44 protein-coding genes and 1 pseudogene (2 of these 45 only partly in view) are annotated in these 57,671 nt (G+C 71.5%); 26 read left to right on the top strand and 19 right to left on the bottom strand.

Annotation, left to right across the window (positions count from 1 at the left end):
• Together groES and groL are read left to right on the top strand one after the other, a co-directional pair.
• A protein-coding gene (groES, locus tag ACFVWW_RS24895; RefSeq protein ID WP_384188802.1) for a co-chaperone GroES crosses the window boundary here: on the top strand, positions 1 to 288 show its 3' portion. 21 nt of this gene lie to the left of the window's left edge; only the last 288 of its 309 coding nucleotides appear in the window; its start codon lies off the left edge, out of view; it ends in the stop codon at positions 286 to 288.
• Positions 289 to 387: 99 nt separating this feature from the next.
• Positions 388 to 2,010: a chaperonin GroEL gene (gene groL, locus ACFVWW_RS24890; protein ID WP_384336293.1), complete on the top strand. Its 1,623-nt coding sequence runs from the start codon at positions 388 to 390 to the stop codon at positions 2,008 to 2,010.
• 100 nt (positions 2,011 to 2,110) lie between these two features.
• Here groL and ACFVWW_RS24885 read toward each other — a convergent pair whose 3' ends face one another.
• The 3 genes from ACFVWW_RS24885 to ACFVWW_RS24875 all read right to left on the bottom strand — a co-directional run bounded on the left by ACFVWW_RS24885 (position 2,111) and on the right by ACFVWW_RS24875 (position 5,244).
• Complete coding sequence (locus tag ACFVWW_RS24885) at positions 2,111 to 2,884, bottom strand: SDR family NAD(P)-dependent oxidoreductase (RefSeq protein WP_384336295.1); 774 nt, start codon at positions 2,882 to 2,884, stop codon at positions 2,111 to 2,113.
• 22 nt (positions 2,885 to 2,906) lie between these two features.
• Positions 2,907 to 4,421, bottom strand: coding sequence for a multicopper oxidase family protein (locus tag ACFVWW_RS24880; RefSeq protein ID WP_386879139.1), 1,515 nt, complete (start codon positions 4,419 to 4,421; stop codon positions 2,907 to 2,909).
• Between the two features lie 127 nt (positions 4,422 to 4,548).
• Positions 4,549 to 5,244: an MOSC domain-containing protein gene (locus ACFVWW_RS24875; protein WP_384188796.1), complete on the bottom strand. Its 696-nt coding sequence runs from the start codon at positions 5,242 to 5,244 to the stop codon at positions 4,549 to 4,551.
• An 81-nt stretch (positions 5,245 to 5,325) separates the two neighbouring features.
• Between ACFVWW_RS24875 and ACFVWW_RS24870 the strand changes: the two genes are divergently transcribed.
• On the top strand, positions 5,326 to 6,216 hold the full coding sequence (locus ACFVWW_RS24870) for a LysR family transcriptional regulator (protein WP_386879140.1): 891 nt from the start codon (positions 5,326 to 5,328) through the stop codon (positions 6,214 to 6,216).
• Positions 6,217 to 6,310: 94 nt separating this feature from the next.
• Here the strand turns inward: ACFVWW_RS24870 and ACFVWW_RS24865 are convergent, their stop codons facing one another.
• Entirely contained in the window at positions 6,311 to 6,685 is a 375-nt protein-coding gene (locus ACFVWW_RS24865; RefSeq protein ID WP_386879141.1) for a WhiB family transcriptional regulator, read from the bottom strand.
• Between the two features lie 425 nt (positions 6,686 to 7,110).
• On the opposite strand from ACFVWW_RS24865, the gene ACFVWW_RS24860 reads away from it, so the two are divergent.
• From ACFVWW_RS24860 to ACFVWW_RS24845, 4 genes are all read left to right on the top strand, one after another.
• Positions 7,111 to 7,722 carry a response regulator transcription factor gene (locus ACFVWW_RS24860; RefSeq protein ID WP_003948568.1) on the top strand — a complete coding sequence of 204 codons (612 nt, stop codon included), beginning with the start codon at positions 7,111 to 7,113 and terminating at the stop codon, positions 7,720 to 7,722.
• Positions 7,723 to 7,982: 260 nt separating this feature from the next.
• Positions 7,983 to 8,558, top strand: a complete 576-nt coding sequence (locus ACFVWW_RS24855; protein ID WP_030351487.1) for a sigma-70 family RNA polymerase sigma factor — start codon at positions 7,983 to 7,985, stop codon at positions 8,556 to 8,558.
• 97 nt (positions 8,559 to 8,655) lie between these two features.
• Positions 8,656 to 10,158 (top strand): IMP dehydrogenase, encoded by a 1,503-nt coding sequence (gene guaB, locus ACFVWW_RS24850; protein ID WP_384188790.1) that lies wholly within the window; start codon positions 8,656 to 8,658, stop codon positions 10,156 to 10,158.
• A gap of 102 nt (positions 10,159 to 10,260) precedes the next feature.
• Complete coding sequence (locus ACFVWW_RS24845) at positions 10,261 to 11,385, top strand: GuaB3 family IMP dehydrogenase-related protein (RefSeq protein WP_384188789.1); 1,125 nt, start codon at positions 10,261 to 10,263, stop codon at positions 11,383 to 11,385.
• 98 nt (positions 11,386 to 11,483) lie between these two features.
• On the opposite strand, the gene ACFVWW_RS24840 is transcribed toward ACFVWW_RS24845, so the two are convergent.
• Both ACFVWW_RS24840 and ACFVWW_RS24835 read right to left on the bottom strand, forming a co-directional pair.
• Positions 11,484 to 12,008, bottom strand: coding sequence for a hypothetical protein (locus ACFVWW_RS24840; RefSeq protein ID WP_384189503.1), 525 nt, complete (start codon positions 12,006 to 12,008; stop codon positions 11,484 to 11,486).
• Positions 12,009 to 12,102: 94 nt separating this feature from the next.
• Entirely contained in the window at positions 12,103 to 13,365 is a 1,263-nt protein-coding gene (locus ACFVWW_RS24835; RefSeq protein WP_384189501.1) for a nucleotide sugar dehydrogenase, read from the bottom strand.
• A gap of 254 nt (positions 13,366 to 13,619) precedes the next feature.
• Here ACFVWW_RS24835 and ACFVWW_RS24830 point away from each other — a divergent pair, with 254 nt between their 5' ends.
• A complete protein-coding gene (locus ACFVWW_RS24830) occupies positions 13,620 to 15,326 on the top strand; it encodes a glycerol-3-phosphate dehydrogenase/oxidase (RefSeq protein WP_384336305.1) in 1,707 nt (568 codons plus the stop codon).
• A gap of 51 nt (positions 15,327 to 15,377) precedes the next feature.
• On the opposite strand, the gene ACFVWW_RS24825 is transcribed toward ACFVWW_RS24830, so the two are convergent.
• Complete coding sequence (locus ACFVWW_RS24825; protein ID WP_386879142.1) at positions 15,378 to 16,508, bottom strand: serine hydrolase domain-containing protein; 1,131 nt, start codon at positions 16,506 to 16,508, stop codon at positions 15,378 to 15,380.
• A gap of 160 nt (positions 16,509 to 16,668) precedes the next feature.
• On the opposite strand from ACFVWW_RS24825, the gene ACFVWW_RS24820 reads away from it, so the two are divergent.
• The 6 genes from ACFVWW_RS24820 (at position 16,669) to ACFVWW_RS24795 (ending at position 28,956) form a co-directional block, all read left to right on the top strand.
• On the top strand, positions 16,669 to 18,570 hold the full coding sequence (locus ACFVWW_RS24820) for a serine/threonine-protein kinase (RefSeq protein ID WP_386879143.1): 1,902 nt from the start codon (positions 16,669 to 16,671) through the stop codon (positions 18,568 to 18,570).
• A 216-nt stretch (positions 18,571 to 18,786) separates the two neighbouring features.
• Positions 18,787 to 21,810 (top strand): protein kinase, encoded by a 3,024-nt coding sequence (locus tag ACFVWW_RS24815; RefSeq protein ID WP_386879144.1) that lies wholly within the window; start codon positions 18,787 to 18,789, stop codon positions 21,808 to 21,810.
• A 135-nt stretch (positions 21,811 to 21,945) separates the two neighbouring features.
• Positions 21,946 to 23,601, top strand: coding sequence for a serine/threonine-protein kinase (locus ACFVWW_RS24810; RefSeq protein ID WP_386879153.1), 1,656 nt, complete (start codon positions 21,946 to 21,948; stop codon positions 23,599 to 23,601).
• Positions 23,602 to 23,680: 79 nt separating this feature from the next.
• Positions 23,681 to 25,336 (top strand): serine/threonine-protein kinase, encoded by a 1,656-nt coding sequence (locus ACFVWW_RS24805; RefSeq protein WP_384336314.1) that lies wholly within the window; start codon positions 23,681 to 23,683, stop codon positions 25,334 to 25,336.
• 75 nt (positions 25,337 to 25,411) lie between these two features.
• On the top strand, positions 25,412 to 27,037 hold the full coding sequence (locus tag ACFVWW_RS24800; protein WP_386879145.1) for a succinic semialdehyde dehydrogenase: 1,626 nt from the start codon (positions 25,412 to 25,414) through the stop codon (positions 27,035 to 27,037).
• Between the two features lie 62 nt (positions 27,038 to 27,099).
• On the top strand, positions 27,100 to 28,956 hold the full coding sequence (locus ACFVWW_RS24795) for a GMC oxidoreductase (protein WP_386879146.1): 1,857 nt from the start codon (positions 27,100 to 27,102) through the stop codon (positions 28,954 to 28,956).
• A gap of 112 nt (positions 28,957 to 29,068) precedes the next feature.
• On the opposite strand, the gene ACFVWW_RS24790 is transcribed toward ACFVWW_RS24795, so the two are convergent.
• A complete protein-coding gene (locus ACFVWW_RS24790) occupies positions 29,069 to 30,085 on the bottom strand; it encodes an LPXTG cell wall anchor domain-containing protein (protein ID WP_386879147.1) in 1,017 nt (338 codons plus the stop codon).
• A 432-nt stretch (positions 30,086 to 30,517) separates the two neighbouring features.
• A complete protein-coding gene (locus tag ACFVWW_RS24785; RefSeq protein ID WP_384189483.1) occupies positions 30,518 to 30,835 on the bottom strand; it encodes a chorismate mutase in 318 nt (105 codons plus the stop codon).
• Between the two features lie 309 nt (positions 30,836 to 31,144).
• Here ACFVWW_RS24785 and guaA point away from each other — a divergent pair, with 309 nt between their 5' ends.
• Positions 31,145 to 32,731 carry a glutamine-hydrolyzing GMP synthase gene (gene guaA / locus ACFVWW_RS24780; RefSeq protein ID WP_384336322.1) on the top strand — a complete coding sequence of 529 codons (1,587 nt, stop codon included), beginning with the start codon at positions 31,145 to 31,147 and terminating at the stop codon, positions 32,729 to 32,731.
• A gap of 79 nt (positions 32,732 to 32,810) precedes the next feature.
• Here the strand turns inward: guaA and ACFVWW_RS24775 are convergent, their stop codons facing one another.
• Positions 32,811 to 33,233: a cupin domain-containing protein gene (locus ACFVWW_RS24775; RefSeq protein ID WP_384189479.1), complete on the bottom strand. Its 423-nt coding sequence runs from the start codon at positions 33,231 to 33,233 to the stop codon at positions 32,811 to 32,813.
• Between the two features lie 127 nt (positions 33,234 to 33,360).
• On the opposite strand from ACFVWW_RS24775, the pseudogene ACFVWW_RS24770 reads away from it, so the two are divergent.
• The 3 genes and pseudogenes from ACFVWW_RS24770 to ACFVWW_RS24760 form a co-directional block, all read left to right on the top strand.
• Positions 33,361 to 34,227: pseudogene (locus ACFVWW_RS24770) on the top strand (CU044_5270 family protein); the annotation flags it as partial.
• A gap of 168 nt (positions 34,228 to 34,395) precedes the next feature.
• The gene (locus tag ACFVWW_RS24765; RefSeq protein ID WP_384189477.1) at positions 34,396 to 35,661 is read left to right on the top strand and encodes a hypothetical protein; all 1,266 of its coding nucleotides are present in this window, start codon (positions 34,396 to 34,398) and stop codon (positions 35,659 to 35,661) included.
• A gap of 205 nt (positions 35,662 to 35,866) precedes the next feature.
• The gene (locus tag ACFVWW_RS24760) at positions 35,867 to 36,391 is read left to right on the top strand and encodes a DoxX family protein (RefSeq protein WP_386879148.1); all 525 of its coding nucleotides are present in this window, start codon (positions 35,867 to 35,869) and stop codon (positions 36,389 to 36,391) included.
• Here the strand turns inward: ACFVWW_RS24760 and ACFVWW_RS24755 are convergent.
• Both ACFVWW_RS24755 and ACFVWW_RS24750 read right to left on the bottom strand, forming a co-directional pair.
• Positions 36,298 to 36,561, bottom strand: coding sequence for a hypothetical protein (locus tag ACFVWW_RS24755; RefSeq protein WP_386879149.1), 264 nt, complete (start codon positions 36,559 to 36,561; stop codon positions 36,298 to 36,300). The two genes, ACFVWW_RS24760 and ACFVWW_RS24755, sit on opposite strands and share 94 nt — an antisense overlap.
• Positions 36,548 to 37,879, bottom strand: a complete 1,332-nt coding sequence (locus ACFVWW_RS24750; RefSeq protein ID WP_386879150.1) for a PspC domain-containing protein — start codon at positions 37,877 to 37,879, stop codon at positions 36,548 to 36,550. The genes ACFVWW_RS24755 and ACFVWW_RS24750 overlap by 14 nt, the downstream gene beginning before the upstream one ends.
• Positions 37,880 to 38,218: 339 nt before the next feature.
• Here ACFVWW_RS24750 and ACFVWW_RS24745 point away from each other — a divergent pair, with 339 nt between their 5' ends.
• Together ACFVWW_RS24745 and ACFVWW_RS24740 are read left to right on the top strand one after the other, a co-directional pair.
• Entirely contained in the window at positions 38,219 to 39,517 is a 1,299-nt protein-coding gene (locus ACFVWW_RS24745) for a PspC domain-containing protein (protein ID WP_384189469.1), read from the top strand.
• Between the two features lie 95 nt (positions 39,518 to 39,612).
• Complete coding sequence (locus tag ACFVWW_RS24740) at positions 39,613 to 40,335, top strand: LuxR C-terminal-related transcriptional regulator (protein WP_384189467.1); 723 nt, start codon at positions 39,613 to 39,615, stop codon at positions 40,333 to 40,335.
• A gap of 61 nt (positions 40,336 to 40,396) precedes the next feature.
• On the opposite strand, the gene ACFVWW_RS24735 is transcribed toward ACFVWW_RS24740, so the two are convergent.
• The 3 genes from ACFVWW_RS24735 to ACFVWW_RS24725 form a co-directional block, all read right to left on the bottom strand.
• Positions 40,397 to 40,774, bottom strand: a complete 378-nt coding sequence (locus ACFVWW_RS24735; protein WP_384189465.1) for a hypothetical protein — start codon at positions 40,772 to 40,774, stop codon at positions 40,397 to 40,399.
• A gap of 112 nt (positions 40,775 to 40,886) precedes the next feature.
• Positions 40,887 to 41,930, bottom strand: a complete 1,044-nt coding sequence (locus ACFVWW_RS24730; RefSeq protein ID WP_386877984.1) for an NlpC/P60 family protein — start codon at positions 41,928 to 41,930, stop codon at positions 40,887 to 40,889.
• A gap of 280 nt (positions 41,931 to 42,210) precedes the next feature.
• The gene (locus ACFVWW_RS24725; protein WP_386877983.1) at positions 42,211 to 43,380 is read right to left on the bottom strand and encodes an NlpC/P60 family protein; all 1,170 of its coding nucleotides are present in this window, start codon (positions 43,378 to 43,380) and stop codon (positions 42,211 to 42,213) included.
• A 361-nt stretch (positions 43,381 to 43,741) separates the two neighbouring features.
• On the opposite strand from ACFVWW_RS24725, the gene pcrA reads away from it, so the two are divergent.
• The gene (gene pcrA, locus ACFVWW_RS24720) at positions 43,742 to 46,234 is read left to right on the top strand and encodes a DNA helicase PcrA (protein WP_384334245.1); all 2,493 of its coding nucleotides are present in this window, start codon (positions 43,742 to 43,744) and stop codon (positions 46,232 to 46,234) included.
• 118 nt (positions 46,235 to 46,352) lie between these two features.
• On the opposite strand, the gene ACFVWW_RS24715 is transcribed toward pcrA, so the two are convergent.
• Both ACFVWW_RS24715 and ACFVWW_RS24710 read right to left on the bottom strand, forming a co-directional pair.
• Positions 46,353 to 48,143 (bottom strand): peptidoglycan DD-metalloendopeptidase family protein, encoded by a 1,791-nt coding sequence (locus ACFVWW_RS24715; protein WP_386877982.1) that lies wholly within the window; start codon positions 48,141 to 48,143, stop codon positions 46,353 to 46,355.
• Positions 48,144 to 48,365: 222 nt separating this feature from the next.
• Positions 48,366 to 49,262 carry an esterase/lipase family protein gene (locus ACFVWW_RS24710; protein WP_384334251.1) on the bottom strand — a complete coding sequence of 299 codons (897 nt, stop codon included), beginning with the start codon at positions 49,260 to 49,262 and terminating at the stop codon, positions 48,366 to 48,368.
• 386 nt (positions 49,263 to 49,648) lie between these two features.
• Here ACFVWW_RS24710 and ACFVWW_RS24705 point away from each other — a divergent pair, with 386 nt between their 5' ends.
• Entirely contained in the window at positions 49,649 to 50,062 is a 414-nt protein-coding gene (locus tag ACFVWW_RS24705) for a cobalamin B12-binding domain-containing protein (RefSeq protein ID WP_384189441.1), read from the top strand.
• Between the two features lie 66 nt (positions 50,063 to 50,128).
• Here ACFVWW_RS24705 and ACFVWW_RS24700 read toward each other — a convergent pair whose 3' ends face one another.
• Positions 50,129 to 51,787 carry a DUF5691 domain-containing protein gene (locus ACFVWW_RS24700; RefSeq protein WP_386877981.1) on the bottom strand — a complete coding sequence of 553 codons (1,659 nt, stop codon included), beginning with the start codon at positions 51,785 to 51,787 and terminating at the stop codon, positions 50,129 to 50,131.
• A gap of 49 nt (positions 51,788 to 51,836) precedes the next feature.
• The gene (locus tag ACFVWW_RS24695; protein WP_386877980.1) at positions 51,837 to 53,192 is read right to left on the bottom strand and encodes an SWIM zinc finger family protein; all 1,356 of its coding nucleotides are present in this window, start codon (positions 53,190 to 53,192) and stop codon (positions 51,837 to 51,839) included.
• 132 nt (positions 53,193 to 53,324) lie between these two features.
• Between ACFVWW_RS24695 and ACFVWW_RS24690 the strand changes: the two genes are divergently transcribed.
• The 4 genes from ACFVWW_RS24690 to ACFVWW_RS24675 all read left to right on the top strand — a co-directional run.
• Positions 53,325 to 53,759 (top strand): MmpS family transport accessory protein, encoded by a 435-nt coding sequence (locus tag ACFVWW_RS24690; RefSeq protein WP_384189436.1) that lies wholly within the window; start codon positions 53,325 to 53,327, stop codon positions 53,757 to 53,759.
• 117 nt (positions 53,760 to 53,876) lie between these two features.
• Complete coding sequence (locus ACFVWW_RS24685; protein ID WP_384189435.1) at positions 53,877 to 54,998, top strand: AAA family ATPase; 1,122 nt, start codon at positions 53,877 to 53,879, stop codon at positions 54,996 to 54,998.
• A 95-nt stretch (positions 54,999 to 55,093) separates the two neighbouring features.
• Positions 55,094 to 57,403, top strand: a complete 2,310-nt coding sequence (locus ACFVWW_RS24680) for a DUF5682 family protein (protein ID WP_386878148.1) — start codon at positions 55,094 to 55,096, stop codon at positions 57,401 to 57,403.
• 8 nt (positions 57,404 to 57,411) lie between these two features.
• Positions 57,412 to 57,671, top strand: the 5' end (the start) of a protein-coding gene (locus ACFVWW_RS24675; RefSeq protein ID WP_384189433.1) for a VWA domain-containing protein. Its footprint extends 916 nt past the window's final position; the window shows 260 of its 1,176 coding nt (coding positions 1-260); its start codon is at positions 57,412 to 57,414; its stop codon lies beyond the right edge, outside the window.

Below are 57,671 nucleotides of genomic sequence, written 5' to 3'. Positions count from 1 at the left end.
GTTGCCATCAAGCCGCTCGAGGACCGCATTGTGGTCCAGCCGCTCGACGCCGAGCAGACCACGGCCTCTGGCCTGGTTATCCCGGACACCGCCAAGGAGAAGCCCCAGGAGGGCGTCGTCCTGGCTGTGGGCCCGGGCCGTTTCGAGAACGGCGAGCGGCTTCCGCTCGACGTTTCCGTCGGCGATGTCGTTCTGTACAGCAAGTACGGCGGCACCGAGGTGAAGTACAGCGGCGAGGAGTTCCTCGTCCTCTCGGCTCGCGACGTACTCGCGATCATCGAGAAGTAATTCACCGTCAGTATGTGCTTTTGAGCTGCGCCCTCGGCCACCCTGCAATCGCCGGGCGGACGGGGGCGCCGTTCGTTCGAGAGGACTAGAGAAGCTCCCATGGCGAAGATCCTGAAGTTCGACGAGGACGCCCGTCGCGCCCTCGAGCGCGGCGTCAACAAGCTTGCCGACACGGTGAAGGTGACGATCGGCCCCAAGGGCCGCAATGTCGTCATCGACAAGAAGTTCGGCGCCCCCACCATCACCAACGACGGTGTCACGATCGCCCGTGAGGTCGAGATCGAGGACCCGTACGAGAACCTGGGCGCCCAGCTGGTGAAGGAGGTGGCGACCAAGACCAACGACATCGCGGGTGACGGCACCACCACCGCCACCGTGCTGGCCCAGGCGCTGGTCCGCGAGGGCCTGCGCAATGTCGCCGCGGGCGCGTCCCCGGCCGCCCTGAAGAAGGGCATCGACGCCGCGGTCAAGGCTGTCTCCGAGGAGCTCCTCGAGACCGCCCGCCCGATCGAGGACAAGTCCGACATCGCCGCCGTGGCCGCGCTCTCCGCGCAGGACCAGCAGGTCGGCGAGCTGATCGCCGAGGCGATGGACAAGGTCGGCAAGGACGGTGTCATCACCGTCGAGGAGTCCAACACCTTCGGTCTGGAGCTGGACTTCACCGAGGGCATGGCCTTCGACAAGGGCTACCTCTCCCCGTACATGGTGACCGACCAGGAGCGTATGGAGGCCGTCCTCGACGACCCGTACATCCTGATCCACCAGGGCAAGATCGCCTCCATCCAGGACCTGCTGCCGCTGCTGGAGAAGGTCATCCAGGCGGGTGGCTCCAAGCCGCTGCTGATCATCGCCGAGGATGTCGAGGGCGAGGCGCTCTCCACCCTCGTCGTCAACAAGATCCGCGGCACCTTCAACGCGGTCGCGGTGAAGGCCCCCGGCTTCGGTGACCGCCGCAAGGCCATGCTCGGCGACATCGCCACCCTCACGGGTGCCACCGTCATCGCCGAGGAGGTCGGCCTCAAGCTCGACCAGGCCGGTCTCGACGTACTGGGCTCCGCCCGCCGCGTCACCATCTCCAAGGACGACACGACCATCGTCGACGGTGGGGGCAACACCGCCGACGTCCACGGCCGCGTCAACCAGATCAAGGCCGAGATCGAGTCCACGGACTCCGACTGGGACCGCGAGAAGCTCCAGGAGCGCCTCGCGAAGCTGGCCGGCGGCGTGTGCGTGATCAAGGTCGGCGCCGCCACCGAGGTGGAGCTGAAGGAGAAGAAGCACCGTCTGGAGGACGCCATCTCCGCGACCCGCGCCGCGGTCGAGGAGGGCATCGTCTCCGGTGGTGGCTCCGCTCTGGTGCACGCCGCCAAGGTGCTGGAGGGCAACCTCGGCAAGGAGGGCGACGAGGCCACCGGTGTCGCGGTCGTCCGCCGCGCCGTCGTCGAGCCGCTGCGCTGGATCGCCGAGAACGCCGGCCTTGAGGGCTACGTCATCACCTCCAAGGTGGCGGAGCTGGACAAGGGTCACGGCTTCAACGCCGCGACCGGCGAGTACGTCGACCTGGTGAAGGCCGGCGTCATCGACCCGGTCAAGGTCACGCGCTCCGCGCTGGAGAACGCCGCGTCCATCGCGTCGCTGCTGCTCACGACCGAGACCCTGGTCGTCGAGAAGCCGGTCGACGATGAGCCCGAGGCGGGCCACGGCCACGGGCACAGCCACTGACGCCGACGCCTGACGCGCACAGCTGAACGCACCGAGGCCCGGTGCCCCCTCCGCGGGGGCACCGGGCCTCGGCGTGTCGCGTGCCGGTGATCCGGCGCGGCTACCGCGGGCCGTACTTGCGCCCGGCCTTCGACGAGATGCCGCCGAGCAGCCCGCGCGGAGCCAGCTTCACCGCACCCATCAGCGCCTTGTAGCGCGGATCCGGTACGGACACGGTCTTCCCGCGCGCCAGATCCGCCAGCGCGGCCGTCACCAGCTTGTCCGCGTCCAGCCACATCCAGCCGGGGATGGAGCCGGTGTCCATCCCCGCCCGGTCGTGGAACTCGGTCCGTACGAAACCGGGGCACAGCGCCATCAGCCGCACCCCCGTCCCCGTCAGGTCCCGGGCCACGCCCTGGGAGAACTGCACGGCCCAGGCCTTCGAGGCGCCGTACGTCCCGCGCGGCAGGAACGCGGCCACCGACGCCACATTGACGACCGCCCCCCGACCGCGCGCCTTCATGCCCACGACCGCCGCCGAGGTCAGCCGCAGCACCGCCTCGCAGTGGACCTTCAGCATGGTCAGCTCATCGGCCATCGAGACTTCGAGAAAACGGCCCTTGTTGCCGAACCCCGCGTTGTTGACCAGCAGATCGACCGGCTGCTTGCGGTCCGAGAGCCGCCTCTCCACCGACGCGATCCCGCTGTCGGTGGAGAGGTCGGCGGTCAGCACCTCGGCCTCGATGCCATGCCGGTCGTGCAGTTCGGTGGCCTGGTCCTGCAAACGCTCGGTGTCGCGGGCCACCAGCACGAGATTGTGCCCGTCCGCCGCCAGCCGCCGCGCGAAGGCGGCGCCGATCCCCGCCGTCGCGCCCGTAATCAAAGCAGTCGTCATACGCGGCACGTTAGCGCCTGTGTCAGTGCCCCTGATGTGCGTGGCTCGCAGCCGGACGGCCCGCCTTCTGCCCCTTCTCCACCACGACGAACTGACCCATCATCCCCTGGTCCTCGTGATAGAGCAGATGGCAGTGGTACATGAACGGCGCGTTCGGATCGGCCGGTCCGTCGAAACGCATCGCCAGCTTCACCGTCGTACCGTCCGGGATGAAGACGGTGTCCTTGGCCCCGCGCAGCGCCGGTTCCGGCTCCCGTCCGTTCACCGACACCACTCTGAACTGCACGCCGTGCACATGGAAGTTGTGCGGCATCCCGTTGGTGTTCCGTACGGTCCAGGTCTCCGTCGTACCGCGCGTGACGGTCTCGTCGATCCGTCCCATGCTCATCCTCCTGCCGTTGATCCCGGACAGCTTGAGGTCGAAGAACCGTCCGCGCGCGGCGTGCGAGCCGTCGGGTATCTCCAGCTTTCCGAGCGTGGCGGGCAGCGCGGGGGAGGGGCGCAACCGCTTCTTCGCGCGCAACTCCAGTACGTCGAACGTGTCGTCGCCGCCGTTGAAGCGCTGGTTGTAGAAGTCCTGGCCGATGTCGAGGGGGAAGCTGCGCAGCACCGTCCGCTCGCCCGGCCGCACCCGGACCACGACCTCGGCCCGCTCACCGGGTGACAGTTGGATCCGGTCCATCCGCGCGGCCTTCTCCAACAGCCCGCCGTCCGTGCCGATGAGGGAGAACGCCCGGCTGTCGTCGAAGCCGAAGTCGTAGGTGCGGGCGGTCGAGGCGTTGAGGAGCCGCAGCCGTACGAGTTCGTCCCCGACCACCTGGTACGGATCGAGGGTGCCGTTCACCATCGTGCGGTCACCGAGGAATCCGACGGTCTGCGTCACCCCCTTGCCGTGGTCGAACCGTGCTCCGTCGAACTTCACGTCCTGGACGACCAGGGGAAGGTCGTTGACCCCGTAGGTGTCGGGCAGCGCGAGCCCCTGGGACTTGGCGTCGTCGAGGATGAACATCCCGGCCAGGCCACGCTGCACATGGTCCTCGGTCTCGCCGTGCGGATGCGGGTGGTACCAGAGCGTCGCGGCCGGCTGGTCGACCTTCCAATGCGGCGACCAGGTCGTGCCCGGCGCGACCATCTGGTGCGGTCCGCCGTCCATTTTCGCGGGCAGCCGCATCCCGTGCCAGTGCACGGAGGACGCCTCGCCCAGCGTGTTCCTGACTCTGACCTGGACTTTCTCACCGCGCTCGGCGCGCAGCGTGGGGCCCAGATAACTTCCGTTGAAGCCCCAGGTCGGGGTCTTCCGCCCGGCCTTGAACTCCGTCTCGCCCGCCTGCATCTTCAGATCGAAGACGCGGGTGCCGTCCGCCGTGACGGTCGACTCGGCGAGCGGCGGTACGGCCAGCTCATTGCGGAAGGAGGTCCGGCCGACCGTGGACACCTTGGCGCCGGAGTAGAGCCACAGGAAACCACCGCCGACCGCCAGGGCGAGCACGGTCGCGACAGACGCGAGAATGATGAGGACACGCTTGAACCCAGACATGTACTGAGCGTCGCGGTGGGTGCCACCCTCGGTCATCGGGGGCCACCCCGAGGCACCCCCGACTCACCCCTCAGTGCTCTCAGGGACATCCCCTACGCATGAAGTATTCCGCCCAAATCGGCCCAGGTCAGGGCCGGTTGGCCGGTGCGGCGCCGACTTCGCCGTACCGTTCGCAGTACTCCCGCGCGATCCTCAGCGACTCGTGGTGCAGCGCCTCACCGGCGGCGAGAACCCGGGGCAGCAGCTCCCGCTCAAGCGTGACGGCCCGGAACGCCATGGCCACCGTCACCTCGTGATCGGGACGGTGGACGATCTCGATCGCGTCGCCCGCCCGGATCTCGCCGGGGGTGAGGACCCGCAGATACACGCCGGTGACGGCCTCCTTCGTGAAGCGCTTGACCCAGCCCTTCTCGCCGAGCCAGCCCTGGAACGTACGGCACGGAATCCGGCCGCTCGTCGCCTCCAGCACCACATCGGGGCCGATCCGCCAGCGCTCACCGATCTTCGTGCCGGTGAGGTCGAGGCCGGACGTGGTGAGGTTCTCGCCGAAGACGCCGTTGGCCAGCGGCCGTCCCAGCTCCCGCTCCCAGAAGTCCAGATCCTCGCGGGCGAAGGCGTACACCGCCTGGTCGGTGCCGCCGTGATGGCGCAGATCGCAGACCGTGTCACCGGCGACACCGCCGGCGCCCTCGCCCTTGGGCCCGGGATCCGCCACCCGTACGGGACCGTCGGCCGGCCGCTTGTCGATACCCGTGGTGCCGCTCGGGGCGTCGGAGTACTCCACGGCCTTCGGCCGTCCCACATTCACGGTCAGAAGTCTCATACACGGCACGGTATCCCCCCGAGTCTCAAATGATCCACCGGATATTTCGCATTATCCCCAAGCGTCGCTTATGGTCGCGGTGTGATCGAAGCCCGCCATCTCCGTGTCCTGCGCACCGTGGCCGCCACGGGCTCCTTCTCGGCGGCCGCGCGTGAACTCGGCTGTACGCAGCCGGCCGTGAGCCAGCAGATGAAGGCGCTCGAAGCGTCGGCGGGCACCCCGCTGATCGTCCGCACCGGCCGCGAGATGCGGCTGACGCACGCCGGCGACGTGCTCGTACGGCACGCGACGGGCATCCTCGCCGGACTCACCGCGGCGGAGGAGGAGATCGCGGCCATCGCGGGGCTGCGGGCCGGCCGGGTCCGGCTGGTGTCGTTCCCCAGCGGCAGTTCCACGCTGGTCCCCACCGCGCTGGCCGCCCTGCGCGCGGCCCATCCCGGCACCCGGGTCTCGCTCGTCGAGGCCGAGCCGCCGAGCTCCGCGGAGATGCTGCGAGCCGGCGACTGCGATGTGGCGCTGGCGTTCCGGTACGGCGGCTCCGCCGCGGAGTGGGACGACCTGGTGGTACGGCCCCTGCTGGTGGACCGGCTCGTCGGTCTGGTCCCCGAGGGCCACCGGCTCGCGGACGCCGGCGCCGTCGCGATGGGCGATCTCGCCGAGGAGTCGTGGATCGCGGGGTGTCCGCGCTGTCGCAAGCAGCTCGTCGACGCCTGTGCGGAGTCGGGCTTCACGCCCCGGATCGATTTCGCGACGGACGACTATCCGGCGGTGATCGGCCTGGTCGCCGCGGGGCTCGGGGTGGCGGTGCTGCCGGAGCTGGCGATGGAGTCGGTACGCCCCAAGGGGATCCGTACGCTCACGGTCGAGCCCTCGGTCCGCCGGGAGATCGTCGCGCTGACCCTGCCGGATCTGGCGCGGGTTCCGGCCGTCGCGGCCACGCTGGACCAGCTGGTCCTGGCTGCCGCGCGCTGACGGCGCCCCGCTCCTCCCGCGGCCTGCGACCCGCTGAGCGGCGGGAAGGCTGAGCGGCGAGAGTGCAGGAACGTTTCTTCAGAAGGTTCTGGCGCTACGGGAGTCGACCGCTCGCGTGGCTGTCGGGGCCGGCGCCGGAGCCCGGTCCCGGTCCCGGTCCCGAGGCCGACGCGGAGGCCGGGATCAGCCGGGTGCGCGCCCGCCCCATCAGCTCTTCGCGCTCGTCCTCGGTCAGCCCGCCCCACACGCCGTACGGCTCCCGCACCGCCAGCGCGTGCGCCGCGCACTCGGCGCGGACCGGGCACCGCATGCACACCTCTTTCGCCGAGTTCTCACGCGCGCTTCGTGCCGCGCCTCTTTCCCCTTCCGGGTGGAAGAAGAGTGAACTGTCGACACCACGACAAGCCGCGAGGAGCTGCCAGTCCCACAGATCGGCGTTCGGTCCGGGAAGGCGGGAGAAATCTGCCATTGCTCATGTCCCCTTGAAACCGTGCTGAGGCGGATACGGGTCGCTTGGGTGCCGGGTACGAGCCCGACGCGCTCCCGCACCGGTGCTCACGACCGTACATCTACTATGTAAGTAGATGTAAATATGACTCATTGCGAATCTAGCCACAGACACCAGCAAAAGGGAAGAAAAGCCGCTAAATGGGGCATAGCTCTAAAATAAGGGCCGGATGACCTGCGATGCTCTCCTCTGTGTGCGACCCCTTACAGGGAGTGCTGAACTCGGCCGTCCGACCCGTAACTCTTTCGAGTGACCGTCGTTGAGTGTGCGAGGCGGTTGAGAGAACGAGCGGTCGGGCACATGTCCGAAAGCGTCAATCGCACAGGTGACGATATGTACCCAGCCTGGAGGCTCAAGGTGACGCGCATCAGCTGCGGAGGACGGTCATGACATCCGTCCTCGTCTGCGACGACTCCCCGCTTGCCCGAGAGGCGCTCCGCCGAGCGGTTGCGACCGTGCCCGGCGTCGAGCGCGTGACGACCGCGGCCAACGGCGAGGAAGTCCTCCGCCGCTGGGGCGCCGATCGTTCCGACCTGATTCTGATGGACGTACGCATGCCGGGGCTGGGCGGAGTCGAGACGGTCCGCCGGCTGCTCTCCGCCGACCCCGGCGCCCGGATCATCATGCTCACGGTCGCGGAGGACCTGGACGGAGTCGCGCTCGCGGTCGCCGCCGGTGCCCGCGGCTATCTGCACAAGGACGCCTCGCGCGCCGAGCTGCGCGCGACCGTCACACAGGCGCTCGCCGATCCGACCTGGCGGCTCGCCCCGCGCCGGCTCCGCTCGGCCGAGATGGGCGCCGCGCCCACGCTCACCGCGCGGGAGATCCAGGTGCTCGAAGGCATGAGTCACGGCCGCTCCAACGCCGAGATCGGCCGCGAGCTCTTCCTCTCCGAGGACACGGTCAAGACACACGCCCGGCGGCTGTTCAAGAAGCTCGGCGCCTCGGACCGCGCGCACGCGGTGGCGCTCGGCTTCCGCTGGGGCCTGGTCCGCTGACGGGACAGGCCCTCACCCCCGCCCGCCGCACGATCCTGTCGAGGGGACAGGGCCGAGGCGGGCGGGGCAACGTACGCCCGTACGCAACTGTTTCGCGCGCGATGCCGCATCCTTGAGTTGTGGAGTTCCTCGGGGACGAGTCGGACGAGCGCGAGGGGAGGGCGCAGAGGATGAGTTCTGCCGCACCTGCTCATAACGCTTCGGTGCACAACTATGGACGCGGTGCCACCAATCAGCAGCCGCCAAGGCACCATGGACCGATGCGCGATGACGAGACCACGGTGATTGGTGCGCTCGTTCACCGTGCCGTCGACGGCGATGAACAGGCCACGCACGATCTCCTGGCCCGCGTTCATCCGCTCGCGCTGCGCTACTGCCGTACGCGACTGAACCGGCTGCCGGGTGATGCGCGGCACTTTGTGGAAGACCTCGCGCAGGAAGTCTGCGTCGCGGTCCTGATGGCCCTGCCGCGGTACCGCGACACCGGCCGGCCCTTCGAGGCCTTCGTCTTCGCCATCGCCGGCCACAAGGTCGCCGATCTCCAGCGGGCCGCCATGCGGCACCCGGGGTCGACGGCCGTGCCGTCCGACGAGATGCCGGAGCGTCCCGACGATTCGCTGGGGCCGGAAGAGCGTGCCCTGCTCAGCAGCGACGCCGAGTGGGCCAAGAAGCTGCTCGCCAATCTCCCGGAGAACCAGCGCGAGCTGCTGGTGCTGCGGGTCGCCGTCGGGCTCACCGCGGAGGAGACCGGGCAGATGCTGGGGATGTCCCCGGGCGCGGTACGGGTCGCGCAGCACCGCGCGCTCAGCAGGCTGCGGGCGCTCGCCGAGCAGTGAGCGAAGCTGTTCGGTGATCTTGATCGTGGAATGAGAGGCCCGCGGAGCCCGTTAGCATGGGCATCCGCACCGATCAAGGCCATATGGGGAAGGTGTCATGACTGCATACGTCGACGGAGTGCCCGAGAAATTCGCGACGCTCGGGCTGACATACGACGACGTGCTGCTGCTGCCGGGCGCCTCGGAAGTGCTGCCGAACCAGGTGGACACCGCCTCCCAGGTCTCCCGCAACGTGAGGGTGAACATCCCGCTGCTCTCCGCGGCGATGGACAAGGTCACCGAGGCACGGATGGCCATCGCCATGGCCCGCCAGGGCGGCGTCGGCGTACTGCACCGCAATCTCTCCATCGCCGACCAGGCCAACCAGGTCGACCTGGTGAAGCGCTCCGAGTCCGGCATGGTCACCGATCCGATCACGGTGCACCCCGACGCGACGCTCGCCGAGGCCGACCAGCTGTGCGCCAAGTTCCGGATCAGCGGCGTCCCGGTCACCGACCGCGCGGGCAAGCTGCTCGGCATTGTCACCAACCGCGACATGGCCTTCGAGGCGGACCGTACGCGCCAGGTGCGCGAGGTCATGACCCCGATGCCGCTCGTCACCGGCAAGGTCGGCATCTCCGGCGTGGACGCCATGGAGCTGCTGCGCCGCCACAAGATCGAGAAGCTGCCGCTGGTCGACGACGCGGGCATCCTCAAGGGCCTCATTACGGTCAAGGACTTCGTGAAGGCCGAGAAGTACCCGAACGCGGCCAAGGACGCGGAGGGCCGGCTGCTCGTCGGCGCCGCCGTGGGTGCCAGCCCCGAGGCGCTGGAGCGCGCCCAGGCGCTGGTCGCCGCCGGGGTCGACTTCCTGGTCGTGGACACCTCGCACGGCCACAACAGCAACGCGCTCAGCTGGATGTCGAAGATCAAGTCGAGTGTCGGCATCGACATCATCGGCGGCAACGTCGCCACCCGCGACGGTGCCAAGGCACTGATCGACGCGGGCGTGGACGGCGTGAAGGTCGGTGTCGGGCCCGGCTCGATCTGTACCACCCGCGTCGTCGCCGGTATCGGCGTCCCGCAGGTCACGGCGATCTACGAGGCCGCGGTGGTCTGCATGGCCGCGGGCGTCCCGGTCATCGGCGACGGTGGCCTCCAGTACTCGGGCGACATCGGCAAGGCCCTCGCGGCCGGCGCCAGCACGGTGATGCTCGGCAGCCTGCTGGCGGGCTGCGAGGAGTCCCCGGGCGAGCTGCAGTTCATCAACGGCAAGCAGTTCAAGTCGTACCGCGGCATGGGGTCGCTGGGCGCGATGCAGTCGCGCGGCCAGGGCCGCTCGTACTCGAAGGACCGCTACTTCCAGGCGGACGTCTCCGCGGACGACAAGCTCGTCCCCGAGGGCATCGAGGGCCAGGTGCCCTACCGGGGTCCGCTCTCCGCCGTACTGCACCAGCTGATCGGCGGCCTGCGCCAGACGATGGGATACGTGGGCGCGGCCTCCATCGACGAGATGGAGCGCAAGGGCCGGTTCGTCCGGATCACGGCGGCGGGGCTCAAGGAGAGCCACCCGCACGACATCCAGATGACGGTCGAAGCACCGAACTACAGCAGGAGCTGAACACACGTGCCAGTGAGGGGCGGCCCCGGGATTCCGGGACCGCCCCTCACTGATGCGTCGGGGATACTGGAACGGCAGACGTAGAAGGAAAGGCCACACATCGTGACTGAGATCGAGATCGGGCGCGGCAAGCGCGGCCGCAGGGCGTACGCCTTCGACGACATCGCCGTCGTCCCGAGCCGGCGCACCCGGGATCCGAAGGAGGTCTCGATCGCCTGGCAGATCGACGCCTACCGATTCGAGCTGCCGTTCCTGGCCGCTCCGATGGACTCCATCGTCTCCCCGCAGACCGCGATCCGGATCGGTGAGATGGGCGGTCTGGGGGTGCTCAACCTGGAAGGTCTGTGGACCCGGTACGAGGACCCGCAGCCACTGCTCGACGAGATCGCGCAGCTGGACGAGGCGAGCGCCAACCGCCGGCTCCAGGAGATCTACGCCGAGCCGATCAAGGAAGAGCTGATCGGGCAGCGCATCAAGGAGGTGCGGGACTCGGGCGTGGTCACGGCGGCCGCGCTTTCGCCGCAGCGGACCGCGCAGTTCTCCAAGGCCGTGGTGGACGCCGGGGTCGACATCTTCGTCATCCGCGGTACGACGGTCTCCGCCGAGCATGTCTCCGGCGCCGCCGAGCCGCTGAACCTGAAGCAGTTCATCTACGAGCTGGACGTGCCGGTCATCGTCGGCGGCTGCGCCACGTACACCGCGGCCCTGCATCTGATGCGTACGGGCGCCGCGGGCGTACTGGTGGGCTTCGGCGGCGGCGCCGCGCACACCACCCGCAATGTACTGGGCATCCAGGTGCCGATGGCGACGGCGGTCGCGGATGTGGCGGCGGCCCGCAGGGACTACATGGACGAGTCCGGCGGCCGGTACGTACACGTCATCGCGGACGGCGGCGTCGGCTGGTCCGGGGATCTGCCCAAGGCCATCGCCTGCGGCGCGGACTCCGTGATGATCGGCTCCCCGCTGGCGCGGGCGACGGACGCGCCGGGCAAGGGGCACCACTGGGGCATGGAGGCGGTCCACGAGGACGTGCCGCGCGGCAAGCTGGTGGACCTGGGCATCGTCGGGACGACGGAGGAGGTCCTGACGGGCCCCTCGCACAGCCCGGACGGATCCATGAACTTCTTCGGCGCGCTGAAGCGGGCCATGGCGACGACGGGCTACAGCGAACTCAAGGAGTTCCAGCGCGTCGAGGTGACGGTGGGGGACTCGCAGCACCGCCGCTGAGCGCCGGCGCTCACGAACGCGTCGCGCACGGCGAAGTGCCCGGACCATGGACCGGTCCGGGCACTTCGCCGTGCGCCATGCCTTTCAGGCCATGTCTTTTAGAAAGAGGCCTTCTTGGCGCCCGAGAAGGCGGCGAAGGCGGCGAGCGCGAAGAACAGGAAGCTCATGACGTCCGTGCCCTCGCTCCAGGCCGCGGTGACGACATCGAGGTGGTCGAGGAAGACGTCCGTCGCGGACACGTTCAGATCCTTGCCGAAGAGGATCGCGATGCCGACCAGCTGTCCGAGATAGACGGCGCCCAGGGACAGGACCGCGCTGACGACCGGCAGGACGGGATGGGGGCCGCCCACCTTGCCTGCGGCGAATCCGGTCAGGAAGCCGACGCCGATCGCGGCCCAGCCGATCTCCCGCTCGATGGCCCCCATGATCCCGCCGTAGACCCCGGCGGCGACGAGGGCGGCGACCAGGGCCGCCGCCAGACCGAGACCGATGTTCGCGCGGACGGGCGGGGGCGGCGGGGCGAACGGGGAGGCGCCCTCGGCGAACGGGTTGCCGGACGGATTGCCGGACGGGGCGGCGCCCTCGGCGAATGGATTGCCGGGCGGCGGAACGGGCTGGCTCATGCGGGAATTCCCCCCAGGGAAAGTGTCGTGCGCATGACTTGCGCACGATGGCCCTGGACAGTAGCAGGCAGGTCCGACAGTCCCGTACGCGATTTCAGAGCCGGTACGCCGTGCCCGCCGGGCTCGCCCCCCGGGTGTCCAGCAGCAGCTGGGCCTTGACCGCGAGGCCCTGGAGGTCGTACGTGCGGTGGTGCTGGAGCAGCACTGTCAGATCGGCGTTGGCCGCGGCCTCGTAGAGCGAGTCCGCGCGCGGTACGGGCAGCTGGCGCACGCGCCAGTCGGAGACGTATGGATCGTGGTAGCTGACGGCGGCGCCCAGATCCATCAGCCGGCAGGCGATCTCGGTGGCCGGTGAGCTCTCCTGGTCGGCGAGGTCCTGTTTGTAGGTGACGCCGAGGAGCAGCACCCGGGCGCCCCGCGCGGACTTGCCGTGTTCGTTGAGGAGGGCCGCGCAGCGCTGGATGACGTACTGCGGCATCCGGGTGTTGATCTCCTGGGCGAGGCCGACCATGCGCAGCGGGTGGCCGGGGGTGCGGCCGGCGTGCGGCAGATAGCTGGGATCCATCGGCACGCCGTGGCCGCCGACGCCGGGGCCCGGCCGGAAGGAATGGAAGCCGAACGGCTTGGTCTCCGCGCAGCGGATGACGTCCCAGAGATCGACGCCGAGGTCGTGGCAGAGCACGGCCATCTCATTGACCAGTGCGATGTTCACATGCCGGAAGTTGGTTTCGAGGAGCTTGACGGTCTCGGCCTCGCGCGGGCCGCGCGCCCGGACCACCTTGTCGGTGAGGCGGCCGTAGAAGGCGGCGGCCGATTCGGTGCAGGCGGGGGTGAGGCCGCCGATCACCTTGGGGGTGTTGGCGAGGCCGTGGGTGCGGTTGCCGGGGTCGAGCCGGCCGGGGGAGTACGCGAGGTGGAAGTCGCGTCCCGCCCGCAGGCCCGAGCCCTCCTCCAGGATGGTCCTGAGGAAGCCCTCCGTGGTGCCGGGCGCCACGGGCGATTCCAGCAGCACGGTGGTGTGCGGGCGCAGCCGGGCGGCCAGCGCGCGGGCCGCCTCGCCGATGGCGGTCAGATCCGGGGTGCGGTCGGCGCCGAGGGGGGCGGGCGCGCAGATGACGGCGGTACGGACCCGGCCCAGCTCGGTCGGGTTGGTGGTGGGCCGGAACCCCCCCGAGAGCATCCGGCGGACGTCCGAGGCGGTGAGGGGACCGTCGACGGGGGTGTGGCCGGCGGCCAGCTCCGCGACGGGCCGTGGGTCGGTGTCGTAGCCGATGGTGTCGATACCGGCGGCAACGGCGGCCTGGGCGAGGGGCAGGCCGAGATGGCCGAGTCCGATGACGGCGAGATCTGCGGGCATGGCGGTGGAGGCCGTCCTTCCCTTAGCCGGAGTGGACAGTGGACGCAAGCCGTGTGGACAGAACGGGCACGCGCAATGTCAGACTAGGCGTAAATATGACCGTTATGTGGCATTGCGTGGCCGGGGAGAGTCTGGTTTGTCGGGGGCCGGGCCGATCGTCGGCCGGCGTTATCCACAGGCGGTGGCTGAAGTCGCGCAGTGCGGACAGAATCGATCTGTGAGCCCGACCACGCGGGGGACGACGGGAGGCAGCAGTGAGGACAGCGACACTGGGACCTGCGGAGCGCACCCAAGCGCTTGCGGCGATGGCCGAGCGTGAACTGGACGTGCTGGTGGTGGGCGCGGGGGTGGTCGGGGCGGGGACCGCTCTCGACGCCGTCACCAGAGGACTGGCGACCGGCCTCGTGGAGGCGCGCGACTGGGCGTCCGGCACATCGAGCCGGTCGAGCAAGCTGATCCACGGCGGTCTGCGCTATCTGGAGATGCTCGACTTCGCGCTCGTGCGGGAAGCCCTGAAGGAGCGGGGGCTGCTGCTGGAGAAGCTGGCGCCCCATCTGGTGAAGCCGGTGGCCTTCCTGTACCCGTTGCAGCACAAGGGCTGGGAGCGGCTCTACGCCGGCTCGGGCGTCGCGCTGTACGACGCGATGTCCATATCGTCCGGGCACGGACGCGGACTGCCGGCCCACCGCCATCTCTCGCGGCGGCGCGCGCTGCGGGTGGCGCCCTGTCTGAAGAAGGACGCGCTGGTCGGGGCGTTGCAGTACTACGACGCCCAGATGGACGACGCCCGCTATGTGGCCACCCTGGTCCGTACGGCCGCGACCTACGGCGCGCAGGTCGCCAACCGGGCGCGGGTCGTCGGCTTCCTGCGGGAGGGCGAGCGGGTGGTCGGCGCACGCGTCCAGGACGTGGAGGGCGGCGGGGAGTACGAGATCCGGGCCAAGCAGGTCGTCAACGCCACCGGCGTGTGGACGGACGACACCCAGGCGCTGATCGCCGAGCGCGGGCAGTTCCACGTCCGGGCCTCCAAGGGCATCCATCTGGTCGTACCCAAGGACCGGATCCACTCCTCGACCGGGCTGATCCTGCGGACCGAGAAGTCGGTGCTGTTCGTCATCCCCTGGGGCCGGCACTGGATCGTGGGCACCACCGACACCGACTGGGACCTGGACAAGGCCCATCCGGCGGCCTCCAGCGCCGATATCGACTATCTGCTGGAGCATGTGAACTCCGTGCTGTCCGTGCCGCTGACGCGGGACGACGTGCAGGGGGTGTACGCGGGCCTGCGGCCGCTCCTCGCCGGGGAGTCCGACGCGACCAGCAAGCTGTCGCGTGAGCACACGGTCGCGCATCCGGTGCCCGGCATGGTGGTCGTCGCCGGAGGCAAGTACACGACCTACCGGGTGATGGCCAAGGACGCGGTGGACGAGGCGGTGCACGGCCTCGACCAGCGGGTGGCGGACTGTGTCACGGAGGATGTGCCGCTGCTCGGCGCCGAGGGATATCACGCGCTGTGGAACGCGCGGGCGAGGATGGCGCAGCGGACCGGGATCCATGTGGTCCGCGTGGAGCATCTGCTGAACCGCTACGGCACGCTCGTCGAGGAGCTGCTCGAAATGATCGCCGCCGATCCCGGTCTGGGCGAGCCGCTCGGCGGCGCCGAGGACTATCTGCGCGCCGAGGTCGTCTACGCCGCCTCGCACGAAGGGGCGCGCCATCTCGATGACGTGCTCACCCGGCGGACCCGGATATCGATCGAGACCTTCGACCGGGGGACGCGCAGCGCGCGGGAGTGCGCGGAGCTGATGGCTCCGGTGCTCGACTGGGACAAGAGCCGGATCGAGCGGGAGATCGAGCACTACGAGAAGCGGGTGGAGGCGGAGCGCGAGTCGCAGCGGCAGCCGGACGACCAGACGGCCGACGCGGCGCGGCTGGGTGCGCCGGACATCGTGCCGATCTGACGGCCCCCGCCCGCCGCTCCCACTGCTCCCGCCGCCGCATGTGCCGGCCCTTCAGGACGCGCAGAACTCCTCGTCCAGGAGGGCCGGTTCGAGGGAGTTATCGGCGAGCGCGTCCGTGTTGACGCGGAAGGTGAAGGTGCGGCGGCCGTCGGCGGTGGCGGCGGTACGGACGTAACTGCCCGCGATCCGGCCGTTGTGGCCCCAGACGGTGATACCGCAGGAGAGCCGCTCCGGGTAGACGCCCATGCCGTAGGCGCCGTGTGCGGCGCCGGTGTCCAGCAGCTCGCGCAGCTGGGGCGCGGGGAGGAGCTCGCCGCTGAGCAGGGCGGTGTAGAAGCGGTCGAGATCGTCGAGCGTGGAGATCAGCTCACCGGCCGCGCCCGCCGGGCGGGGGTCGAGTTCGGTGACGTCGCGCAGCGGGTGGCCGGGGCCCGGGGTGCGGCTGTAGGCGCGGCCGTGCGGGGAGGGGAGCGTGGTGCGGTCGCCGGGGAAGGACGTACCGGTGAGACCGAGGGGGACGATCACGCGGGCCTCGGCCTCGGCCGCGTACGAACGGCCTGTCACCTGCTCGACCATCAGGCCGAGCAGGATGTAGTCCGTGTTGGAGTACGCGTACGAGCCGAGCGGGCCCGGCGCGTGGGCGAGCGCGGTACGGATCGCGGCCAGGGGAGTGGTCGGGCCGGGTGCGGAGTCCTCGGCGGTGTAGTCGTACAGACCGCTGGTGTGGGTGAGCAGAGCGCGCAGGGTGAGCAGGCGGCCGTCGTTGCCGTGGCCGCGCACGAGTCCGGGCAGATGACGGTCGACGGTGTCGGACAGCTTCAGCCTGCCTTCGGCGGCCAGCTGGAGGACGACGGTCGCCAGCAGGGTCTTGGTGACGCTGCCGGCGCGGAAGCGGTCGGCGCGGCGGATCCCGGATCCGGCGGTCTCGAACCGGGTGGAGCCGGCCGCGGAACGGGAGAGCAGGGCGGCGCCCGGAGCACGGCCCCGGGAGACGAGCAGGGGAAGGACCTGGGAGGCGGGCAGGGGAAGGACCTGAGAGGCGGGCGCGGGCGAGGGCCGGCCCGGCTCCGCCGTCGTATCCCGTACACCCTTACTCGGCACACCCGTTCCCAGCACACTCGCGCCAAGTCCGAAGAGGGCCATGACCAGCGGGGTGCTCAGCCGGGCCCGGGGTAGTGGCATGGTGGGATCCCTTCCTCCGGCCCCATCCTGGCGGACACCGGACCCGGGAGTACCGGCCGTCCCGGAATGAGGGACAATGAAGGCTCTGCCAGGGCGCGTTACGGCACCGCGTGGGCGGGCTGCAGTCGCGGGCCAGGATCAGGGATCGCAGAGGGGACGCATGTCGGAGTCGGAGCAGTCGCGGGACACGGCGCAGGAGCCCCAGCAGGACACGAGGAAGAGCGCCGACGACAGCCCGGAAGGGCGCCTGCTCGCGGGCAGATACCGGCTGGGCGGGGTCCTCGGGCGCGGGGGCATGGGCACGGTATGGCGGGCTCTCGACGAGACCCTCGGCCGTACGGTCGCCGTGAAGGAACTGCGCTTTCCGACCAGCATCGACGAGGACGAGAAGCGCCGGCTCATCACCCGCACCCTGCGCGAGGCCAAGGCCATCGCCCGGATCCGCAACAGCGGCGCGGTGACGGTCTACGACGTCGTCGACGAGGACGACCGGCCCTGGATCGTCATGGAACTGGTCGAGGGCAAGTCGCTCGCCGAGGCCATCCGCGAGGACGGCACGCTCACCCCCAGGCGCGCCGCCGAGGTGGGCCTCGTGATCCTCGACGTGCTGCGCTCCGCGCACCGCGAGGGCATCCTGCACCGCGATGTGAAGCCGTCCAATGTGCTGATCGCCGAGGACGGGCGCGTCGTGCTCACGGACTTCGGCATCGCCCAGGTCGAGGGCGACCCGTCGGTCACCTCCACCGGCATGCTCGTCGGCGCCCCCTCGTACATCTCGCCGGAGCGCGCCCGCGGCCACAAGCCGGGGCCCGCCGCCGACCTCTGGTCGCTCGGCGGTCTGCTGTACGCGTCGGTGGAAGGCTGCCCGCCGTACGACAAGGGCTCCGCCATCGCCACCCTCACCGCCGTGATGACCGAGCCGGTCGACCCGCCCAAGAACGCGGGCCCGCTGGAACCCATCATCTACGGGCTGCTCGCCAAGGACCCGGAGCAGCGGCTCGACGACGCGGGCGCGCGGACGCTGCTCCAGGCCATCATCACCGCGCCGGAGCGGGAGCCGGAGCCGGGGCCCGAGGCCACGCGGGTCGTCCCGCTGCCGCCGGCGACCGCCGACGGCCGTGCCGGTAAGTCCGCCACGTCCCCGAAGAACACGGGCGACGCCAGTGCCGACCGGGTGCGTGGCGCGCTGCGCTCCGTACGGAACGCGGCGGCGGCCACGCCCGAGTCCGGGCCCCGTCCGGACGCCACGGCCCCGTCCCGGCCGGCCCCGCCGCGGGCGTCGCTCACCGATGTGGTGCCCCGGCGCACGCAGGTGATCATCGCGGTCGTCGCCGCGCTGGCCATCATCTCGACGGTCCTGGCGGTCGCCCTGAGCGGGGGCGACGACGACGCCCAGCAGGGCAAGGACGGCACGGCGGCATCGGCCGGGGCGACGACGACCGGCGGCGCGGCCCAGGACAGCGACAAGGGGCAGCAGAGCGCGGACCCGGGCGCGAGCGAGGACGGCCAGGGGGACGACGCCGCGGGCGGCGGGCAGCCGTCCGGCGATTCCGAGTCCGGCGCGTCGGACGACTCCGGTGGCAAGGGGAACGGCGACGAACTGCCCGACGGCTACGCCACGGTCAGCGACAAGCAGTTCCGCTTCTCGATGGCGATGCCCAAGGGGTTCCGCCTGACCGACACGGCCGGCCGTAACTCCGGCGGCATATACAACACCGCCAAGGGCGCGTTCCCGCGCATCCAGGTCGACTTCAACGGCAGTCCGACCGACGACGCCGTCGCCGCGTGGCAGGGACTCGAACCGGCGGTGCGTGGCAGCAGCTCGGCCTACAAGCTCCTCGGCATAAAGAAGGCCGACTTCAACGGCTATCCGACCGTCGCCGACTGGCAGTTCGAGCGCAACCAGGGCGGCGAGCGGATCAGGGTCCTCAACCGGGGCTTCAAGGTCGACGGCAAGCGCGGCTACGCGATCATGATCAGCTGCAAGGCGAGTGAGTGGGACGCGGCGGAGTGCACGACGCTGCGCGAGACGGCGTACGCGACGTTCAAGCCCGCGGGGTGAACGGACCGGCTCGTTCCGGCCGTGGGGAGAGGCGATTTCGGGTACCGGAGGCGAACGTTCGGCAGCGGGTTGCCGCGACCCGGCGGCATGTTTGCCTGCGGCCACGTATCGTGAGAGCTCGCGAACCGTACGCATCCACAATGGGCCGGTAAACGACCGGAATTGGCGGTTTCGCGGGTCTCCGGGACCGGGAGACAGCGTGTGTGGGGAGGCGTCGTGGACGACTACGCGGGACGGGTGCTGGCCGACCGCTATCGCCTGCCGTTGCCGCCCTCCGACGAGTTCGAACTTGTCGAGACCCGGGCGTTCGACACGTACAGCGGGCAGGAAGTCCTCGTCAGGCAAGTGCCGTTGCCGGAGGTCGTGGACGCGGAGGTCATCGACGCGGAGGGCGCCGCGGCCCCGCGGCGGGTCTCCGGGCGGGCGCCGCGCAGGGCCACGGACCCGGCGGTGCGGCGGGCCATCGAGGCCGCGCAGAGCGCCGCCCAGATCCCCGACCATCCCCGTCTCGACCAGGTCTTCGACGTGTTCGCGGAGGCCGGCTCGCTGTGGATAGTGAGCGAACTGGTCGCGGCCAGGCCGCTGGCGGCGCTGCTCGCCGAGAAGCCGCTGAATCCGTACCGGGCGGCCGAGATCGCCTCCGATGTGCTCACGGCCGTGCGCGTGTTGCACGCCCATGGCTGGACCCACCGGAACATCACCGTCCGTACGGTGCTGGTCTGCGACGACGGACGTGTGGTGCTGACCGGCCTCGCGGCGGGCGCGGCCGAGGAGGCGCTGTGCGGATACGCGCCGGTGCCGGAGCCGCCCGGCCAGTTCGGACCACCGGACCAGTTCGGACCGGGGGATCAGCCCGCACCGCCGGAGCAGCTCGCGCCGCCACGGGAGCAGCCGGGGCCCGAGGCGCCGGAACTGCCCTACGATCGCGGGTCGACGGCGGGAGTGCCCGGCTCGCCGGGCCGCGCCGCGCTGGGGGCGCCCCGCCCTGACCTCCCGTACGACGACGGCACCTCGTCCGGTACGTCCGGCGCGATGCCCCGTCCGCACCACGGCACGCCCGGGATCCCCGCCCCGTACGGCGGCCGGGCGGCGCTGCCCGCCGGGAACGCCTCGGGGAACGCCTCCGGGGACATCCGCGCCGCGCGCGCCGGTGCCATCGCCGCCTACCGCGCGGGAGCGCGCGCCGCCGCCCGTGCCGGCGAGGACCAGCGCTCCGACCACGACCGGCGTTCCGACGACGATCAGCGCTTTGACGACGACCGGCGCGCCGACGAGGGCGTGCTGCCCCCGCCGAGGCGGCCGGAAGCCGGCGAAGGGCCGCAGGACCCGCCGCACGGCGGCAGCTCCGACCCCGACTGGTGGGCGCAGCCGCCGCGCGGCTTCGAGGAGCCGGACACCGACGAGGACGACGACCCGCCCACGCCCTACCGCGCCCAACTCGCCGGCACCTGGCGCGACGGCCCCGCGCCGTGGAACGACGCCTCGGGTTCGGTCCCGGCGGGCGGCAGCCCGTACGGCCCCGATTCGGCCGGCCCCTTCGGCTCGGGATCCGCCCACAGTGACACGTCCGGACTCCCGGCGTCCGGACTCCCGGCGTCCGGCGGCCGCCCGGGTGGTATGCCCGCGCTTCCCCCGGCCGGTGACCGCCCGGGCGGCGCCCCCGCGCTGCCGCCCGGTACCGGCGTGGCCATGGCCCGGGGCGGCGACTCGGGTTACTCCGCGTCCGGCGGCGGCGGTGGTCAGAGCACCGGGCCGCGGGACGGAATGCGCGCCGACGCGCAGCGGCAGACGGCGCACCTGCCCGCCGTGGCGGGGCAGTCCGCCGGAGCGGGCCGGTGGGACGAGATCGTGGCGAGCGGGTCGGTACCCGCGTACCGCGGTCCCGCCACGCCCCTCGCCGCCGAGCGCGCCCGGCAGGCGCGCATCGCCGTCGTCGGGGCCGTCACCGAGCGCTGGGCGCCCGAACAGGCCGGGCCCGTACACGAGAACTGGCAGCTGGCACCGCCGATTGGACCCTCCACCGACCTGTGGGCGCTCGGCGCGCTGCTGTACCGCGCGGTGCAGGGCCATGCCCCGTACCCGGAGGAGAACGCCGCCGAGCTGGTGCAGCTCGTCTGCGCCGAACCGCCCGCCTTCGCCGAGGAGTGCGGCCCGCTGCGCCCCGTCGTCGAGTCGCTGCTGCGTCAGGACCCCACCGAGCGGCCGGACTTCGAGGAGCTGCGCGGCTGGCTGCGTTCGCTCGTACGGTCCGCGCCCGAGCCGGAGGCCGGTCTCGACGTCGTACCGCTGCCGTCCGTCGACGAGCGGCTGCCGATAGTGCGGCGCCGGGGCGAGCTGGTGCGCAAGCGCTGGGGGCGCGGCCGTGACGTGGGCCAGGGGCGCCACCGCCACAAGAAGGGCAAGGAACGCAAGGAGAAGGGCGGCAGGGGCGGCTACGACGAACAGCGCCCGTACCAGCAGCCGTACGAGCAGCGGCCCCAGCACCAGCACATGGCCGAGGAGCCGCGCGAGCGACCGGAGCGGATGAGCAGGCCGGAGCGGCTGGAACGGCACGAGCGGCCGGAGCGGCACGAGCGGCCGGAGCGGCACGAGCAGGGCCGGGGCCGTGGCCCCCGCTCGCTGGGCCGTACCCTGCTCGTGCTGATACTGCTCCTGCTCGTGGGGGCCATCGTGTACGCCGTGATGTTCCTGCCCAAGGCCGATACGGGACAGCAGGGGCAGCAAGTCGGCGAAGCGAATCCCAGCACGTCCGCCGCGCCCCGGACCTCCGGTCCCGCCGTCGATCTCGCCGAGGGCTACACGCTGCGCGAGGACTCCGAGGGCTTCCGGATCGCCGTCGGCAAGGACTGGCAGCGACAGCCCATCAACGAGAGCAGGCAAGTCCGCTACACCGAAGGGGAATTCACGCTGATCGTCGTCCCCGGCCGGGACACCGTGGCGGACGGCGGCAGCGATCCCATGGAGTACCAGCGCAACGTGGAACGGGAGTTGCAGCCCTTCCGGGACTCGTCCTGGGCCGGCGCCTCCGGCCTGCGGCGGATCGACGTGGGCAAGCAGGCCATGGCGGAAGGCCAGTTCACCTGGCAGGACAGCGGCGGCCGCGAGGTCTATGTGCGCAACCTCGCCATGCTCGTCGGCGACCGGTACCACATCATCCAGGTCATCGGTCCCGACGGTCAGCGGGACAAGGTCAGCGAGATCTATCAGCAGGCCACCGAGGCCTACCGGGCAGCGGACTGACGCCTGTTGGGCGCGCCCGCGCGTCACAGTGCTGTTTCCGTGCGCCACCCGAGGTTCCCCGTCCGTACCTCGCCTCCGTACCCTGTCAAACCAATGAACGGGGCGGGGGACGTGGATCATTCGCAGGGAACGGGCATGGGCGCGGGGGCGGGTACGGGCACGGGGCTCGTGCTCGCCGGGCGTTACCGGCTGGGCGAGTCCATCGGCAGCGGTGGCATGGGCAAAGTGTGGCGTGCGCACGACGAGGTGCTGCACCGGACCGTCGCCGTCAAGGAGTTGACGGCCGGACGGTACGTCTCCGAGGCCGACCGGGCCGTACTGCACCAGCGGACGCAGAAGGAGGCACGGGCCGCGGCCCGGATCACCCACCCGGGCGTCGTCACCGTCCATGACGTCCTCGAGCACGACGGCCGGCCGTGGATCGTCATGCAGTACGTCGACGGCCCCTCCCTCGCCGACAAGGCGAAGGAGTCCGGCCGGATCGGCTCGCGCGAGGCGGCCAGGATCGGTCTCGAAGTCCTCGGCGCGCTGCGCGCCGCGCACGCCGCCGGGGTGCTGCACCGCGACGTCAAGCCCGGCAATGTCCTGCTCGCGCGCGACGGCGGAGTGCTGCTCACCGACTTCGGAATCGCGGCGATAGAGGGCGACTCGACCATCACCAGGACCGGTGAACTGGTCGGCTCCATCGACTATCTGGCACCCGAGCGGGTACGGGGCAGCGATCCCGGTCCCGCCTCCGACCTCTGGTCGCTGGGGGCGACGCTCTACACGGCGGTCCAGGGGAATTCGCCGTTCCGCCGCACCTCACCGCTCTCCACCATGCAGGCCGTGGTCACGGAGGAGCCGCGCCACCCCGACCAGGCCGGGCCGCTCGCTCCCGTGATCGCGGCGCTGCTGTGCAAGGACCCGGAGGGCCGGCCCGGGGTGGCCGAGACCGAGCGGATGCTGCGCGAAGTGCTGGAGGGGCGGGCGCCGACCGAGGCGCACGCGTACATCCCGACGCGGGTCATGCCGGACGGTGACCGGCAGGGCGTCGGCGCGCAGCTGCCTCCGGCCGTGACCGTTCCCTCGGCCGTTCCCGCCCCGCTCCCCGCCTCCTCGGCGCCCCGCCGCGGCGGCCGCTGGCGTACGAGGGTCGTGGCCGTCGTCATCGCGGCCGCCCTCGGCGGCGGCGCCGGCTTCGCGGCGCTGCAGTACGTGAACGGAAAGGACGACGGCTCCCCGGAAGAGAACGTCACGACCGGCCAGTCGACGACCGGCGGGACGACGACCGGCGGGACGGCAAGCGCCGGGACGGCGAACGGCGGTACGACAGCGGCCGGTTCCGTACCGGAGGGCTGGGTCCATGTCCGGGCCGACGAGGGCTTCAGCCTCAACGTCCCCGAGGGCTGGGAACGCCAGATGGACGGCGACCAGATCGACTTCACCCCGGACAACGGCCGCCACCTCCTGCGCATCAGCGTCGGCTCGCCCGACTTCGAGAACCCGTACATGCACATGCTGAACATGGAGAAGAGCCTGCAGCGGCTTCCGGAGTACGACCGGATCGAGCTGGCCCCGAACACCTACCGCGACCAGACGCACTCGGCGAGCTGGGAGTTCACCTGGACCGAGGAGAAGACGCACCCGGGCAGGCGGCACGCGATCGACCAGATCTACTACTCGGACGACAGCAGCACGGAGTACGCGATCTACATGTCCGGCCCCGAAGAGGACTGGCCGACGACGCGCAAGCAGTTCGACGCCGTACTGCGCAGCTGGCAGCCGCCGCCCCTCGCTTCCGGCCAGTGAACGGGCACAGCAAACGGGCACAGTGAACGGGGCCGCTCTCACCGTGGCAACCGTGACCGCACTTCGTAAGGATGTGAGCATGACCAACGACGGGGGACGGGTGAACGAGCCCACCGGCCAGGAGCCCACCAGTTACGCACTCCGGCCGCCGAACGCGCCGCAGGTGCCGCCGCAGTCACAGAGTCCCGCGGCGCCCGGGTACGCGCCGACGGAGACCGCGCGGCGGGATCCGGCCGAGGGCCGGGTGCTCGGTGGCCGCTACCGGCTCGTCTCCAGGCTGGGGCACGGCGGTATGGGCACGGTCTGGCTGGCGCACGACGAGGTCGTGGACCGCGATGTGGCGGTCAAGGAGCCCCGCGTTCCCGACCACGTGAGCGAGCACGACCGGGACCGGGTGTATCTGCGCATGCAGCGGGAGGCGCGCTCCGCGGCCCGGATCGACCACCCGTCCGTCGTCACCATGCACGATGTGGTGGTCGAGGACGCCAAGCCGTGGATCGTGATGGAGCTGGTGCGCGGCCAGTCGCTCGCCGACCGGCTGCAGGAGGGCACGCTCGACCCGCGCGAGGCGGCGCGGATCGGACTCGCCGTGCTGGACGCGCTCACCGCGGCCCACGAGAAGGGCGTGCTGCACCGCGACGTCAAGCCGGACAACGTCCTGCTGGGGAGCGGCGGCCGGGTCGTGCTCAGCGACTTCGGCATCGCGCAGATCGAGGGCGAGCAGGGCCTGACCGAGACCGGCGCGTTCGTCGGCTCGCCCGAATACATCGCGCCCGAACGGGTGCTGGGGCAGCGGCCGGGGCCCGAGTCGGACCTGTGGTCGCTGGGTGTGGTGCTGTACGCGGCGGTCGAGGGCATGTCCCCCTACCGCCGCTCCAACGCCCCCGCGACCCTCCAGGCGGTGCTCTCCGCGGAGCCGCAGATGCCCGCGCGCGGGTCAGGGGCCTTCGGCACGCTGGTGATGCGGCTGCTGCGCAAGGACCCGGCGGCGCGGCCGGACGCGGCGGAGATCCGGCAGACCCTCGACTCGGTGGCGCGCCCGCCGCAGGCCGCGCTCGCGGCGACGCAGCTGTTGCAGAGCGGTGGTGCGCGGGTGACGGGCGCCGGCGCCTGGGTGCCGCCGGTGCTGCACGGCAACCGCACGGCGCGGTACGGACTCGGCGGCGGGGTGCTCGCCGTGGCCGTCGCCCTGGTCCTGATCTTCGCCAGTCCCTTCGGGGGCGATGAGCTGCCCGAGGGCTGGTCGGTCCGTCAGGAGAAGGAGATCCTGAAGGCGAAGGTCGCCGTACCCGACGAGTACAAGCGCACGCAGGACGACCGGGGAACCCCCGCCAGCAACGTCGCCTACGACGACCCCAGCGATGTCTTCCACATCTATGTGGAGCGGGTCCAGAAGCGGGCGGACAATGAGGTGCTGGCGCCGGACCCGGACGTCTGGGAGACGTACTACGAGAGCGGCGGCGAGAACGGCACGGAGATCAAGGACGCCAAGGTCACCACCAAGAAGGCGGAGCACCAGGGCAAGCAGGGCTTCGAGACCGTTGTCGACTACACGGAATACAGTACGTCGGACGACGACCCGGTCCGCTACCGCTGGCACGAACTCGTCATCCCCGACGAGAACGATGTCTATCTGCGGCTGCGGGTGGCCATGCCCGCCGAGGGCGCGGCCGTGAAGGACGGCGAGGAGCTGTTCGCGAACGTCGTCGACCATCTCGACATCGAGCAGTCCTAGGGGCCGGTGGACGGCCGGTGAAAAGGTGTTACCGACGGGTACCCAAAGCTCCGGATGCGGCATACTCTCGGCCCCATGACGGACTCGCAGGCCCCCACTGTCAGCTCCGGCGCCCTCGGCACCAACCCGGTGGCCGCCGCCCCGGCCGGCGCGCGCACCGCGGCCGATGTGGTCACCCCCGAGGTGGTTGCCCAGTTCACCCATGGCGTCGTCGGCTCCGGCCGTACCGCCAACCACACCCCCTTCACCGGGGAGAAGCTGGCCGATCTGCCCGAGTCCACGCCCGAGGACGTCGCGACCGCCTTCGGGCGGGCCCGCGCGGCCCAGCCGGGCTGGGCCGCCCTGCCCGTCCGGCAGCGGGCCGCCGTGCTGCTCCGCTTCCACGATCTCGTACTGGAACGCCAGGCCGAGGTGCTCGACCTGATCCAGCTGGAGACGGGCAAGGCCCGGCTGCACGCCCACGAAGAGATCCAGGCCGTGGCCGTCGCCGCCCGGCACTACGGGCGCAAGGCGCCGTCGTATCTGAGGCCGAAGCGCCACACCGGCGCCATCCCCACCCTGACCAAGGTCACCGAGCTGCGCCAGCCGCGCGGGGTCGTCGGCCAGATCGCGCCCTGGAACTACCCGTTCGAGCTGTCCGTCGGCGACGCCCTGCCCGCGTTCGTCGCGGGCAACGCCCTCGTGATGAAGCCGGACACCGAGACCGCGCTCACCGCGCTGTGGGCCCGTGACCTGCTGATCGAGGCCGGGCTGCCGGCCGAGGTCTTCCAGGTGGTGCTGGGCGAGGGCCCGGTCGTCGGCCCCGAGGTCGTCAAGCACGCCGACTACGTCTCCTTCACCGGCTCGACCCGCACCGGCCGCGAGGTGGCCAGGGGCGCGGCGGACCGGCTGGTCGGCGTCTCCCTCGAACTGGGCGGCAAGAACGCCATGCTGGTCCTGAAGGACGCGGATGTGGAGAAGGCGGCGACGGGCGCGGTGCGCGCCTGTTTCTCCTCGGCGGGACAGCTCTGCATCTCCATCGAGCGGCTGTACGTCCACGAGTCGGTCGCCGACGCCTTCATCGAGCGGTTCACCGCCCGCACGAAGGCCATGCGGCTCGGCAACTCGCTCGCGTACGGCGCCGACATGGGCTCCCTGGTGGGCGAGCGTCAGCTCACGACGGTCGCCCGCCATGTCGAGGAGGCCGTCGCCAAGGGCGCCACGGTCCTGGCCGGCGGTGTCGCCCGGCCGGACATCGGGCCGCTCTTCTACGAGCCGACCATCCTCGACGGCGTCGAGGCACCGATGGCGGTGTGTACGGAGGAGACGTTCGGCCCGGTCGTCTCGGTCTACCGCTTCAGCGACGAGGACGAGGTGATCGCCCGCGCCAACGGCACGCCCTACGGCCTCAACGCGAGCGTATGGACGAAGGACGCCCGGCGGGGCCGGGCGGTCGCGGCCCGGCTGCGGACCGGCACGGTCAACATCAACGAGGGATACGCGTCGGCGTACGGCAGCGTGCGGGCGCCGATGGGCGGCATGAAGGAATCCGGTCTCGGCCGGCGGCACGGCTCCGAGGGCATCCTCAAGTACACCGAGGCCCAGACCGTCGCGCAGCAGCGGATCCTGCCCATGGCCCCGTCCCTCGGGATGGACGACGAGAAGTACGCGGCCTTCATGAGCCGCAGTCTGCGGGCCATGAAGGCGCTACGGCTGCGGTAGTCCGCCACGCGGTAGTGCGCAGCGGTAGTTCGCAGCGCGGTAGTTCTCAACGAGGAGAGCCAGTGTCACAGGACAGCCATGCCCAAAACCAGCCCGACAGCGTCGCCGGTGCCGGTGCCGGTGCCGATGACGACGGCGGCGCGTACGACTACGACGTGATCGTGGTCGGCTCGGGCTTCGGCGGGTCGGTCTCCGCGCTGCGGCTGACCGAGAAGGGGTACCGCGTCGGCGTCCTGGAGGCGGGCCGCCGCTTCACCCGCGAGACGCTCCCCAAGAACTCCTGGGACATCAAGAACTACCTCTGGGCGCCCGCCCTCGGGCTCTACGGCATCCAGCGCGTGCATCTGCTCGGCAATGTGATGGTGCTGGCGGGCGCCGGGGTCGGCGGCGGCTCACTCAACTACGCCAACACGCTGTACGTACCGCCCGCGGCGTTCTTCAACGACCCGCAGTGGGCGTCCATCACCGACTGGGAGCAGGAGCTGAAGCCGTACTACGACCAGGCGCGGCGCATGCTCGGCGTACGGCTCAACCCGACCATGACCCCTTCGGACGTCCATCTGAAGGCCGCGGCCGACGCGATGGGCGTCGGCGACAGCTTCCATCTGGCCCCGGTCGGCGTCTTCTTCGGTGACGGCGAGGACGCGGAGGGTACGGCCACGGCCGGGCCGGGGGCGGCCGTCGACGACCCGTACTTCGGCGGGGCGGGACCGTCGCGCAACGCCTGCACCGAGTGCGGCGAATGCATGACGGGCTGCCGGCACGGCGCGAAGAACACCCTCAACGAGAACTATCTGTATCTGGCGGAGCGGGCGGGCGCCGTTATCCATCCGATGACCTCGGTGGTCGCGGTGACCGAGGACGAGGCGGGCGGCTACCGCGTCTCGACCGTGCCGACGGACGCCCGCCGGGCCCGCCGGAAGGGCCGTACGAAGGACCTGCGCGCCCGCCGGGTGGTGATCGCGGCGGGTACGTACGGCACGCAGACGCTGCTGCACACCATGAAGGACCGGGGCCTGCTGCCGGGTATCTCGGCGAGGCTGGGCGAGCTGACCCGCACCAACTCCGAGGCGCTGGTGGGCGCGCAGACCGACAACCGGCGCTATCGCGCGCGTCACGGAGCGGCGAAGGCCGACTTCACGAAGGGCGTCGCCATCACGTCCTCGATCCACCCGAACGACTCCACCCATGTCGAGCCGGTGCGTTACGGCAGGGGCTCCAACGCGATGGGCGCGCTGTCCATCCTCCAGGTGCCGCACAGCGAGCGGCGGGTACGGGCGTGGCTCGGGAACGCGGCCAGGCATCCGGCGCTGCTGCTCCGTTCGCTCTCCAACCGCCGCTGGTCGGAGCGGACCATCATCGGTCTGGTCATGCAGTCGCTGGACAACTCCCTGACGACGTACCGCAAACCGGGTGGCGTGGGGAAGGGCCTGCTCACCGCCCGCCAGGGCCACGGCGCCCCCAACCCGAAGCAGATCCCGGAGGCGACGCGGGCCGCGACCCTCATCGCGGCGGAGATCAACGGCTTCCCGGGCAGCAATGTGGGTGAGCTGATGGGCACGCCCCTGACCGCGCACTTCCTGGGCGGCTGCGCCATCGGCGCGTCGGCGGAGGAGGGCGTGATCGACCCGTACCACCGGCTGTACGGCCACCCGGGGATCTCGGTGGTCGACGGCTCGGCGGTCTCGGCGAACCTGGGCGTGAACCCGTCCCTGACGATCACGGCGCAGGCCGAGCGCGCGATGTCCTTCTGGCCCAACAAGGGCGAGCCGGATCCGCGTCCTGAACAGGGCGCGGGCACGGCGTACACACGTCCCGCCCCGGTCGAGCCGATGTCCCCGGCGGTCCCGCCGGAGGCGTTCGGCGCGCTGAAGCTGCCGTTCCTGAAGATGCCGAAGATCCCGCCGAAGAAGAAGTAACGCGGGCGGGCAGAAGCAGAGAGACAGAAAGACAGAGAGACAGAAAGACAGAGAGACAGAAAGAGGCGCTGCACCCCCCTCCGAGTGCAGCGCCTCTCTCTGTCCGTATGCCTTACGCGGTGGCGTCGTCCCGGCGGCGCTTCATCGCGAACATCACGCCGGCACCGGCGACGATGGCGATTCCGCCGGCCATACCGATGATGGGAACCATGGAGGACGACCCGGTCTCGGCAAGGCTGCCGGTGGCGGGGAGTTCCTTGGCGCCGCCCTGCGGCTTCGGGCCCTCCGAGGGCTTGTCGCCCTTGCCCGGCTCGGCCTCGCCCGGGTTCTCGTTACCGGAGCCGGAGGCCAGGACCGTGAAGTACCAGTCGGCGTAGGCGCTGTGGTAGCAGTTCTGGTCGGCGTCCACGTAGCCGGCGAGGCCCAGCGCGTAGCCGTCGCCGGCCGGGGCCTTGGCGCTGATGTTCAGCCGCAGCTTGAGGTCGACGTAGGCCTTGGCGCCCAGCTCGGTCTCGCCGAAGTAGGCACCGGTGCCGAACTCGTCGGAGATCGAGACCCACGCGCCGTTCTTGTCCTGGAACTCGATCTCGGCGTAGGAGCTGAGCCAGTCCTTCTCCTCCCAGCTCTCCGAGAAGTTGTCGACGAAGAGCGCCCACTCGACGGTGCCGAGCGCCTTGTCGGAGGTGTTGGTCGCGCGCAGCGAGAACGAGTGCCACCCGCTGCCGGCGACGATCTTGCCGGGCAGACCCGTGATCCCCAGTTCGAGCGCGGAGTTCAGGTCGTTTCCGTCGTCATCGGTCGGGCACTCGTCGGCCGGCTCCGACGGGTCCTCGCTGGGGGCCGGCGCGGAGGTCTCGGGGGCGGGCTTCGAGGTCTCTTCGGCCGGCTTGGAGGTCTCCTCCGCCGGCTTCGAGGTCTCTTCGGCCGGCGAGGACGTCTCGCCGGCGGGCTCCGAGGTCTCCCCGGCGGGCGGGGTGCTCTCGCCCTCGCTCGGGGTCTCGGAGATTTCGGGTGCGGGGGACTCGGCGCTGGTCTGCGGGGTGGTCGTGTCACCGTCGGTCGCGAACGCGGCCGGGGCCGCGAAGAAAGCGGCAGGGGCTATGACAGCGGTCGCGGCTGCGACGGCCATAGCGCGGCGGAGCTTCATGAAGACCTCAGCGAAGTCGGCGCACCGCCAATACGCGGTGCGGAGTCTTGGGGCCCGCCGGGTGGGGGTCACGGGTGTGGCCTTTGGTTTCGCATGCAAGACCCGTGACGTGCGGAAATGGTTGTTGTCCACTTCACAGAATCTTTAAGTGGCCTGCGTCACACCCGCGTGGGGGAGGAGCCGGGGGGCCGGCCGGCGCCGGGCGTCCCCGGGCCGGCCGGCCTTGAGTGACCGGGCCGCTGTCCCCTGCCGACCGGTCACGGGCGCCGGGGCGAGGTCCCACGACGCACCTGCGGTACGTCGCACGCTCCGGCGGAGCCACGGCGGGATTCTGCTTCGCTGCGTGCCCGTACGGCCCAACGAAGCCCCGCCGGGGGCGGTCACGCGCCGTACGGGTGAGGGCGGTCCCCGAACTCAGATACGGCCCCGGCACAGCTCCAGCAGTGTCATCGCCAGCGCCGTGCCCGGCTTGCCGAGGGCGTCCCGGTAGTGACCGAGGATCTCCATCTCACGGGAGAGATTGACCCGGCGGCCGCCGGAGGTGAGGCGGGCGTCCTGGATGACGGCCGAGACCGCCATGCGTTCCTGGACGAGACCGATGATCCGGTCGTCCAGCGCGTCGATACGTTCACGCGCGTCACCGATGAGCGTGGCCGCCTCATCCGTACGGGCGCCGGTCTTCTCGGTGTGGGTCGGGCTGATCGTGGTGCCGGTCGTGGTGTCGGTCGTCATGTCGGGTTCCTTGTCGGGGAGAGATGCCCCGGAGCGGCAGGCCCCCGAACGCGACAGACGCCCCGGGCCTTGTCGGCCCGGGGCGCCTGGGAAGTCGCTTGTCAGATCAAGCAGCACGACCATGGCAGCCGGACGGGCCGGTGCCATAGGTAAAGACGAAGGTCAGCTGCTTGTGCATGCGGACAGTATGGACCCGATGCCTCCGCCGGGACCACAGCGGGTTCGGATGGTGAGACGAAATGGCGTCATCGCCCCCCGTTAGAATCGATGTAACCCGATCCCATGCTCATCACCGCCGGAAGGCCGCCCGTGCCAGCAGCGCCCCCCGCCGCCGCCCCCGATGTCGTCCTCGTTGTCGACTTCGGAGCGCAGTACGCCCAGCTCATCGCCCGCCGCGTCCGCGAGGCCCGGGTCTACAGCGAGATCGTCCCGTCCACGATGCCCGTGGCCGAGATGCTGGCCAAGAACCCCAAGGCGATCATCCTCTCCGGCGGCCCGTCCTCCGTGTACGCGGAGAACGCCCCGAGCGTCGACCGCGCGCTCTTCGAGGCCGGCGTCCCCGTCTTCGGCATGTGCTACGGCTTCCAGCTGATGGCGACGACCCTCGGCGGGACCGTCGACAACACGGGAGCGCGTGAGTACGGCCGCACCCCGCTGCATGTCTCCAAGACCGGCTCCACCCTCTTCGAGGGCACCCCGGCCGAGCAGCCCGTCTGGATGTCGCACGGCGACGCCTGTTCCGCCGCTCCCGAGGGCTTCACCGTCACCGCGTCCACGGACGTCGTGCCCGTCGCCGCCTTCGAGAACGACGAGAAGAAGCTGTACGGCGTTCAGCACCACCCCGAGGTGATGCACTCCACCTACGGCCAGCAGGTCCTGGAGCACTTCCTCTACCGCGGCGCCGGTATCGAGCCGACCTGGACCACCGCCAATGTGGTGGACGAGCAGGTCGCGCTCATCCGCGAGCAGGTCGGCACCAAGCGCGCCATCTGCGGTCTGTCGGGCGGAGTGGACTCGGCGGTGGCCGCCGCCCTCGTCCAGAAGGCCATCGGCTCCCAGCTGACCTGTGTGTATGTCGACCACGGGCTGATGCGCAAGGGCGAGACCGAACAGGTCGAGAAGGACTTCGTCGCCGCCACGGGCGTCCAGCTCAAGGTCGTCGAGGCGGAGGAGCGCTTCCTCACCGCGCTGGCGGGGGTCTCCGACCCCGAGCAGAAGCGGAAGATCATCGGCCGCGAGTTCATCCGCGTCTTCGAGCAGGCCCAGGCCGAGATCGTCGCCGAGGCGGGCGCGGAGGGCGAGGACGTCGCCTTCCTCGTCCAGGGCACGCTCTACCCGGACGTGGTGGAGTCCGGCGGCGGCAGCGGCACCGCCAACATCAAGTCCCACCACAATGTCGGCGGGCTCCCCGACGACATCGAGTTCCAGCTCGTCGAACCGCTGCGCAAGCTGTTCAAGGACGAGGTCCGGATGGTCGGCCAGGAGCTGGGCCTGCCGGACGAGATCGTCCAGCGCCAGCCGTTCCCGGGGCCGGGCCTCGGCATCCGCATCGTCGGCGCCGTGACGAGGGAGCGGCTCGACCTGCTCCGCGAGGCGGACGCCATCGCCCGCGAGGAGCTGACCGCCGCCGGACTCGACCGCGACATCTGGCAGTGCCCGGTGGTGCTCCTCGCGGACGTACGCTCCGTCGGCGTCCAGGGCGACGGACGGACGTACGGTCACCCGATCGTGCTCCGGCCCGTCTCGTCCGAGGACGCGATGACCGCCGACTGGACGCGCATGCCGTACGAAGTCCTGGCGAAGATCTCGACGCGGATCACCAACGAGGTCGCGGACGTCAACCGCGTGGTCCTCGACGTGACCAGCAAGCCGCCGGGCACCATCGAGTGGGAGTAACCCTCCCAACCTCCACCTCAGGCCAACGCCGACGCCGTCGCCCCTTCACCCGGGCGGCGGCGTCGCCGTATCCGGCTGCTCAGGGGGCTGACGGGTCGAGTGTGAAGTCGTCGAAGTCGAAGCCCGGCGAGACGACACAGGTGACGAGCGTGGGTTCGTCGCCGGCCGGTTCCGCCGACTGCCAGACCCCGGCGGGAACCAGCAGCTGCGGCCGTTCGCCGGACTCGACGGCCGGGCCCAGGACGTGGGTCTCGTCGCCGATGCGCAGCCGCAGCGGTCCGCCCCGGTGCCACAGCCAGAGTTCGTCGGAGCGCACAAGGTGGCGGGCGGAGCGTTCGCCGGGGTGCAGCAGGAAGTAGATGCCCGTCGCGAAGGCGCGCGGCCCCGGGTAGCCGGGCGGGACGGCGGAACTCCCGGTGCGCCAGGTCTCCTTGAACCAGCCGCCCTCGACATGCGGTTCCAGACCGAGCAGGGCGACCAGCGGCGAGATGGTGTCAGTCATGGCCGGCATTCTCGTCCACCCTGCTCCCGCCGCGCCCGAGCAGAATCGCGCCGCGGTCAAAAAACTCGCAACGCTCCACTTCCTACGGACAGTCCATAGATAGCCGCACCTTTCACGCGGCCGACGGACTTTCCTCAAGGAGCGTTTCATGGCACAGACCACTCGCGACTCGATGCCCGCCCCCGTCGTGGCCCCGGCGGCCCGCCCGTCGTGGAAGCGGCGGTTGGCGCTGGTCGCCGCGCCGGCGCTGCTTGTCGCCGGAGCGGTCACCGTGGCGAGCGTCACCGGCGTCTTCGGCTCGTCCGCGCCGACGGCGAGCGCGGCCGCGCACCAGCAGGCGGTAGAGGTGCTGGACCGGATCTCGACCGTCGCGGCCGAGAGCCCGGCGTCGACGGTGAGTGACCGTCAGTACGTCTACACGAAGACCGCGGGCTCGCGGGACGTCCTCCAGGACGGCACGCTCCAGGGCACGGACGTCTTCGAGCGCCAGGACTGGCAGGCGGTCGACGGCAAGCGGAACGGCCTGGCCCGCGAGGTGTTCACGTCCGGTCCTTCGAAGGGCCAGAAGCTTCTCGGGGACGGCGGCATGACGCTGGAGGCCGACCCGAACGCCACGACGTACCGGGAGCTGGCCGCCCTTCCCACCGACCCTGACGCCCTGTCGAAGAAGCTCCGCGCCGATGTCCAGGGACAGGGCCCGAGCCAGGACGAGGCCCTCTTCGAGTACATCGGCTCGCTGCTCCCGCAGTCGACGCTGATCCCCGCGCTGAACTCGGCGCTCTACCAGGTCACCGCCGAGATCCCCGGCGTCGTCGTCACTAAGGACGCGGCCGACTCCGCCGGCCGCAAGGGGCTCGGTCTCGGCTTCAAGGAGTCCAACGGCTCCGGCGTCACCTGGGTCTTCGACGCGACGAAGCTGACCTACCTCGGCACCGACAAGTCCGCGCTCCTGGGCGTAGGCATCGCCGACCGGACGGGCGCGCAGCCCCAGTAGTCCCGGGACCGCCCGCACGGACCGTGAACACCGCCTGGTCAACACCGTAACGATGTCGTCACCCGGACTGACCGGGCCAACTGCGTGTTTCCCTCACTCAGTACGGCACAATTCGCATACGGCGCAAGGAAGTTCACTGGGATCAGGGCGGGGAAGGCGGCGTTCGGCGTGTCGGTGCAAGAGGCGAGACTGGGCGCGCACGGCGGGGGCTGTACGTGCGGTGACTGCCCGCACGGAGCGCGCGAGGGGCACCGGCGGGCCGTGGCCGCGTTCCTGGCGAAGCGGGACGAGCTGGCCGCCGGGCACGGGCTGCCCGCCGCGGTCGCGTACTCACCCGGAGCCTCCCGGCAGTGGGTGTCCGACGAGCTCACCCAGTCCGCCCGCGCCGTCGCCGACCGCAGCCGCGAAGCGGGCGCGGCCTGGCTGCACTCCGTCTGGCGGCTCACGCTGCTGGCGGTCTGGGGCGGCGTCCTGCTGCTCGCCCTGGCCCAGGCCGCGACCGCGATCGGCTCCGGCTGGACGGTCGCCCGTACGGCGGGGCTGCTCGCCGCGCTGGCCGTCGCCGGGCTGCTGACCGGGGCAGCCAGGCTGCACCGTGCGCGCGGCGGACTGCTCGCGCCGCTGATCGGTGAGGACAACCGGCTGTCGACCTCACGGACCGTCGCCTCCGCCTGGGTGCTGCTCGTCGTCTTCGCCGTGCTCGTGCTCGCCCTCCAGCTCGCGGGCGCCTCCGGGCACGCTCAGCGCGACGAGCTGGTCGCGGGCCTGGAGCTGGCCAGGGGCGCCGGCCTGGTGACCGTGCTGGCCGTGGTGTGCGCCATCGCCGTCGTCGTACGCCGCGTGGTGGCCGTACGGGTGCTGGCCCAGCGACTGCAGAAGGTACGGGCCGAGCGGCCGCGGCCGGCCGATCTGCTCTGCGACGACGCCGGGCGCGGCAGCTTCACCGATGTGCAGTACGCCGTGGTGAACGCCGTCGCCGTGCTGTTCTCGGTGGTCCGGCTGGCCCGGCGGCCCGAGCAACTGCCCGATCTGCCCTGGGCGCTCGCCCTGCTGGTCGCCGTCTCCGCCGCGACCTACTTCGCCGGAAAGTACGCGGAGGGCGGGCGGCCCGTCATCCTGTCGGTGGTACGGGCCCGCGAGGCGGGGGACCTGGACGCCCCCATCCGTACCGGCGACGACATCGAGATCCGCGGCGCCGGCTTCGTACCGCCGGGCGCGGGCACCCCGGACCGGCTGGCCAGGATGGTCGTCAGGATCGGCCCGGTCCATGTCCATGTCCCGCTGGTGCCGGTCCCCGGCGGCTTCGCCAACCCCGCCGACACCTCCCTCACCGTGCCGGTGCCGGTGGACGTCGAGCCGGGCCCCGTCGAGGTGCAGGTCGTCACGGCGGCCGGGGTGGAGACCAACCCGGTCACCGTCGAAGTGATGGACTGAGCAAAGCTCGCTGAGCGAAACTGGCTGCGTCTGAACGGACCTGGCCTGTATCTGTTTCACACCGGTTAGGGGTATGGCCGATTCCGACAGGTGATCGGCCCGTCCGCTGAGCGCGGGACGCGTCGTATGCGTATGCATGGAAGAGGCACGCGGGGACATGCACCCCCGCGGCGGCGTGGACAGGGACAGGGAAGGCGGACCGGCGATGACACTTGGCTACCGGACGGACACTTACGGACAGACCGGACCCGGCGGTGAGCGGAGCGGCTGGCGTGAGAACGCCACTCGTTACGCGCTGCTGCCGCTCAGGATCTTTCTCGGCATCACCTTCATCTACGCGGGACTCGACAAGCTGACCGACAGCGCGTTCCTCTCGGCGTCGGGCAGCGGGTCGATCGGCGACATGATGCGCGGCGTACGGGACAGCTCGGCCATCCCCGCGCTCGTCGATCTGGCGCTCAGGAGCCCCGAGGGGTTCGGCTACGCCATGGCCCTCGGCGAACTCGCCGTGGGCCTGGGCACCCTCTTCGGACTGCTCACCCGGCTCGCCGCACTCGGCGGCGCCCTCATCTCGCTGAGCCTGTGGCTGACCATGAGCTGGCAGAGCGATCCGTACTACTACGGCAATGACCTGCCCTATCTGATGGCCTGGCTGCCGCTGGTGTTCGCCGGTGCCTCGATGTTCTCCCTGGACGCGGTCCTGGCCAGTCGGCGGCGGCGTACGCGGTAGTGCGTCCAGGTCACCGGGGCGGCCACGAGGAGGCCGCCGGAGATGACCGGGAAGACCGTGTACCACGGGGTGTGCCAGGCATCCACCGCGTCGCCCGCGTAGGCGATGGCCGCACCCAGCACCGTCAGGCCCACGACCAGCCGGCCCGGCCGGATCTCATGAAGAAGCACGGGTCACCTCCACCTGGCCGAGGCCGACTTCGAGCCGCAGCTCCAGCGTGCCGGCCGGGCCGGCGCCCGCCCGTGGCGTGAGCGTGCGCTGACGCGACTGGTCCGGGGAGACATCCACGTCGTTGGGCCGCTCCCCGGGGAGGCTGATGTCCCCGAGGCCGGTGGTGGCACGCACCTTCACGGTCACTCCGTCGGGGACGACGACCTTGAGCAGCCCGGCGCCGACCTCGGCGGACGTGCTGACGGTCCGCCCCTCGGGGACGGTGACAGCGCCCAGATCGAGGGTGCCGACACCGGAGCCCAGTTCGTACCGCGGCTGTACGGCGGAGACCGAGGCCGGGGTCCAGTGCTGGCGGCCCCATTCCGTGCTGATGTTCTTCGGGACGGCGGAGGCCCCCGCGAGCAGCCCGGCCGTGACCAGGGTCAGGAAGATCGTGCCGACGCCGGTACGGCCCAGGAAGGTGCTGGCCGCGAGACCGAGGCCGAAGACCGCCAGCGCGGCGGCCAGGCCGATCTGCACGCTCGTACCGAACGGCCGGCTCTCCCAGGACAGGCCCGTACCGAGCCCGCCCGCCAGCAGGGCGAGCAGGAAGACGATGCCGCCGATCCCGCGCGGCCCCCGGGAGCGGGAGGCGCGCACCGGGGCGGTCTTGCGGTATCCCGGCGGCGCCGCGTCGGCGATCCCGTCCTCCGGTCCCCACAGATAGAGGGCGCCGGCCGGATCCGAGGCGCCGTCCTTGACGATCGGGTCGCGCCACCACGAGGGGAAGCCCGGGGTCGGCGGCGCCTTGGTCTCCGGCGGCGCCTCCGCGACGGCGTGCGCGGTGGCGGGGTCGAGCGGACCGCCGGCCGGAGCGGTGACCCGGCGGCGCTGGGACCAGACGGCCGAGCCCACGACCGCGATCGACAGCATCGCGGCGAAGCCGAGCGTGCCGCCGTTGCCCAGCATGGACAGGAACAGCCCGCAGCCGATCAGCGCGAGCAGCACGGCGATCAGCGACGCACCGTCGACCCGGCCGGACAGCAGCCTGCGGGCCTCGTTCTCGTCCTCGCCGTCGAGCGGGATCAGCAGCCAGGCGAAGCCGTAGAAGATCAGCCCGAGGCCGCCGGTGACGGTGAGCACCCCGATGACGATCCGGAAGATCACCGGATCGACGTCGCAGTACCGCCCGAGCCCGCCGCACACGCCGGCGAACACCTTCTGCCGCGGACTGCGCCGCAACCGCGAGGCCGCGGGGGGCGACACCGGGCCCGCGGCGGAGGCCGGCGCCGACGGTGGCGGGGGCGCGGGGGGCGGCTGGGTCGGCGACTGGGTCATACGTCCATGGTGACGGCGCCGGTGCCGTGGCTCCAGCCACCCCGACCCTGGGCTGTCCCTGATATCGGCCCCGGGCGGTCTAGGGGATGTACTCCCTTACGACCTGGTGCACGATAGCCAGCGGGCTCCCGACGCCCTGCGACTCCGCCTCCGGCGTTGTCGTCAGTCGACGACGCTCCGCGTCGCCTCCCTCCTCCGCCTTGGATGCGAAGCCGCATGACGCCGCTCGCTGATCCACTGGCTGTCGTGCACCAGGTCGTTAGGGGTTGCGTCATCAGGGTCGCGTCAGGGGTCGGACCCTGATGTGCCCGTCCGCCCCGCCGTGTGACCATCGGTGTCATGCCCGCCGCCCCGCCCCGCGCCGCCACGCCGTCATCCTCCCGCGCCACCGCGCCGGAGGAGCAGCCGCCGCGCAAGCTGTACCGCAGCGCGGACGGCCGGCTCCTCGGCGGGGTCACCCGCGGGCTGGCCGGCCATCTCGGCCTGCCGGTCGTCTGGGTACGGCTGGTCTTCCTCGGGCTCTTCTTCGCCCAGGGCCTCGGCGCGCTGCTCTACGCGGTCTTCTGGATCGTCGTCCCGCTCGGTGTCGGCGGTACGGCGACCGAACCGCGTTCCGTCTTCGAGCTCAGCCCGGACGGCCGGCGCCGCCTCCGCAAGCCGGACAAGGGCCAGATATTCGCGCTGATCGCGCTGGTGATCGGCGCCGGCATCTTCATCGGCAACGTCAATCTGGGCCGCAGCCACGCCGACCGCTACATCTGGCCGATGCTGCTGATCGGCGCGGGCGTCGTCCTGGTCTGGCGGCAGGCGGACAACGCGCGCCGGGCCCGCTGGACCGAGGTCGGCCGCCGCCGCCGGGTGCTCCAGCTGGCGCGCGCCTTCGCGGGGGTCGCCCTGGTCGGCCTCGGCCTGGCCGTCTTCATGGTGGTGCGCGGCGCGGCGGCCCAGCTCGGCAACGTCCTGACCGGCGCCATCGCCGTCGTGGCCGGGGTCGCGCTGCTCGCCGGGCCCTGGCTCGTACGGATGACCCAGGACCTCTCCGAGGAGCGGCTGATGCGCATCCGCGCCCAGGAGCGCGCGGAGGTCGCCGCGCATGTCCATGACTCCGTGCTGCACACCCTCACTCTCATCCAGCGCAACGCGGACGACGGGGGCGAGGTCCGCCGCCTCGCCCGGGCCCAGGAGCGGGAGCTGCGGGCCTGGCTGTACAAACCGGAGGGCACGGGCAAGGACGAGGAGGACGAGCCCACGACCCTCGCCGAGGCGGTGAAGCGGACGGCGGCCGAGGTGGAGGACTACCACGGAGTGCCGATCGAGGTCGTGGTCGTCGGCGACTGCCCGCTCGACGAGAGACTGGCCGCACAGATGCAGGCCGCACGCGAGGCGATGGTCAACGCCGCCAAGTACGGTGGCGAGGGGGGCGCTGTGCAGGTTTTCGCGGAGGTGGAGGGCCGGACGGTCTTCCTCTCCGTACGGGACCGGGGGCCGGGGTTCGACCTGGACGCCGTGCCGGACGACCGGATGGGCGTCCGGGAGTCGATCATCGGCCGGATGCAGCGCAACGGCGGCACGGCACGGCTGCGGTCGGTGCCCGGCGGCGGCACGGAAGTGGAGCTGGAGATGGAACGGGCGGACTGACCGCCGGCGGGCGGGTGACTGCCGGCCGGAGAGCCGGTGACCGTACGGTACGAATGCCGCGCGGGCGGCGGAGCGACGAGGGCGAGGGGTACACCATGAGCGAGGGCGTACAGGCCGAAGGCACTCCGGGGGAGAGCGGCGGCCGGGCCGAGGACGGCCGCCGCGCACGGGTCGTGCTGGTCGACGACCACCGGATGTTCCGTACCGGCGTACAGGCCGAGATCGGCCGCACCGAGCAGACGGGCGTCGAAGTCGTCGGTGAGGCCGCCGATGTCGACCAGGCGATCACCGTGATCACGGCGACCCGTCCCGAGGTCGTGCTGCTCGACGTCCATCTGCCGGGCGGCGGCGGCGTGGAGGTGCTGCGCCGCTGCGCACCGCTGATGGTGGCGTCCGAGCACCCGGTGCGCTTCCTGGCGCTGTCGGTCTCCGACGCGGCCGAGGACGTCATCGGGGTGATCAGGGGCGGTGCCCGCGGCTATGTCACGAAGACGATCACCGGCGCGGATCTGGTCGACTCGATCTTCCGGGTGCAGGACGGCGACGCGGTCTTCTCCCCCCGGCTGGCGGGGTTCGTCCTGGACGCCTTCGCGTCGACGGACGCGCCGCCGGTCGACGAGGACCTGGACCGGCTCACGCAGCGGGAGCGCGAGGTGCTGCGGCTGATCGCCAGGGGTTACGCGTACAAGGAGATCGCCAAGCAGCTCTTCATCTCGGTGAAGACCGTGGAATCGCATGTCTCGGCGGTGCTGCGGAAGCTCCAGCTCTCCAACCGGCATGAGCTGACGCGCTGGGCGACGGCCCGCAGGCTGGTCTGACGGCGCCAGGACCGCGGTCCTTACTGCGGTCCTTCCCGGGGCTTCCCCGAGCTTCCCGGCCTTACGAGCAGTACCACCGGGTCACGTACGTCCGGTTCTGATGGCTGAGCACGCCGCGGATGCACTCACCCGGCAGGGTGTCGAGCGTGCCGGTCAGCTCGGCGCGGCCCTGCCGGGTCCACTGTGTGCCGAACCAGCCGGGGAACGCGGTGATCCGGTCGTCCTTGCGCTGGTAGCCGAGGCGTACGGCGATGTCCGGACGGCCCGCGTGCTGGACGTAGCGGACGGTGAAGCCGCCCGCGCCGCCGATCGGGCCCTCTATGCAGAGCCGCCCGCCGGAGAGGTCTCCGCAGCTCTTGGGGGTGAATCCGACCGGTGCCATGATGAAGAGGGCGCCGACGGTGAGCCCCGTCGCTCTGACTGCGGTGGCTCGTCTCACGGCAACCCCTTCGCGGGCCGATGGCGTGCTGCTGCTCATCGTGACCTGGGGGAGGGGGCGGGGCATCCCGGCGTGGGCCAGTGCGGCGACGGGGTGTGGTGCCGGGCGGCTCTCAGGCGGGGCGGGCGGCTCCCGCGAACGGCATCTGGTCGATCGGGGCGATACGGACCGCGGCGCCGGGCCGCGGGGCGTGGATCATCTGCCCGCCGCCGACATAGAGCCCGACATGGCTGATCCCGGAGAAGAAGAACACCAGGTCGCCGGGGGCGAGCTGGGAGCGCGGGATCCGTGGCCCCGAGTTGATCTGGGTGTACGTGGTGCGGGGGAGGGAGACTCCGGCGGAGCGCCAGGCGGCCTGGGTCAGCCCCGAGCAGTCGAAGGACCCCGGCCCCGTCGCGCCCCAGACGTACGGCTTGCCGATCGCGCCGTACGCGTAGGCGACGGCGGCCGCAGCGCGGGAGTCCGGCGCCGCCAGCGGGCCGTGGACCGTCGGCCTGCCGGCCTGGGTTCCGGTCGTACCGCCCTGCTGGTCGTACTCGGCGCGCTGCGGGGCGGTGAGCCGGTCCAGCAGCCGCTGGGCGGCGTCCAGCTTTCGCTGGATGGCGGACTTGTGCCGGGCCAGTTCCGACTGGCGGGCCCTGAGATCCACGAGCTTGCCGTCGGCCTGCGCGCGCAGCGTGGCGATCTCCGCGAGTTCCTTGCGGATTCCGGCGATGGCGTGGGCCTGGCGGGCACCGGCCCGTTCGGCGAGGGCGGCCCCTTCGAGGAACCGTCCGGGCTTCGAGCTGAGCACGAGCTGTACGGCGGGATCGAGGCCGCCGGCCCGGTACTGCGCGGCGGCGATCGAACCGAGCGCGTTGCGTGAGGTGGTGAGCCGCTCCGTTCTGCGGGTGGCCTCGTCGCGCAGCTCCGTCAGTGCGGCGCGGGCGTCGTCCGCCTTCTCCTTCGCCCCGTTGTACCGCTCGGTGGTGGCTTCCGCCTGCTCGTACAACGTGTCCACCTTGGCCTTGACCTGGGCGGGGGTGAGCCGGGGCTCGGCGTGCGCGGGCCCGTCGAGGGCGGTGGCGGTCGCGGCTCCGGCGAGCGCGAGCGTGGCGGCGGTGCGGCCGACGGGGCCGGTGAGCCGGCGCTGCTTTCGTTTTCGGTGCGCTGCCACGGGGGTGGTCCTCTTCCTTGCGTCCGTCAGGGGTGGCGGTGGGGCCACCTGGAGAAGGACGCTAAGGGGCAAGGTCACAGGCCGGTGTCGGCATGGCGGGTATTGGCGGCAGGTGAGGGATCTGGGGCGCTTTGTGACCGGGATGATCGCGGTGGAACGCTGCTCTTCCGGCCGGACCCGACCGATCCGGAAACAAGCCCCCACCCGGCCACCGAAGCTGGTACGGCCCCGGCCGCGTGCCGGGCCCGTGCGCGCGCCGGGCCCGGCTTCCGCTGATCCGTTATGCCGGGCGGACGCTGCCGTAGATCGGCATGTAGTAGATGGACTCCTCGCGGACGTTCGCGCCCGGTTTGGGGGCGTGGATCATCATGCCGTCGCCGATGTAGATGCCGACATGGCTGATGTCGTCGTAGAAGAAGACCAGATCGCCGGGGAGCAGATCCTCCGTCGCGACCCGGGTGCCGGCCTTCACCTGGTCCCAGGTGGTGCGCGGCAGTTCGACGCCCGCTTCCTTCCAGGCGGCCTGGGTCAGGCCCGAGCAGTCGTACGAGCTGGGGCCCGTCGCGCCCCAGACGTACGGCTTGCCTATCTGCGTGCGGGCGAAGGCCAGGACCTTCGCGGCCTTGGTGGCGTAGGTGCCGTCGGAGGTCCCGGAGCCGGTGCCCGCTCCCGTGCCTGTGCCGGTCGACGGGCGCTGGGCCTGCTCCTCGCGCAGGCGGTCGGCCTCCGCCTTCGCGCGGGCTTCCGCCTCGGCCTTCGCTGTCGCCTTGCGGCGGGCCTCCGCTTCCTTCTCGCGCTCCAGCGCGGCCAGCCGCGCCTTCTCCTGCGTGGTCAGCCGCGACAGCAGCGTCCGCGCCGCGCCCAGCTTCTGCTGGACGTTCTGCTTGCTGGTCCGCAGCGACGCCTGCGAGGCGGTCAGCGACTCCAGGCTCTTCGCCGCCTGCGCGCGCTTCTTCGCGGCGGCGGCCTGCTGCGACTGGAAGTCGGTGACGGCGCCGCGCTGACGGTCGGTCAGCCGTTCCATCAGCTGGGTCTGGTCGAAGTACGTCTGCGGGCTGTCCGCGAACATCAGGGCGGCGGCCGGGCTGACCGCGCCCTCCCGGTACTGCGCGGCCGCGTAGCTGCCGAGCGTACGGCGGGCCTCGTTCAGCTTGTCCGCGCGCTTGGCGACCTCGTCGAGCACCCGGTCGACCGTGCGCCGCTGCTTCTCCGTGGCCTCTTTCGCCTTGTTGTACTGCTGCGTGGCGACGCCGGCCTGGCGGTAGAGGTCGTCGACCTTCTTCTGCACCTCTTCCACCGACGGCGCCGGCTCGGTGGGCGCGGCGTTCGCGCTCTGCGTCGAGAGCAGCGTGACGGACGCGAGGGCGGCCGTCGTGATTCCGACGGCGGGGGAGTTGGTGCGTACTCCGCTACGGCTGCGCGGTTTGCGATGCGACGCCAAGGCCGGCATCTCCTTCCGTGGACCGCCTGCCACCCCGGTTGTGCGGAGTGGGTCCTCGGTTCTGGACTTCCGTGCGGGAAGCCCGCATTCGGCATGGGCCGCCCGCTCGGCGTGGGTCGCCGACGGGGGTACGGGCTGCCTGATCGAGCACGCTAGCCAAAGTGTGGTGCTGATGTGAAGGTCGATGGCCGATATGCCCGATACATTTCCGTGACATTTGCGCATGCGATGCGGAGGGAAGCCTTCCGGAGGGGCTGTCGTCACCCTTCGTGACCGCGCGAGCGCCCTGCGCCGGAGATCGCCGCCCCGCGCCGGGGACTTTCCAAGGCGGCCGCGGGCTGTCAGTCCGGCGGCCTAGACTCGTAGAGCGATGAGCAGCCTCTTTGACGACAGTTTCCTGGCAGACCTCCAGCCCTCCGGCGACGAGCACCCCCCGCCGCCCGAGGAGCATGCCGACCACGCCCCGGAACAGATGCCGGACGACCTCTTCGAGGGCGCCTTCGACCAGCCCCCCGCGCGGGATCCGTATCACCGCGACGGGGCCCCGCGCACGGTCGTGGACCCGGTCGCGCTGCTCGAAGGGCTGAACGAGGAGCAGCGCGCCGCCGTCGCGCACACCGGATCGCCCCTGCTCATCGTGGCCGGGGCCGGGTCCGGCAAGACCCGGGTCCTGACCCACCGGATCGCGTATCTGCTGGGCGCGCGCAGCGTGCACCCCGGCCAGATACTGGCGATCACCTTCACCAACAAGGCCGCGGGCGAGATGAAGGAGCGTGTCGAGCAGCTCGTCGGCCCGCGCGCCGCCGCCATGTGGGTGATGACGTTCCACAGCGCGTGCGTAAGGATCCTGCGGCGCGAGTCGAAGCGGCTCGGGTTCACGTCGTCGTTCTCGATCTACGACGCCGCCGACTCCAAGCGTCTGATGGCCCTGGTCTGCCGCGATCTGGACCTCGACCCCAAGCGCTACCCGCCCAAGGCCTTCAGCGCCAAGATCTCGAATCTGAAGAATGAGCTGATCGACGAGGAGACCTTCGCCGACCAGGCCACCGACGGTTTCGAGAAGACGCTCGCCGAGGCGTACCGGATGTACCAGGCGCGGCTGCGCGAGGCCAACGCCCTGGACTTCGACGACATCATCATGACCACCGTCCATCTGCTCCAGGCGTTCCCCGATGTCGCCGAGCACTACCGGCGGCGCTTCCGGCATGTCCTGGTGGACGAGTACCAGGACACCAACCACGCCCAGTACACGCTCGTACGCGAGCTGGTGGGCCCCTCCGGCGAGGATGACGACCCGGCGGAGCTGTGTGTCGTCGGCGACGCCGACCAGTCGATCTACGCCTTCCGGGGCGCCACGATCCGTAACATCCTCCAGTTCGAGGAGGACTACCCGGACGCGACAACTATTTTGCTGGAGCAGAACTACCGCTCCACGCAAACGATTCTCAGCGCCGCCAACGCCGTCATCGAGCGGAACGAGAGCCGCCGTCCGAAGAATTTGTGGACGAAGGCCGGCGCCGGCGCCCAGATCACCGGCTATGTCGCGGACACCGAGCACGACGAGGCGCAGTTCGTCGCCGACGAGATCGACCGGCTGACGGACGCGAGCGAGGCCAAGGCGGGCGACGTCGCCGTCTTCTACCGTACGAACGCGCAGTCCCGGGTCTTCGAAGAGATCTTCATCCGGGTCGGCCTGCCGTACAAGGTCGTCGGCGGCGTGCGCTTCTACGAGCGCAAGGAGGTCCGCGATGTGCTGGCGTATCTGCGCGTGCTGGCCAACCCGGAGGACAACGTCCCGCTGCGCCGGATCCTCAATGTGCCCAAGCGGGGCATCGGAGACCGTGCGGAGGCGATGATCGACGCCCTGGCGCTGCGGGAGAAGATCACCTTCCCGCAGGCGCTGCGGCGCGTGGACGAGGCGTACGGCATGGCGGCCCGCTCCACCAATGCCGTCAGGCGCTTCAACACGCTGATGGAGGAGTTGCGTACGGTCGTCGAATCGGGCGCCGGGCCCGCGACGGTGCTGGAGGCCGTGCTCGAACGGACCGGCTATCTGGCGGAGTTGCAGGCTTCGACCGACCCGCAGGACGAGACGCGCATCGAGAACCTGCAGGAACTGGCAGCGGTGGCGCTGGAGTTCGAGCAGGAGCGTGGCCAGGCCGCCCAGGGCGACGACGGCACGGGCGACGCGGCCGGCGGCGCTGCCGCCACGACCGGCACGCTCGCCGAATTCCTGGAGAAGGTGGCGCTCGTCGCCGACTCCGACCAGATCCCCGACGAGGACGAGGACGGCTCCGGGGTCATCACGCTGATGACGCTGCACACCGCGAAGGGACTCGAGTTCCCCGTGGTGTTCCTGACGGGCATGGAGGACGGCGTCTTCCCGCACATGCGCGCCCTCGGCCAGACGAAGGAGCTGGAGGAGGAGCGGCGCCTCGCGTACGTCGGCATCACGCGCGCCCGGGAACGGCTCTATCTGACGCGGTCCTCGATGCGGAGCGCCTGGGGGCAGCCCTCGTACAACCCGCCGTCGCGGTTTCTGGAGGAGATCCCGGGACATCATCTGGACTGGAAGCGGACCGGCGCGCAGATTCCGGCGGGTCCGACGTCCGGGGTCACGTCCTCGCTGTCGTCCTCGCGGTCGCGGTCCGGCGGCGGCCCCTCGGGCTTCGCCACCCGGCGTACGACGGACAAGCCGGTGGTCTCGCTGGTGGTGGGCGACCGTGTCACGCACGACCAGTTCGGCCTCGGCACGGTGATGGCGGTGACGGGCACGGGCGCCGACGCGCAGGCGACGGTCGACTTCGGGGACACCAAGCCCAAGCGGCTGCTGCTGCGGTACGCGCCGGTTCAGAAGCTGTAGCGTCCGCCGGCGGGCCTCCCGCCACACGGGCACAAGGGCATACAGACATACGGATATACGGCGGAAGCCCCCTCCTCGGAGGGGGCTTCCGTCATGAGTACGTTCCGCGGTCCGCGCGCTACGTCGGGCTGACACCGTGGCTGCGGAGCCAGGGCAGCGGGTCTATCGCGGAGCCGCCGCCGGGCCGTACCTCGAAGTGCAGGTGCGGTCCGGTGGAGTTGCCGGAGTTGCCCGAATACGCGATCACGTCACCGGCCTTGACCGTGCCCGAGCGGATCTTGGTGGTGCTGAGGTGGCAGTACCACGTCTCGGTTCCGTCGGCGGCGGTCACGATGGCCATGTTGCCGTAGGCGCTGTTGTACTGCGTCCGTACGGTGCCGTCGGTCGCGGCCATCACCGGCGTGCCGTACGCCACGGGGAAGTCGATCCCGGTGTGCACGGACATCCAGTTGACGCCGGCCTGGCCGTAGTAGGCGCTGAGTCCGTGCTGCGAGACGGGGAGGACGAACTTGGGCCGCAGGGCCTCCTTGCGCGCCGCCTCCTCCTCGCGCTGCTTCTTCTCCGCCTCCTGCCGTGCCTTGAGGTCGATGCGCTCCTGGGTACGGCTGGCGCGGTCACCGAAGTCTCGGGCGTCGGCGCTGAGGGCGGCCAGCTGGGTGTCCAGCTTGTTGTTGGCCGCGACGGGCTTGACGGAGCCGGGGTCGGGGGCCGAGGCCGTCGTGGTCGTGTCGTCCTGGGTCTCCTCGCCGCCGAGTCCGCCGACGGAGGCGGCGGCGATGCCGGCGACGCCCATCACGCAGGCGGAGGGGACCGCGACGGTCAGGAGCGCGGAGCGCTTGGCGGGTGTACGGCGGCGGCCGCGGCTGCCGTTCGCGCTGCCGCCGGCCCGGCGTACCGGGCGGGGCGTGAGAGTGATGGCGGGTGCGGTCATGGTCGCTGCCATGTGCACCTGGTCGGACTCGGGGTCGTCGTCGTGGCCGGCCTGCGTGTCGGACCCGTTGTCGGACCCGGTCTCCTGGACGTCGTCCTCGGCGTCGGGGCCGTACTGCTCCTGCGGGCTGTACTGGCCGTCCGGGGTGTACTGGCCGTCGGCGTCGTACGGGCCGTCCGTCTCGTACGGCCCGTCCTGCGCGTACTGCGCCTGGGGGTCGTACTGCTGCTGCGGGTCGTACTGGCCGTCCGGGGTGTACTCCGCGTCGGGGTGGTACTGCTCCGGTACGACGGCTTCCGAGAGGAGCGTCTCCGGCGCCGCGTCGGGCGTCGTGCCGCCCGAGTTCCACGCGGTGGCGTCGTACGCGCCGGTGTCGAAGGCGGGCGCCGCCCACTGAGCGGTCGGCTCGTGGGCGAAGGGCGCGGCCTGGAACTGCCCGGCGTCGAACTGCGCGGTCTCGAAGTGCGCGGCCTGCGCGGGGTCGAACGGGAGAGGGACCGGCTGGTCCGACGCGCCGTACCCGAACTGGGTGGCGCCGAACTGCGAGCCGTCGAACTGGGTCTGGTCGAACTGGCTCTGGTCGAACTGCGTCTGGTCGAACTGGGCCTGATCGAACGGGGTGTTGTCGAACTGTCCTGTCTGGACAGGCCCGTTCAGCTGGTTCGCCTGGTTCCAGGCATCCGCGTCCCACTGTCCCGTGGCATCGGGCTGGCCCAGGTGGTCCGCCGGCTGCTGATAGCCGGCGTCGGCGGCGGTGGCCCACTGGCCGCCGGCGTCGTACTGCGGCGTGCCGTACGCGTCATATCCGGCCGTCTGGTGGGCACCTGAGTCCCACTGCGTGGTGTCGTACTGCCCGTTGTGGGCCGGGGAACCTTCGTGGCCGCCCGGAAGGTTGCCGAAGAGCGGATCGGTCTCGAAGCTGCCGGTTTGATAGCCGTCATATGCGGCATACCCGGCGTGGGCGTGCTGGTCGTTCACCAACTTCTCTCTCGCCTCGGCAGCAGAACCAGGGTCTGGGGTCCGGTCCTGACCGGACGGACCCCAGAGGGAAAGCAGTGGCCGCGACTGTACCCGGCGGTATGCGACGGCGACAATCTTCGGCAGGTTTTGGGCTGCGCGGAAACGGGCATTCGGCCGTGTTTCGGCGGACTGTGGGCACAGCTTTGGCCCTACGTTCGAAGGGTGTTCGAGGGAAGTCCGTCAGGCGACGGAGGCCGTACCGCCGGTACCGGTGCCGCTTTCGCCGGACTCGGGCCCGTTCTCGAGGGTGCGCCGGATGCCGGAGACGACCGCGGGGTGGACCGGCAGGGCGAGATGGCCGACGCCGCTCACGCAGACGTTCTCCGCGAGGAGATCCGGGTGCTCGATCCGGGCCGTCCCGACGGGGCTCATCAGCTGGTCGAGATCGCTCCAGAAGCTCACGAACCGGGTGCGGCAGCCGGGCGCCGGCAGCCGCAACTCCTCGATCAGGGCCGATCCCGGCCGCATCTGCCGTACGACGGGATGGGCGCTCGCGATCGGGGCGGCGGCGGTGCCCTCATGGGGCGTACCGAGGGTTACCAGGGTGCGTATCCGGGTGTCACCGCCCAGGCGCTGTACGTAATAGCGGGCGATCAGACCGCCGAGGCTGTGCCCGACGACATCGACCTGACGGTGTCCGGTGCGGGCGCAGATCTCCTCGATGTGCCGGCCGAGCAGCTCGGCGGCCGTACGGACGTCGCAGGTCAGCAGCGAATAGTTGAGCGATACGAGATGGCGCCAGCCGTGCCGGGACAGCGAGCGGCGCACCAGGACGAAGACCGAGCGGTTGTCGACGAGCCCGTGAAGCAGGACGACGGGCAGGTGGGAGCGGCCCCCGGTGGGGAGCTGGGAGGTTTCCGGCGGTAGGGCGGCGGCGCGGCGCTCCTGGACGACCCCGGCCGGGTAGAGGAAGAGATGGCCGGTGAGGATCGCCAGCTCCAGCGCGGTGGCGCGCAGGACGGCGACGGGGAATTCGGGGAATTCGGGGTGGCCCACCCGGTCCACCTGGCGCAGCAGGGGCTGAAGCGACTGAAGCGGCTGCAGTACGAATGACGGAAAGGCGGGCAGGAATTTCATGGCCGACCTCCGAACGGCACCCGGGAGGCGGCTCTGTCCCCCGGTGCCCTCATGGGGCGCCGCTCATGGCGGGTCGGGTGGCTGCCGACACGCCGGGGGCCGGTACACAAGCCGCGCCACCGCGCCGCGCGGCTGGCGGCACGGTGGAACGGGGCCCGTGGGTCGGCTCCCTGTGCGGCTCCCCTTGCGGCCGTCCCTGCCGCCCGAAGTGCCGGGCGGTGCGGGAAGGACGCAAAGCGAACATGTCCCATGTGTGATTTCCCCCTCGCGGGCCTCCGCGAAACGGCCGCTTGCGGGATGCTGTAGATAACGTTCGTTCACTTCTCCGGCCCGACGGGCCCGGGAACCCGGACCAATGACGGCGCAGTCGGTATGTGGAGGCAGTGATGGGTGTGACCGGTCCGATCCGCGTGGTGGTGGCCAAGCCGGGTCTCGACGGCCACGATCGCGGGGCGAAGGTGATCGCGCGTGCGCTGCGGGACGCGGGGATGGAGGTCATCTACACGGGTCTCCACCAGACGCCCGAGCAGATCGTGGACACCGCGATCCAGGAGGACGCCGACGCGATCGGCCTGTCCATCCTGTCCGGTGCCCACAACACGCTCTTCGCGAAGGTGATCGAGCTTCTGAAGGAGCGGGACGCGGCGGACATCAAGGTCTTCGGCGGCGGCATCATCCCGGAGGCGGACATCGCTCCGCTGAAGGAACTGGGTGTCGCGGAGCTCTTCACCCCGGGCGCGACGACGACGTCGATCGTCACCTGGGTCAACGCGAACGTCCGCCAGCCCGCGGGTGCGTGACAGCGGGGCGTGACAGCGGCGCCTGACAGCGGTGCGCGGGCCGGCCGGACCGGGCCGGCTCGCGCGCTACGGCTGCGCCAGTTCCGTCAGCATCGACGCGCGCAGGCGCAGGGTCGAGACCAGCCGCTGGAACGCCTCCGACCAGTAGCCGCCCGCGCCCGGCGACGCGTCCTCCGGCTCGTCCGGGGTCGCCGTGAGCAGCTCCAGGAGGCTCGCTTCCGCAGGATCCAGGCAGCGTTCCGCGAGGCCCATGACCCCGCTGAAGCTCCACGGGTAGCTTCCCGCGTCCCGGGCGATGTCGAGGGCGTCCACGACCGCGCGGCCGAGCGGCCCCGCCCAGGGCACCGCGCAGACGCCGAGCAGCTGGAACGCCTCCGACAGACCGTGGGCGGCGATGAACGCGGCCACCCAGTCGGCCCGGTCGCCGGCCGGCAGCGTGGCGAGGAGTTTGGCGCGCTCGGCCAGGGACGGGGTGCCGGGGCCGGTGGCCGGGGATGCCCCGGGCGGGCCCAGCAGGGCGCCGGACCACCGTGCGTCCCGCTGCCGGACGGCCGCCCGGCACCACGCGGCATGCAGTTCGTCCGCCCAGTCGTCCAGCACGGGCAGCGCGACGATCTCCTCCGGCGAGCGGCCGCCGAGCCTGGCCTGCCAGGAGTCCAGTGGGGCTGCTTCCACCAACTGGCCCAGCCACCAGGAGCGTTCGCCCCGCCCGGCGGGCGGTGTCGGGATCACGCCGTCCCGCTGCATATCCGCGTCGCACTCGTGCGGCGCCTCGACCATGACGGCCGCCCCGCCGCCCGTGCGGTCCATGCTGACGCAGGTCGCCGCGCGGGCCGCCATCCGTCCCGCGAGCGCGGAGTGCGGCAGGGCGGAGAGCAGCTCCGCCGCGGTGGACCGGACATTGCGGCTGCGGTCCGACAGCGCCTGTTCCAGGAAGGGTTCGTCCGCGCCGGACAGCCCGGTCCGCAGGGAGTCGAGGAACATCAGCCGGTCCTCGGCGCGCTCGGTGGACCACGTCGAGGCCAGCAGCTCCAGCGCATCCTGGCCGCCCCCGGCCCGTACGGCGGAGAGCAGAGCGACCCGCTCGGCGAACAGGCCCTCCTCCCAGAGCAGCCGGACGGCCCCGGTGTCGCGCGTATCGGGCAGGACGGAGCCACCGGACGCGCCCCGCAGGGCGAACTTCCACTCCGGATTGAGCCGGGCGAGCCAGAGTCCGCGCGGCCCGGCGAACCTCAGGGCCTGCGGCCGCAGATCGGTGCGCGCGCGGGCCGCGTCGAGCAGCGCGGGCAGTACGGCGGCGGGCGCGCGGTACTCCCGGTCGTTGGCCGCGGCGAGCCACTGGGGCAGCAGCTCTGTGAGATCCGGTGCCGTACCGCGCCGGCCGCTTCCGCCCGAGGGCGCCGACCGGTCGGCGAGCAGCTGCGTGAGCCGTCTGCCGGCCGCCTCCGGCAACGGTCCCCGGCCGTCGTGGGGCGCCGGCTCGGGGCGCCCGGCGGCGCGGGCGGGGAGCAGGCCCGCCCTGCGCCGTACGGTGTGCAGCGCGGCGGCGTCCAGCAGGGCGACGGGTGCGTCCCGGCCCGGGGCCATGAGCTCCGCCGGTGGGGTGCGGCGGTCCGTGCCGAGCAGCGCCGAGGTGACGAGCTCTTCCCAGGGCGTCGTGGCGCGGGCGGTACGGGTCGTGCCTGAGGCGGCGGTAGTGGCGGCGGTGGTGCTGGTGCTGGTCATCGGGTCCTCCGTACGTGCGTCGGGTCGTCCGAAGCGGCGCGGGCGGCGGTCAGGTGAGAGGAACCGGCCCCGGTATCTCCGCGGACCAGGCCGCGAGCGGGTGGAAGCCGCGGTGGCCGCATTCGCCGAAGACCGTGACCGGGCCGCCACCGGACAGCGCGACGAGCTTCCACAGCCCGGGGCGCGAGAGGGCGGCGGGCGCGACGGGCAGCGCGGATCCGCCGTCGGCGTCGGCCAGTTGCCAGCCGCCTCCCATCTCGGGGACGGGTATGACATCGCTCAGCGTCGCCGGCCACGACTCCAGCCAGGGGTCGTCCCGCAGCGCGCGGCCGTACGCCTCGACCGCGGCGGCCGTGGAGCCGCCCGGCGGCGGCCCCTGGATCGGGGCCGGTGCGCCGAACTGGCTTCCCCAGTCGGCCCGCAGCTGCCCGGCGCCCGCGTGCGGCGTGACCTCGGCGTCGATCATCAGGCCCACCGGCAGCCCCAGCTGGGGGGAGCGGCCGGCCGCCCCGAAGGACAGCACCAGCGCGGAACGCCCCGAGTCCCGTCCGTACAGCCGGATACGGCGGGTGATCAGCTTGCCGTCCGAGGAGTCGTCCTGAGCGAGGACCAGCCAGTGGTCCCGGACCGGCGCGCCCCCGGCGGGCGACGGAAGGCCGACCCGGGTGCGGACCGTCGCCGCCAGCGGCTCCGGCAGCCGGTCGAGCCCCAGCCATCCCGTGGTCAGCAGGTGCAGCAGCGCGGACTCCTCCAGCAGCCGCACCGGCCACCCGGGGCCCGAGCCCGGGATCGCCCCCAGCTCCCGCACGCGCCCGGCCAGCCCCGGCGCCTGCGCGTCGACCATGCGGGCCGCCGTCTCCTCCCACAGCCCGTATCCCGACTGCTCCGCCGCGGCCAGTCCGCCGCGCAGCAGATCCGTCAGCCGCTGCTCCAGCTCCGAGGCGCCCGCCGTGATCCGCACGGCCCTGCGCTCCGCCCTGCGCCTGGCGGCCGCCGGATCGGCCGGCTTTCCGGCTCCGCCCTCGCCCGGGGCCCCCTCGGCCGTCCCCGCGCTCTTCTTCCGGCGCTCTTCGAGCCAGTCCCCGGCCCAGCCGGGCGCTTCCGGCTTCTCCCCCACGGCCTTCTCGTCCGCCGCCCAGAGCAGCAGCAGCCCCAGCGCGTGCTTGCACGGAAACTTCCGGCTCGGGCAACTGCACCTGTAGGCAGGGCCCGTGATGTCCACTATCGTCTGATACGGCTTACTGCCGCTGCCCTTGCACAGGCCCCACACGGCTCCCGCGCCGCTGCTCCCCGCCTCCGACCACGGCCCGGCCGCGCTCAGCTTGTTTCCCGCCCTGCGTGACGCGTCGTCAGGAGCCAGAGCCAGCACCTGTTCCGTCGTCCAGCGCACCCCCGGTTGATTCATGGGGATGACGTTAGGACGCCCCACTGACAATCGCCCTGACCTGCTGATTCAACGGAGCTTGGGCGGGGGCGCTTTACTTTTTCTTTGCTACCGTGGGCGAGCTTCCTACACCAAGATCCGGGGGGATCACCGATGAACCGCACCATCCGCGCCGCCGTCTGCGCCGTCGCCGTCAGCGGCCTCGCGCTCGGCCTGGGCGCCTGCTCCGAGGCCACCGAGCAGATCGACAAGGCCGTGGTCGAAGAGGTCGACAAGGCCGTCAACGAGACGTACGAGGTCACGTACGAGGTCACGGGCAAGAACATCGACACGATCGACTTCCACGCCGGCGGGGGCGAGGCCATGAACCCGAAGATCGAAAAGGTCGAGAAGCCCACGCTGCCCTGGACGAAGACGGTCACGCTCCGCGGGATCATGCCGCCCGCCGTCATGCCGATCGCCGTGGATCCCACGGGCGCCGAGGTCACCTGCAAGATCATCTACAAGGGCAAGGTCATCACGGAGGAGTCGGGCGAGGGCCTGACCGCCGCGGGCGGCTGCGTCGCGGCCTCCCCGATCGTGGAGTAACTCCCTCAACTCCCTCAACTCTCTCGCGAACCACCCCGGCCTGCGACGACGGCCGATTGTCAGTGGCGTGGTGCACCGTGGATCCCACATCCGGTCGATCGATCTGGAGGGGGATCCATGACCGTGCCCGAAACCACCGCGACCACCGACGTCACCGGCGGCGAGGCCCTGCGGCCGCACGCCGAGGACGCGTTCGCCGACGAGCTGAAGGCCCTGGCCGCGGCCGACGACCGGCAGCGGCCCGTCCGCTGGCGGCTGTCGCCGTGGGCCGTGGCCACCTATCTGCTCGGTGGCACGCTGCCCGACGGGACGGTGATCACACCCAAGTACGTGGGACCGCGGCGGATCGTCGAAGTCGCGGTCACCACGCTCGCCACCGACCGGGCGCTGCTGCTGCTCGGTGTGCCGGGCACCGCCAAGACCTGGGTCTCCGAGCATCTCGCGGCGGCCGTCAGCGGTGACTCGACCCTGCTGGTGCAGGGCACGGCGGGCACCCCGGAAGAGGCGATCCGCTACGGCTGGAACTACGCGCGGCTGCTCGCCCACGGCCCCAGCCGTGACGCGCTGGTGCCCAGCCCTGTGATGCGGGCCATGTCCGAGGGCATGACCGCGCGGGTCGAGGAGCTGACCCGTATCCCCGCCGATGTGCAGGACTCGCTCATCACGATCCTGTCCGAGAAGACCCTGCCGGTGCCCGAGCTGGGACAGGAGGTGCAGGCCGTCCGCGGCTTCAATCTGATCGCCACGGCCAACGACCGCGACCGCGGGGTCAACGACCTGTCGAGCGCGCTGCGCCGGCGCTTCAACACCGTGGTGCTGCCGCTGCCGGCCACTGCGGAGGCCGAGGTCGACATCGTCTCCCGGCGCGTCGACCAGATGGGGCGCGCGCTCGACCTGCCGGCCGGTCCCGAAGGCATGGACGAGATCCGCCGGGTCGTCACGGTCTTCCGTGAACTGCGCGACGGTGTCACGGCCGACGGCCGTACGAAGCTCAAGTCCCCTTCCGGCACGCTCTCCACGGCCGAGGCGATCTCGGTCGTCACCAACGGCCTCGCGCTCGCCGCCCACTTCGGCGACGGCGTGCTGCGACCGGGCGATGTCGCGGCCGGCATCCTCGGCGCGGTCGTCCGTGACCCGGCGGCGGACCGGGTGATCTGGCAGGAGTATGTCGAGACGGTCATCCGCGAGCGGGACGGCTGGAAGGACTTCTACCGCGCCTGCCGCGAGGTGAGCGCGTGACCACGACGGACGCGCGGGGCGCGGCCGTCGCCGTACCGGACACGGCGTCAGGCCCGGCGGCCGGTGCCGGACGGCGGGCCGCCGGACGGGGGCCGCTGCTGCTCGGGGTGCGGCACCACGGACCGGGGTCCGCGCGGGCCGTGCGGGCGGCACTCGACGCGGCCGCGCCGCGGGTCGTGCTGATCGAAGGGCCGCCCGAGGGCGACGCGTTGCTGGCGCTCGCCGCCGACGAGGCGATGCGGCCGCCCGTCGCGCTCCTCGCGCACGCCGTGGACGATCCGGGGCGCGCGGCGTTCTGGCCGCTGGCCGAGTTCTCTCCGGAGTGGGTCGCGCTCCGCTGGGGCCTCGCGCACGACGTACCGGTGCGGTTCATCGACCTGCCGGCGGCGCACTCCCTGGCGCTCGCCGCGCGGGACGAGTCCGCGAGCGAGCCTGCCGACTCCGACGAGTCCGCGAGCGAGCCCGACGAGCCCGAGACCGGCGCGCTGCGCATCGATCCGCTCGCCGTCCTCGCCGAGGCGGCGGGGTACGACGATCCCGAGCGCTGGTGGGAGGACGTCGTCGAGCACCGGGGTTCCGGCAGCCGTGCGGACGACCCCTTCGCACCGTTCGAAGCGGTCGCCGAGGCCATGGGCGCGCTGCGCGAGGAGTACGGCGACGGCGGACATCAGCGGGATCTCGTCCGCGAGGCCCATATGCGGCTCCAACTGCGCGCCGCGCGAAAGGAGTTCGGGGACGACGGCGTCGCCGTCGTCTGCGGGGCCTGGCATGTGCCCGCGCTGGCCGGGAAGACCACCGCCGGCGCGGACCGCGCGCGCCTGAAAGGGCTGCCCAAGGTCAGGACCGAGATGACCTGGGTGCCCTGGACCCACCGCAGGCTCGCCCGGCACAGCGGCTATGGAGCCGGCATCGACTCGCCCGGCTGGTACGGCCATCTCTTCGGCGTGACCGACCGCCCCGTGGAGCGCTGGCTGACCAAGGTCGCGGGCCTGCTGCGGGAGGAGGACCGGATGGTCTCCTCCGCCCATGTCATCGAGGCCGTACGGCTCGCCGAGACCCTCGCCGCGATGCGCGGCCGCCCGCTCGCCGGTCTCACCGAGACCACCGACGCGATCCGGGCCGTGATGTGCGAGGGATCCGAGGTGCCGCTCGGGCTCATCCGGGACCGGCTCATCGTCGGCGATGTGCTCGGCGAAGTCCCGGACACGGCGCCCGCCGTGCCGCTCCAGCGCGATCTCACCCGGCTACAGCGCTCGCTCCGGCTCAAACCGGAGGCGCTGGAGCGCGAGCTGGACCTCGACCTGCGCAAGGAGACCGACGCGGCGCGCAGCAGGCTCCTGCACCGGCTGCGGCTGCTCGCCATCGGCTGGGGCGAGCCGGCCGCCGGGCGCGGGTCCACCGGCACCTTCCGGGAGAGCTGGCGGCTGCGCTGGGAGCCCGAGCTGTTCGTCCGGGTCGCGGAGGCCGGCGTATGGGGCACCACCGTGCTCTCCGCCGCCACCGCCCAGGCCGAGTCGCAGGCCATGTCGGCGACCGCGCTCGCCGAGGTCACGGCGCTGGCCGAGCGCTGTCTGCTGGCCGAACTGCCCGACGCGCTGCCCGTGGTGATGCGGGCCCTCGCCGACCGTGCCGCGCTCGACGCCGACGTCGGCCACCTCGCCCAGGCGCTGCCCGCGCTGGCGCGCTCGCTGCGGTACGGGGACGTACGGTCCACCGATACCGAGGCGCTCGGCGAGGTCGCCGCCGGGCTCGCCGAACGGATCTGCGTCGGTCTGCCGCCCGCGTGCGCCGGTCTCGACGGGGACGGCGCCGCCGAGATGCGGACGCATCTCGACAGCGTCCACACCGCGATCGGCCTCCTTCCCGACGGCCACGGCCGCGATCTGGGCGGGCGCTGGGGAGCCGTCCTGCGCAAGCTCGCGGAGCGGGACACCGTGCCCGGGGTGATCCGGGGGAGGGCCGCCCGGCTGCTGCTGGACGACGGACGGCTCGCGGAGGACGAGGCCGCGCGGCTCATGGGCCTCGCCCTGTCGCCCGGCACCCCGCCGGCCGACGCCGCGGCCTGGATCGAGGGCTTCGTCGGCGGGGCGGGCGGGATGCTCCTGGTCCACGACGAACGGCTCCTCGGCCTGGTCGACGCCTGGCTGACCGGGGTGTCCGCCGACTCCTTCACGGACGTGCTCCCGCTGCTGCGCCGCACGTTCTCCGCCTACGAGCCGGGCGTCCGCCGCACGCTCGGTGAGCTGGTGCGGCGCGGGCCCGCCGCCGGTGGACCGGTGGAGTCCGAGGCCGCCGCCCCCGGCTTCGGGCCCGGCCTCGACGAGGCGCGGGCGGACGCCGTGCTGCCGGTGCTCCGGCTGCTGCTCGGCTCCGATGACAACGACCTCGCGGGGGTGACGGGATGAGTGACGGGATGAGCACGGACGGGACGGACCGGAAGGCCGACGAGCGGCTGCGCCGCTGGCGGATGGTGCTCGGCGGGGAGAGCGCCGACGGGACGGGATGCGCGCTCTCGGGCCGGGACGCGGCGATGGACAGCGCGCTGGCCGCGCTGTACGGCGCAGGCAAGGGCGGCGACAGCGGCGCCAGACGCTCCGCCGGGCTGGGCGCCTCCGCGCCGTCCGTCGCGCGCTGGCTCGGAGACATCCGTACGTACTTCCCCAGCTCCGTCGT

The sequence above is a fragment of the Streptomyces sp. NPDC058198 genome (genome assembly GCF_042882605.1).
Taxonomy (GTDB): domain Bacteria; phylum Actinomycetota; class Actinomycetes; order Streptomycetales; family Streptomycetaceae; genus Streptomyces.
This window is presented reverse-complemented; position numbering and strand designations above follow the sequence as displayed.

Bases quoted from the DNA above. Each gene is read 5' to 3' on its own strand.
- guaB (WP_384188790.1), top strand. From the start codon at position 8,656: ATGACTGCATACGTCGACGGAGTGCCCGAGAAATTCGCGACGCTCGGG.
- ACFVWW_RS24800 (WP_386879145.1), top strand. From the start codon at position 25,412: ATGACGGACTCGCAGGCCCCCACTGTCAGCTCCGGCGCCCTCGGCACC.
- ACFVWW_RS24840 (WP_384189503.1), bottom strand. From the start codon at position 12,008: ATGAGCCAGCCCGTTCCGCCGCCCGGCAATCCATTCGCCGAGGGCGCC.
- ACFVWW_RS24775 (WP_384189479.1), bottom strand. From the start codon at position 33,233: ATGACTGACACCATCTCGCCGCTGGTCGCCCTGCTCGGTCTGGAACCG.
- ACFVWW_RS24725 (WP_386877983.1), bottom strand. From the start codon at position 43,380: ATGCCGGCCTTGGCGTCGCATCGCAAACCGCGCAGCCGTAGCGGAGTA.
- ACFVWW_RS24690 (WP_384189436.1), top strand. From the start codon at position 53,325: ATGAACCGCACCATCCGCGCCGCCGTCTGCGCCGTCGCCGTCAGCGGC.
- ACFVWW_RS24825 (WP_386879142.1), bottom strand. From the start codon at position 16,508: ATGCCACTACCCCGGGCCCGGCTGAGCACCCCGCTGGTCATGGCCCTC.
- ACFVWW_RS24695 (WP_386877980.1), bottom strand. From the start codon at position 53,192: ATGAATCAACCGGGGGTGCGCTGGACGACGGAACAGGTGCTGGCTCTG.
- ACFVWW_RS24760 (WP_386879148.1), top strand. From the start codon at position 35,867: ATGACACTTGGCTACCGGACGGACACTTACGGACAGACCGGACCCGGC.
- ACFVWW_RS24885 (WP_384336295.1), bottom strand. From the start codon at position 2,884: ATGACGACTGCTTTGATTACGGGCGCGACGGCGGGGATCGGCGCCGCC.
- ACFVWW_RS24880 (WP_386879139.1), bottom strand. From the start codon at position 4,421: ATGTCTGGGTTCAAGCGTGTCCTCATCATTCTCGCGTCTGTCGCGACC.
- ACFVWW_RS24745 (WP_384189469.1), top strand. From the start codon at position 38,219: ATGCCCGCCGCCCCGCCCCGCGCCGCCACGCCGTCATCCTCCCGCGCC.
- ACFVWW_RS24805 (WP_384336314.1), top strand. From the start codon at position 23,681: ATGACCAACGACGGGGGACGGGTGAACGAGCCCACCGGCCAGGAGCCC.
- ACFVWW_RS24750 (WP_386879150.1), bottom strand. From the start codon at position 37,879: ATGACCCAGTCGCCGACCCAGCCGCCCCCCGCGCCCCCGCCACCGTCG.
- ACFVWW_RS24710 (WP_384334251.1), bottom strand. From the start codon at position 49,262: ATGAAATTCCTGCCCGCCTTTCCGTCATTCGTACTGCAGCCGCTTCAG.
- ACFVWW_RS24740 (WP_384189467.1), top strand. From the start codon at position 39,613: ATGAGCGAGGGCGTACAGGCCGAAGGCACTCCGGGGGAGAGCGGCGGC.
- groL (WP_384336293.1), top strand. From the start codon at position 388: ATGGCGAAGATCCTGAAGTTCGACGAGGACGCCCGTCGCGCCCTCGAG.
- ACFVWW_RS24875 (WP_384188796.1), bottom strand. From the start codon at position 5,244: ATGAGACTTCTGACCGTGAATGTGGGACGGCCGAAGGCCGTGGAGTAC.
- ACFVWW_RS24705 (WP_384189441.1), top strand. From the start codon at position 49,649: ATGGGTGTGACCGGTCCGATCCGCGTGGTGGTGGCCAAGCCGGGTCTC.
- ACFVWW_RS24785 (WP_384189483.1), bottom strand. From the start codon at position 30,835: ATGACGACCGACACCACGACCGGCACCACGATCAGCCCGACCCACACC.
- ACFVWW_RS24685 (WP_384189435.1), top strand. From the start codon at position 53,877: ATGACCGTGCCCGAAACCACCGCGACCACCGACGTCACCGGCGGCGAG.
- ACFVWW_RS24810 (WP_386879153.1), top strand. From the start codon at position 21,946: ATGGGCGCGGGGGCGGGTACGGGCACGGGGCTCGTGCTCGCCGGGCGT.
- ACFVWW_RS24790 (WP_386879147.1), bottom strand. From the start codon at position 30,085: ATGGCCGTCGCAGCCGCGACCGCTGTCATAGCCCCTGCCGCTTTCTTC.
- ACFVWW_RS24860 (WP_003948568.1), top strand. From the start codon at position 7,111: ATGACATCCGTCCTCGTCTGCGACGACTCCCCGCTTGCCCGAGAGGCG.
- ACFVWW_RS24835 (WP_384189501.1), bottom strand. From the start codon at position 13,365: ATGCCCGCAGATCTCGCCGTCATCGGACTCGGCCATCTCGGCCTGCCC.
- ACFVWW_RS24855 (WP_030351487.1), top strand. From the start codon at position 7,983: ATGCGCGATGACGAGACCACGGTGATTGGTGCGCTCGTTCACCGTGCC.
- ACFVWW_RS24820 (WP_386879143.1), top strand. From the start codon at position 16,669: ATGTCGGAGTCGGAGCAGTCGCGGGACACGGCGCAGGAGCCCCAGCAG.
- ACFVWW_RS24865 (WP_386879141.1), bottom strand. From the start codon at position 6,685: ATGGCAGATTTCTCCCGCCTTCCCGGACCGAACGCCGATCTGTGGGAC.
- pcrA (WP_384334245.1), top strand. From the start codon at position 43,742: ATGAGCAGCCTCTTTGACGACAGTTTCCTGGCAGACCTCCAGCCCTCC.
- ACFVWW_RS24700 (WP_386877981.1), bottom strand. From the start codon at position 51,787: ATGACCAGCACCAGCACCACCGCCGCCACTACCGCCGCCTCAGGCACG.